Annotated in this window: 53 protein-coding genes, 1 tRNA gene and 4 pseudogenes (2 of these 58 cut by a window edge); 31 read left to right on the top strand and 27 right to left on the bottom strand. The window is 69.8% G+C overall.

Annotated elements, in window-relative coordinates; genetic code table 11:
- The 7 genes from GCN81_RS18080 to GCN81_RS18050 form a co-directional block, all read right to left on the bottom strand.
- A protein-coding gene (locus GCN81_RS18080) for a putative T7SS-secreted protein (RefSeq protein WP_156725671.1) crosses the window boundary here: on the bottom strand, positions 1-4161 show its 5' portion. 546 nt of this gene lie to the left of the window's left edge; the window shows 4161 of its 4707 coding nt (coding positions 1-4161); it begins with the start codon at positions 4159-4161; its stop codon lies beyond the left edge, outside the window.
- Positions 4161-4808 (bottom strand): hypothetical protein, encoded by a 648-nt coding sequence (locus GCN81_RS18075; protein WP_156725670.1) that lies wholly within the window; start codon positions 4806-4808, stop codon positions 4161-4163. Before GCN81_RS18075 ends, GCN81_RS18080 begins: the two co-directional genes overlap by 1 nt.
- On the bottom strand, positions 4805-5386 hold the full coding sequence (locus tag GCN81_RS18070) for an SseB family protein (protein ID WP_407697985.1): 582 nt from the start codon (positions 5384-5386) through the stop codon (positions 4805-4807). Before GCN81_RS18070 ends, GCN81_RS18075 begins: the two co-directional genes overlap by 4 nt.
- A gap of 422 nt (positions 5387-5808) precedes the next feature.
- Positions 5809-7800 (bottom strand): serine/threonine-protein kinase, encoded by a 1992-nt coding sequence (locus GCN81_RS18065; protein ID WP_156725669.1) that lies wholly within the window; start codon positions 7798-7800, stop codon positions 5809-5811.
- 76 nt (positions 7801-7876) lie between these two features.
- The gene (locus GCN81_RS18060; protein ID WP_156725668.1) at positions 7877-9628 is read right to left on the bottom strand and encodes a serine/threonine-protein kinase; all 1752 of its coding nucleotides are present in this window, start codon (positions 9626-9628) and stop codon (positions 7877-7879) included.
- Positions 9629-9726: 98 nt separating this feature from the next.
- Positions 9727-10251 (bottom strand): MarR family winged helix-turn-helix transcriptional regulator, encoded by a 525-nt coding sequence (locus GCN81_RS18055; protein WP_156725667.1) that lies wholly within the window; start codon positions 10249-10251, stop codon positions 9727-9729.
- Positions 10248-10886: a type 1 glutamine amidotransferase family protein gene (locus tag GCN81_RS18050; protein ID WP_156725666.1), complete on the bottom strand. Its 639-nt coding sequence runs from the start codon at positions 10884-10886 to the stop codon at positions 10248-10250. The genes GCN81_RS18055 and GCN81_RS18050 overlap by 4 nt, the downstream gene beginning before the upstream one ends.
- A gap of 197 nt (positions 10887-11083) precedes the next feature.
- Here GCN81_RS18050 and GCN81_RS18045 point away from each other — a divergent pair, with 197 nt between their 5' ends.
- From GCN81_RS18045 to GCN81_RS18025, 5 genes are all read left to right on the top strand, one after another.
- Positions 11084-12466, top strand: a complete 1383-nt coding sequence (locus GCN81_RS18045) for an aspartate aminotransferase family protein (RefSeq protein ID WP_156725665.1) — start codon at positions 11084-11086, stop codon at positions 12464-12466.
- A 182-nt stretch (positions 12467-12648) separates the two neighbouring features.
- Positions 12649-13338 carry a GntR family transcriptional regulator gene (locus GCN81_RS18040; RefSeq protein WP_156725664.1) on the top strand — a complete coding sequence of 230 codons (690 nt, stop codon included), beginning with the start codon at positions 12649-12651 and terminating at the stop codon, positions 13336-13338.
- A gap of 198 nt (positions 13339-13536) precedes the next feature.
- Positions 13537-14490 (top strand): CPBP family intramembrane glutamic endopeptidase, encoded by a 954-nt coding sequence (locus GCN81_RS18035; RefSeq protein WP_407697984.1) that lies wholly within the window; start codon positions 13537-13539, stop codon positions 14488-14490.
- Between the two features lie 127 nt (positions 14491-14617).
- The gene (locus GCN81_RS18030) at positions 14618-15268 is read left to right on the top strand and encodes a hypothetical protein (RefSeq protein WP_156725663.1); all 651 of its coding nucleotides are present in this window, start codon (positions 14618-14620) and stop codon (positions 15266-15268) included.
- Between the two features lie 62 nt (positions 15269-15330).
- Positions 15331-15693 carry a DUF952 domain-containing protein gene (locus tag GCN81_RS18025; protein ID WP_156725662.1) on the top strand — a complete coding sequence of 121 codons (363 nt, stop codon included), beginning with the start codon at positions 15331-15333 and terminating at the stop codon, positions 15691-15693.
- 37 nt (positions 15694-15730) lie between these two features.
- Here the strand turns inward: GCN81_RS18025 and GCN81_RS18020 are convergent, their stop codons facing one another.
- On the bottom strand, positions 15731-16555 hold the full coding sequence (locus GCN81_RS18020) for a DUF3152 domain-containing protein (protein WP_231626806.1): 825 nt from the start codon (positions 16553-16555) through the stop codon (positions 15731-15733).
- 147 nt (positions 16556-16702) lie between these two features.
- Positions 16703-17455, bottom strand: a complete 753-nt coding sequence (locus tag GCN81_RS18015) for an SLATT domain-containing protein (protein ID WP_156725772.1) — start codon at positions 17453-17455, stop codon at positions 16703-16705.
- A 240-nt stretch (positions 17456-17695) separates the two neighbouring features.
- Between GCN81_RS18015 and GCN81_RS18010 the strand changes: the two genes are divergently transcribed.
- The 3 genes from GCN81_RS18010 (at position 17696) to GCN81_RS18000 (ending at position 19549) form a co-directional block, all read left to right on the top strand.
- Complete coding sequence (locus GCN81_RS18010) at positions 17696-18040, top strand: YbaB/EbfC family nucleoid-associated protein (protein ID WP_156725661.1); 345 nt, start codon at positions 17696-17698, stop codon at positions 18038-18040.
- 158 nt (positions 18041-18198) lie between these two features.
- Positions 18199-18798: a recombination mediator RecR gene (gene recR / locus GCN81_RS18005; RefSeq protein WP_156725660.1), complete on the top strand. Its 600-nt coding sequence runs from the start codon at positions 18199-18201 to the stop codon at positions 18796-18798.
- Between the two features lie 55 nt (positions 18799-18853).
- Entirely contained in the window at positions 18854-19549 is a 696-nt protein-coding gene (locus tag GCN81_RS18000) for a DUF5063 domain-containing protein (protein ID WP_156725771.1), read from the top strand.
- Positions 19550-19579: 30 nt separating this feature from the next.
- Here GCN81_RS18000 and GCN81_RS17995 read toward each other — a convergent pair whose 3' ends face one another.
- Together GCN81_RS17995 and GCN81_RS17990 are read right to left on the bottom strand one after the other, a co-directional pair.
- On the bottom strand, positions 19580-20674 hold the full coding sequence (locus tag GCN81_RS17995) for a hypothetical protein (protein ID WP_156725659.1): 1095 nt from the start codon (positions 20672-20674) through the stop codon (positions 19580-19582).
- The gene (locus GCN81_RS17990) at positions 20655-21014 is read right to left on the bottom strand and encodes a PadR family transcriptional regulator (RefSeq protein WP_231626803.1); all 360 of its coding nucleotides are present in this window, start codon (positions 21012-21014) and stop codon (positions 20655-20657) included. The genes GCN81_RS17995 and GCN81_RS17990 overlap by 20 nt, the downstream gene beginning before the upstream one ends.
- Positions 21015-21329: 315 nt before the next feature.
- Here GCN81_RS17990 and GCN81_RS17985 point away from each other — a divergent pair, with 315 nt between their 5' ends.
- From GCN81_RS17985 to GCN81_RS17965, 5 genes are all read left to right on the top strand, one after another.
- A complete protein-coding gene (locus tag GCN81_RS17985) occupies positions 21330-22613 on the top strand; it encodes an aspartate kinase (RefSeq protein ID WP_156725658.1) in 1284 nt (427 codons plus the stop codon).
- Entirely contained in the window at positions 22610-23671 is a 1062-nt protein-coding gene (locus GCN81_RS17980; protein ID WP_156725657.1) for an aspartate-semialdehyde dehydrogenase, read from the top strand. The genes GCN81_RS17985 and GCN81_RS17980 overlap by 4 nt, the downstream gene beginning before the upstream one ends.
- 405 nt (positions 23672-24076) lie before the next feature.
- Positions 24077-24763: a SigE family RNA polymerase sigma factor gene (locus GCN81_RS17975; RefSeq protein ID WP_231626802.1), complete on the top strand. Its 687-nt coding sequence runs from the start codon at positions 24077-24079 to the stop codon at positions 24761-24763.
- 36 nt (positions 24764-24799) lie between these two features.
- On the top strand, positions 24800-24940 hold the full coding sequence (locus GCN81_RS17970; RefSeq protein WP_156725656.1) for a hypothetical protein: 141 nt from the start codon (positions 24800-24802) through the stop codon (positions 24938-24940).
- Positions 24937-26082, top strand: a complete 1146-nt coding sequence (locus GCN81_RS17965; protein ID WP_231626801.1) for a hypothetical protein — start codon at positions 24937-24939, stop codon at positions 26080-26082. Before GCN81_RS17970 ends, GCN81_RS17965 begins: the two co-directional genes overlap by 4 nt.
- Before the next feature lie 53 nt (positions 26083-26135).
- Here GCN81_RS17965 and GCN81_RS17960 read toward each other — a convergent pair whose 3' ends face one another.
- On the bottom strand, positions 26136-26993 hold the full coding sequence (locus tag GCN81_RS17960) for an SURF1 family protein (RefSeq protein WP_156725655.1): 858 nt from the start codon (positions 26991-26993) through the stop codon (positions 26136-26138).
- A gap of 136 nt (positions 26994-27129) precedes the next feature.
- Positions 27130-28914 (bottom strand): S9 family peptidase, encoded by a 1785-nt coding sequence (locus GCN81_RS17955; protein ID WP_231626800.1) that lies wholly within the window; start codon positions 28912-28914, stop codon positions 27130-27132.
- Between the two features lie 109 nt (positions 28915-29023).
- Between GCN81_RS17955 and GCN81_RS17950 the strand changes: the two genes are divergently transcribed.
- Positions 29024-29461: a nuclear transport factor 2 family protein gene (locus GCN81_RS17950; protein WP_156725653.1), complete on the top strand. Its 438-nt coding sequence runs from the start codon at positions 29024-29026 to the stop codon at positions 29459-29461.
- Positions 29462-29523: 62 nt separating this feature from the next.
- Here the strand turns inward: GCN81_RS17950 and GCN81_RS17945 are convergent, their stop codons facing one another.
- On the bottom strand, positions 29524-29685 hold the full coding sequence (locus tag GCN81_RS17945; protein ID WP_156725652.1) for a hypothetical protein: 162 nt from the start codon (positions 29683-29685) through the stop codon (positions 29524-29526).
- A gap of 221 nt (positions 29686-29906) precedes the next feature.
- Here GCN81_RS17945 and GCN81_RS33000 point away from each other — a divergent pair.
- From GCN81_RS33000 to GCN81_RS17900, 10 genes and pseudogenes are all read left to right on the top strand, one after another.
- A pseudogene (locus tag GCN81_RS33000) lies at positions 29907-30050 on the top strand (aminoglycoside phosphotransferase family protein); the annotation flags it as partial.
- A 115-nt stretch (positions 30051-30165) separates the two neighbouring features.
- Complete coding sequence (gene htpX, locus GCN81_RS17940) at positions 30166-31068, top strand: zinc metalloprotease HtpX (RefSeq protein ID WP_156725651.1); 903 nt, start codon at positions 30166-30168, stop codon at positions 31066-31068.
- 59 nt (positions 31069-31127) lie between these two features.
- Complete coding sequence (pspAB, locus tag GCN81_RS17935) at positions 31128-31712, top strand: PspA-associated protein PspAB (protein WP_156725650.1); 585 nt, start codon at positions 31128-31130, stop codon at positions 31710-31712.
- A gap of 412 nt (positions 31713-32124) precedes the next feature.
- Entirely contained in the window at positions 32125-33594 is a 1470-nt protein-coding gene (locus GCN81_RS17930) for an NAD-binding protein (RefSeq protein WP_231626799.1), read from the top strand.
- A 15-nt stretch (positions 33595-33609) separates the two neighbouring features.
- The gene (locus GCN81_RS17925; protein ID WP_156725649.1) at positions 33610-36393 is read left to right on the top strand and encodes a SpoIIE family protein phosphatase/ATP-binding protein; all 2784 of its coding nucleotides are present in this window, start codon (positions 33610-33612) and stop codon (positions 36391-36393) included.
- Positions 36394-36638: 245 nt separating this feature from the next.
- The gene (locus GCN81_RS17920) at positions 36639-37094 is read left to right on the top strand and encodes a helix-turn-helix domain-containing protein (RefSeq protein ID WP_156725648.1); all 456 of its coding nucleotides are present in this window, start codon (positions 36639-36641) and stop codon (positions 37092-37094) included.
- 236 nt (positions 37095-37330) lie between these two features.
- Positions 37331-37858, top strand: a complete 528-nt coding sequence (locus GCN81_RS17915) for a regulator component (protein ID WP_156725647.1) — start codon at positions 37331-37333, stop codon at positions 37856-37858.
- On the top strand, positions 37855-39114 hold the full coding sequence (locus GCN81_RS17910; protein WP_197287689.1) for an MAB_1171c family putative transporter: 1260 nt from the start codon (positions 37855-37857) through the stop codon (positions 39112-39114). The genes GCN81_RS17915 and GCN81_RS17910 overlap by 4 nt, the downstream gene beginning before the upstream one ends.
- Positions 39111-40325, top strand: coding sequence for a cytochrome P450 family protein (locus GCN81_RS17905; protein ID WP_156725646.1), 1215 nt, complete (start codon positions 39111-39113; stop codon positions 40323-40325). The genes GCN81_RS17910 and GCN81_RS17905 overlap by 4 nt, the downstream gene beginning before the upstream one ends.
- A gap of 145 nt (positions 40326-40470) precedes the next feature.
- The gene (locus GCN81_RS17900) at positions 40471-41154 is read left to right on the top strand and encodes a DUF899 family protein (protein ID WP_197287688.1); all 684 of its coding nucleotides are present in this window, start codon (positions 40471-40473) and stop codon (positions 41152-41154) included.
- Between the two features lie 123 nt (positions 41155-41277).
- Here GCN81_RS17900 and GCN81_RS17895 read toward each other — a convergent pair whose 3' ends face one another.
- From GCN81_RS17895 to GCN81_RS17885, 3 genes are all read right to left on the bottom strand, one after another.
- Positions 41278-41715 carry a hypothetical protein gene (locus GCN81_RS17895; RefSeq protein WP_156725645.1) on the bottom strand — a complete coding sequence of 146 codons (438 nt, stop codon included), beginning with the start codon at positions 41713-41715 and terminating at the stop codon, positions 41278-41280.
- Positions 41716-42231: 516 nt separating this feature from the next.
- Positions 42232-42570, bottom strand: coding sequence for a MerR family transcriptional regulator (locus GCN81_RS17890; RefSeq protein WP_156725644.1), 339 nt, complete (start codon positions 42568-42570; stop codon positions 42232-42234).
- An 877-nt stretch (positions 42571-43447) separates the two neighbouring features.
- The gene (locus GCN81_RS17885; protein ID WP_156725643.1) at positions 43448-44092 is read right to left on the bottom strand and encodes a type III effector protein; all 645 of its coding nucleotides are present in this window, start codon (positions 44090-44092) and stop codon (positions 43448-43450) included.
- Positions 44093-44224: 132 nt separating this feature from the next.
- Here GCN81_RS17885 and GCN81_RS17880 point away from each other — a divergent pair, with 132 nt between their 5' ends.
- The 4 genes and pseudogenes from GCN81_RS17880 (at position 44225) to GCN81_RS17865 (ending at position 46117) form a co-directional block, all read left to right on the top strand.
- A complete protein-coding gene (locus GCN81_RS17880; protein ID WP_156725642.1) occupies positions 44225-44659 on the top strand; it encodes an Hsp20/alpha crystallin family protein in 435 nt (144 codons plus the stop codon).
- A 146-nt stretch (positions 44660-44805) separates the two neighbouring features.
- Positions 44806-45094 (top strand): annotated as a pseudogene (locus tag GCN81_RS32995) (hypothetical protein); the annotation flags it as partial.
- 148 nt (positions 45095-45242) lie between these two features.
- Entirely contained in the window at positions 45243-45641 is a 399-nt protein-coding gene (locus GCN81_RS17870; protein ID WP_231626824.1) for a DUF2267 domain-containing protein, read from the top strand.
- A 116-nt stretch (positions 45642-45757) separates the two neighbouring features.
- Positions 45758-46117 (top strand): hypothetical protein, encoded by a 360-nt coding sequence (locus GCN81_RS17865; RefSeq protein WP_156725640.1) that lies wholly within the window; start codon positions 45758-45760, stop codon positions 46115-46117.
- Positions 46118-46262: 145 nt separating this feature from the next.
- Here the strand turns inward: GCN81_RS17865 and GCN81_RS17860 are convergent, their stop codons facing one another.
- The 6 genes and pseudogenes from GCN81_RS17860 to GCN81_RS17835 all read right to left on the bottom strand — a co-directional run bounded on the left by GCN81_RS17860 (position 46263) and on the right by GCN81_RS17835 (position 50189).
- Positions 46263-46574, bottom strand: a complete 312-nt coding sequence (locus GCN81_RS17860; protein WP_156725639.1) for an SCO5918 family protein — start codon at positions 46572-46574, stop codon at positions 46263-46265.
- A gap of 53 nt (positions 46575-46627) precedes the next feature.
- The gene (locus GCN81_RS17855) at positions 46628-47071 is read right to left on the bottom strand and encodes a CBS domain-containing protein (RefSeq protein WP_231626798.1); all 444 of its coding nucleotides are present in this window, start codon (positions 47069-47071) and stop codon (positions 46628-46630) included.
- Between the two features lie 46 nt (positions 47072-47117).
- Complete coding sequence (locus GCN81_RS17850; protein WP_156725638.1) at positions 47118-48629, bottom strand: DEAD/DEAH box helicase; 1512 nt, start codon at positions 48627-48629, stop codon at positions 47118-47120.
- Between the two features lie 248 nt (positions 48630-48877).
- Complete coding sequence (locus tag GCN81_RS17845) at positions 48878-49081, bottom strand: cold-shock protein (protein WP_156725637.1); 204 nt, start codon at positions 49079-49081, stop codon at positions 48878-48880.
- A 578-nt stretch (positions 49082-49659) separates the two neighbouring features.
- A pseudogene (locus GCN81_RS32415) lies at positions 49660-49811 on the bottom strand (DoxX family protein); the annotation flags it as partial.
- Between the two features lie 180 nt (positions 49812-49991).
- Positions 49992-50189, bottom strand: coding sequence for a hypothetical protein (locus tag GCN81_RS17835; protein WP_156725636.1), 198 nt, complete (start codon positions 50187-50189; stop codon positions 49992-49994).
- 308 nt (positions 50190-50497) lie between these two features.
- On the opposite strand from GCN81_RS17835, the gene GCN81_RS17830 reads away from it, so the two are divergent.
- Both GCN81_RS17830 and GCN81_RS17825 read left to right on the top strand, forming a co-directional pair.
- Positions 50498-51388 (top strand): hypothetical protein, encoded by an 891-nt coding sequence (locus GCN81_RS17830; protein WP_156725635.1) that lies wholly within the window; start codon positions 50498-50500, stop codon positions 51386-51388.
- A 636-nt stretch (positions 51389-52024) separates the two neighbouring features.
- Positions 52025-52147: pseudogene (locus GCN81_RS17825) on the top strand (IS5/IS1182 family transposase); the annotation flags it as partial.
- Positions 52148-52296: 149 nt separating this feature from the next.
- Here the strand turns inward: GCN81_RS17825 and GCN81_RS17820 are convergent.
- The 3 genes from GCN81_RS17820 to GCN81_RS17810 all read right to left on the bottom strand — a co-directional run bounded on the left by GCN81_RS17820 (position 52297) and on the right by GCN81_RS17810 (position 53871).
- Positions 52297-52623 (bottom strand): hypothetical protein, encoded by a 327-nt coding sequence (locus GCN81_RS17820; RefSeq protein WP_197287695.1) that lies wholly within the window; start codon positions 52621-52623, stop codon positions 52297-52299.
- A 127-nt stretch (positions 52624-52750) separates the two neighbouring features.
- Positions 52751-52824: transfer RNA gene (locus tag GCN81_RS17815), tRNA-Pro, on the bottom strand.
- Between the two features lie 117 nt (positions 52825-52941).
- Complete coding sequence (locus tag GCN81_RS17810) at positions 52942-53871, bottom strand: metallophosphoesterase (protein ID WP_156725634.1); 930 nt, start codon at positions 53869-53871, stop codon at positions 52942-52944.
- Positions 53872-53947: 76 nt separating this feature from the next.
- Here GCN81_RS17810 and GCN81_RS17805 point away from each other — a divergent pair, with 76 nt between their 5' ends.
- Complete coding sequence (locus tag GCN81_RS17805) at positions 53948-54412, top strand: GatB/YqeY domain-containing protein (RefSeq protein ID WP_156725633.1); 465 nt, start codon at positions 53948-53950, stop codon at positions 54410-54412.
- Positions 54413-54591: 179 nt separating this feature from the next.
- Here the strand turns inward: GCN81_RS17805 and GCN81_RS17800 are convergent, their stop codons facing one another.
- On the bottom strand, positions 54592-56804 hold the 3' portion of the coding sequence (locus GCN81_RS17800; RefSeq protein WP_156725632.1) for a transglycosylase domain-containing protein. 139 nt of this gene lie beyond the right edge of the window; the window shows 2213 of its 2352 coding nt (coding positions 140-2352); its start codon lies off the right edge, out of view; it ends in the stop codon at positions 54592-54594.

The raw sequence follows: 56804 nt of genomic DNA, 5'->3' as shown, positions 1-56804 counted from the left end.
TGGGAAGCGGAGGGGTGTGTAGGCGCTGCTGGTGCTGGCCCAGGTCGTTGTTCCCCAGAGGGTGCTGCGGGTGCGCCAGGCGACGTGGCCGGCCTCGTCGACGAGTTCGTTCGGCGTGCCGATCAGGTCTGTGACGATGGCGAAGAAACGTTCGTCGATCGCTTCTTGGGGCGCGTCGGTCGCGAGGATGCGTTCTGTCTGGGCCAGGGGGCGTAGGCCCTGGTGGTCCCAGGTGAGCGCGACCGGGTTCGGCAGGGACTCGCTCTGGGTCGTTTCCTCGCAGAGTGTTGTGCCGTCCCAGGTGAAGGTGACCTGTTCCAGGACGGTGGTGCCGTCGGCTGCGGCGAGGCGTTGTTTGGAGATGCGCCGCCCGAGGGCGTCGTAGGCGTAGCGCCAGACCGTCCCGTCTGGGGTGGTGACCGAGCGCATGCGGTCTTCGGCGTCCCATTCGTAGCGCCAGGTGTCCGGTTTGCGGGATAGGCGGGTTTTCTGGCGGAGGGTGATGCGGCCGAGGGCGTCGTGTTCGTAGCGGATGGTGCCCGCGCGGGTGAGGGTCGTGCCGGTGTAGTCGCGGGTTCCGGTCGCCTCCTGGCCCGGGTGGGGCGTCGGCCAGGAGGCCTGTGTCTGGTTGCCCGCCTCGTCGTAGGCGTAGCGCTCTGTCCAGTTCGCGGCGTGTACGGCGGTGACGCGGCCTGCTGCGTCCAGGTCGAAGGTTTTCGTGCCCGCGAGTTGGTCGTTGAGGGCGGTGAGGTTGCCGTCGGCGCGGTAGGTGTAGTCGCGGCGCTGGATGCTGCGGCCCGCGCCCGTGACCTGCTGGGTGGTGAGGCGGCCCATGGGGTCGTACTGGGATGCCAGGGTGACTGTGTCGCCGATGTGGCGGGTGGTTTCCTGGCCGGACGCGTCGTGTTCGAAGGTGAGCGTGCGGCCGGAGGTGGTGAGCGACTCTCGGCGCCCTGCGGCGTCGTAGGTCCAGGCGCTGACCGCGCCGGTGGGGGTCGTACGGCCGACCCGGCGACCGAGCGCGTCGTACTCGTACGACATCGTGCGGCCGTTGACCGTCTCGGACTTGAGGCGGCCGTAGCGGTCGCGGAGGTAGGTGACCGTGGCGTCCGGGTTGATGGCTTCCGCGAGCTGGTCGGTGAAGTCGTAGGCGAACGTCGTGACGGTCCCGGCCGCGTCCTTGCGGACGATGCGGTCCAGCTCGTCGCGCTCGTACCGGATCGTCTGGCCGAGCGCGTCGGTGCGGGAGGCCAGGCGGCCTGCCGTGTCCCGCTCGTAGGTCAGGGTCCGGTCGTCGAAGTCCGTCTCGGAAATGAGGTGTCCGGCCGCATCGTATCCGTAGTCCCAGGTCAGGCCCTGCGGGTTGCGGACTTGGGTGAGACGCAACTCGTGGTCGTGGGTGAACTCGTAGCGCACGCCGTCCGGGCCGGTGCGGGCGCTCATGAGGTCGAAGTGGGTGTACTCGAAGCGGGAGACGGCGCCCATCGGGTCGGTGTGGGTGAGGCAGTTGCCCTCGCCGTCGTACGTCCACGACTGCTCGCTGCCGTCGGCGTCGACGCGGCGGGTGAGCTTGCCCTCCGGGGTCCACTCCAGGCGCGTGAGCGCGCCGAGCGGGTCGGTCAGGGCGGCCGGGCGGCCGAAGGCGTCGCGGTCGATGAGGGTGGTCGCGCCGAGCGGGTCGGTGACGGCTACGGGCAGCCCGGCCGGGTCGGTGCGGATGCGGGTGGTGTGGCCGAGTGTGTCGGTCACGGTGGTGAGGTGACCGGCCTCGTTGTAGGTGTAGCGGGTGACGGCCCCGGAGGGGGCGGTCACGCTGACGCGGTTGCCCCGCTCGTCGTACTCCTGCCGGACGGCGGTCCGGTCGGGGTTGACCACGCGGACCGGGAGGCCGAGGGGGTTGTACTCCGCTTTCGCCTCGCGCCCGTCGGGCCGTACGGCCGTGGTCAGGCGGCCGGACGCGTCGTACTCGAACCGGGCCGTGCGGCCGAGGGGATCGGTCCGGAGCAGCAGCCGGTTGTAGCGGTCGTGCTCGTAGCGGGTGACGGCGCCGAGCGGGTCGGTCTCCTGGACGACCTGGTGGACGTCGTTCACGACGTAACGGTGGGCCGCGCCGTCGGGCGTCGTCGCCGTGGTGAGGCGAAGGCCCGTCGCCGGGTCGGCGTCGCTGTAGTCGAGGCGCAGGGTCATATGGCCCGCCGCGCCGCCCTCCGCGACGCACCGGTCCTGGTCGTCGTACTCGTATGTGTAAGCGCTGCCGTTGCTGTCCGTCCAGGACGTGACGCGCCCGCGCTCGTCGTACGTGAACCGCAGTGGCAGACCGGAGGAGTTGGTGACCGAGGTGAGGTGGCCATCGGTGTAGCCGTAGCGCAGGATCTCTTGATCGGAGCTGTCGGAGCTGTCCGAACCGTCCGGGGCCGCGCTCGCCAGGTGCAGGGCGGTGATGCGGCCCTCAGCGGTCGTGAACTTCAGGTGGTAGCCGCCGTGGTGGACGATCGAGGCCGGGGCCCCCGATTCGTCGTACGCGAAGGTGATCCAGTTGCCGTTGCGGTCGTCGATCTGCGCGAGGAGCGCTACGCCCTCGTCGTACGGGGTGAAGTGCGAGACGCGGCCGGTGTCCGGGTCGGTGACGGTGTAGTCACCGTCGGGGCTGCGGTCCAGGGGCCAGCGCGGGCCATGGCTCGGCATGACGGGGACGCCGGGCGCGGGGTGCGGATAGCGCAGCAGCAGGCCGTCCTCACACACGAACACGACGCCCTCGGGGCCCATCTCCACCCGCTGGTCGGCGGTGGAGGACCAAGAGGGGCCGAACCACCGACCGGCCCGGTAGTCGGAGGCCACCCGGCGACCGAAGATGACAGGGAGCGTGCCGGGAAGCACGATGTCCGTCTGCGGCAGGAACATCCGGCCGGTGGCGAGGTCGATCGGGTCCGTGTTCCCGCTCTCGACCTTCTTCCTGGATTCGCGCGGCGGATCGGCGTTGGCGGCCTTCTGTGCCGCGCTCTCGGTGGCGTCCTTGGTCGTGTGCCGGAGGGTGCTGCGCAGCCCTCCGCGTGCGAGGCCTGTTCCCTTGGTGCCGAAGAGTTCGGGGATGAGGCGGCCGAGGAACTCGGAAGGGTCGCCCTTGGCCGCGTCCCAGGCGGCCTTGAGGGCCCGGTCCGGATTGGCGGCGGTGGAGGCGAGTCCGGCGAGCGTGGTGTTGACGCCCTTGGCGTACTCGGCGGGGTGGGTCAGGTTGTACGCGTCCATCGGGTTGAGCGACCGGACGGTGTTGAGCAGGCCCGCGGTGCCCTTGGCCGCGCCGCCGAGCAGGTGCATGCCCTCCACGTTCGCCGCCGCTGTCCGGCTCTCGAACTCGGCCTTCAACTTGTCCAGGCCGGTGGGCTCCTCCGGAGCGTGCGCCATCGCCGCCGTGACGGCCGTCTTCGCGGCTTTGGCAGCCTCGTTGCGTGTCTTACGGGCATCGGCGAGGATCTCCCGGGCCCTGGCCCGCTTGGCCTTGCCCGGGTCGGAGTACTCCCCCGGATGTGGCAGCGGACTGTCCCCGTTCCGGGCCGCGTTGTAGGCGTCGACCTTCTTGTTGTACGTCTTCTCGGCCGTCCGGGAGTCGTTCTCGCCCTCCCGGTAGAGGGCGATCGCCTCCCGCGCCTTGCCCTGCGCGCTCACCACGGCCTTGGAGTACGTCTCCAGCGCCTTGGCCGCGTCCTCGCACGCGTCCGCGGCCCGCAGCCAGTCCTTCGGCATCGGCTCGAACTTCTTGCGGAACGTCCCGGCCGCCTCGCCCTTCCAGTGGCCCGCGTCGAGCTTCCGCAGCCCGCCGCCGACCAGATCGAACGCCTTGTGGAAGTCCCGCAGGTTCTTCACCGTGGCGGCGATCTTCTCCGGGTTGCCGTGGACTAGTTCGTTCGCTTCCTCGGTCTGCCCGAGCTGCTGCTCGTCGACGTCCGCGCCGAGTGAGGACGCGGTCTCGTCACCCCAGTCCTCGACCGCGTCCGCCCAGTCGTCCGCACCGACTTTCTCCAGGCCGTCCCCGACCTTGTCGGTGACCTTGTCGACGCCCTCGCCGACCAGTTCCTTGCTCTTGTCGATGCCCTGGTCGACCTTGTCGACCACCTTGTCGCCGATCTTGTTCGCAAGATCGCCGACAACCCCGAAGTCCGCCATCAGCGGCTCTCCCCCCACCGCGGCTGCTCAGCCTGGTCAACCGTGGCCTGATCGGGATCGAGGGCCTCCTTCGCGTGCTCGTCGAACCTGTCACGCGCCTCTGGGTCCACCATCCCCGAACGTTCCATCGAGTCGAGCATCGCGTCCCCGACGTCATACGTGGTGTTCTTCCAGGTCTGCTTGATCTCTTGATTGGCTTCCTTGAACGACTCCGGGCTGTAGTCCGGGTTGTCCCACGCGCGCTGGTCGCGGATCGTGTCCCAGCTCATTTTCTTGACCTCGTCCTCGGACAGGTGCGGATTGCCGTTGGCGGAATTGACCACGATCTTCAGGGAATCCTTGACGTACCGCTCCTGCTCCGCGAACGACCCCACCGACAACCCGAGCGCCTGAGCGACCACGTTGCCCTTCAGGGTCAGCGCCTGAACGCCCCACTCCCACCGGTCGCAGAACGTCCCGAACTCGGACGCCAGCCCGCCGTGCCCCAACTCCAGCCCAGACAGCGCCAGTTCCGAGAACCCGCGGCCGACCGTTGACTCGCCGATCATGCCGAGGTCCTTCATCTCCGAATGCGCCAGGCTGATGCCCTTCGCGATGTCCGCCAGCGCCCCCGGCGGCACATGGATATCCGCGTTGCTCTCCGTCACTCCGTCCCCCCGTGCGCCCTGTGCGTTCCGTGCTCGCCGTGCTCGCCGTGCTCGCCGTGCTCGCCGTGCTCGCCGTGCGGCTCGTGTTGTCCCTGCTCCCCGAGATCCACCGCGACCTCGTCCGGCACGATCCCTGGCACAGGCGGGAACACCACGCCGTCCTCGCTACCCGCGTCCACCGCCACCCCCGCAGGCCCCGGCAGCATCGGCACCATCACATCCAGCAACCGCGCACCCAGGATCGTGCGGTACGTCCACTCCCGCCCCGCGTCCCCCTGCAAGACCGCGAAGCGGGCCAGCGCTTCCTCGTCCGAGAACGCGCAGATCCACCGCACACCGCCGAAGTCCGCCGTCCACAGACTGTCGTGCGCGTCGAAGGGCACCAGCACCGCCGTCCGCCGAAATTCCCCCAGCAGCCGAGCAAACTCCCGCCGTCCGGCGGCGAGTTCGTCAACCGGTGTCGCGGTCGTTCCAGCCGTCGACTCGGCCGGCGGCATGGCGGTTGCCGGTGCGTCCGACGGCTGCTCAGTCGGTGCGGCAGGCAGCGGTACGTCGACCAGGTCAGCCAGGTCAGCCAGGTCAGCCGGATCAGCCGGATCAGCCGGATCAGCCAGATCGGCCAGATCGGCCAGCCTCGAACGGCGAGCCTTCGGTATGTCTTCCCCGTGCTCAGTCACCGCCGCATGCTGTCACGCGCACATTCCCACGAGCAACGAACAAAAGGCTGATTACCGGTACATGGGGCAGTGGGAAGGCGCGGGTCGGCGGGATAGTGGCGCAGGCGGGCGACGCGTGGTGAACACGGAGGCTTGCATCGGTGGCGAGAGGGCCGCCGTACCGAGCGGCAGCGGCAGCGGCGGCTCGGCGCGGAGCTGCGCAAGGTACGGGAGCCCGTGGGGCTCTCGAACGGGGGGCCTCGGTGCTGGCCGTGGACCTGGCCCGGGGCCCGGACGTCAGCGGCTGGCTGGTTCTCGCCCCAGGCGGTGGAGGGTTGGGGCGCTCAGTTCCCCGGCAGCGGGATCAGCTTCAGCGGGGTGGCGCCCTCCTCGGTCGGGAAGCCGAGCCGCAGGGCGCCTCCGCTCCCGCTCCCGCCCTCGTCGGCGTGCGTGTACGTGTGGACCGGGCCCGTCGCGTCGCAGTCGCCGTCGGACTTGGTGGCGTCCAGTTCGTACGGGCCGAATACCAGCCCCTCGTCGCTGACCGAGGCCAGCACCTCGGTCCACTCGCAGTGCGTTCCGCGCTGGGGCTCGGAGGTCGTTCTCGCCGCCGTGTCGCCTGCCTTGCCCCGGACGATCGTGATGCGCAGCTTCTCCGACGCGAGGTCGCTGTCCGCGCTGGTCCATGTTCCCACGTACGCGTCAGGCACCTGGGTGTGGGCCGCGGACACGGGCCGGAACCGCGCGCTGTACTTGCCGTCTTCCGTCCGCCAGTCGAGGTCGCCGTCGTTCCGGGTGGTCAGCTCCTGCCGCCCCAGCGCGATGCAGGAGCCCTCCGGGATGCTGCGCTCGATCCGCGCCGGGCCGAGGGTCATCTGCTTCAGGCCGGTCTCCCGGAAGGTGCCGCCCGAGTAGTAGCCGCTGGAGCCCGTGCACAACGCCTGACTCCCCAGCGAGAGGAACGCGACGACCGGGGCCGGGTGCACGCCCTCGGTGACCTCGATGCGCGCGTACACCTCCCCTGCCGAACCCGCCGTCCCGCCCGTCTCCTTGACCTCGCCCTCCCATGTCCCGAGGAACTCCCGCGGTACGTCACTCGCCCCGCCCGCGCCCCCCGCGCCCCGCTCGCTGCTCGCCCCGTTCGAGCCGCCGTCGTCCTCCCACGGCCGTACGGTGAGCAACGCCGCGCCGGTGACGACGAGCGCGGCGACAACGGCTGAGGCCACGATGATCCGCGCCCGGCGCGGGCGGTTGGGGCGGGGCGGCTGGAGCGGCTGGAGCGGATGGGGCGCGGGGGTGCCGAAGCCGGGGGTGGGGTGGGGCGCGGAAGTCGGGGTCGGGGTCGGAGGGGGATGTGGGGTGGCCGGTGTCTCGGGGGCGGTGCGGTCCCCAATCCGGTCCTGGGGCTGGAGTTGGGGCTGGGCTTGCAGCCTGGTCCGGGGGTCTCCCTCCAGGTCCAGCAACTCCGCCGCGTGCCGCCCCAGTTGCTCAAGCAGCGCACTCGGAAGCCACGGCCCGCTCGGGCCCACCTGGGTGCGCGCGGCGACCTCGTCAGGGGTGGGCCGCGCGGCCGGGTCCTTCGCCAGACAGTCCCGTACGAGCCCGAGCAGCGCGGCCGGGACCCCGGACAGGTCCGCCTCGCCCTCCGCGACCCGGAACAACTGCGCGTGCGGCCCGCTGTCGAAGCTGCCGAACGGCGGCCGCCCGGTCGACGCGTACGCCAGCACCGAGCCGAGGCAGAACACATCGCCGGCCGGGGTGAGTTCGTCGCCGCGCACCTGCTCGGGGGACATGAAGCCGGGCGACCCGATCACGATGCCGGTACGGGTGAGGCCGCCCGTGGCCACGTCCAGCGCGCGAGCGATGCCGAAGTCAATGAGGCGTGGTCCGTCGATCGTGACGAGGACGTTCGACGGCTTGAGGTCCCGGTGGATCAGCCCGGCGCCGTGGACGGCCGTCAGCGCGAGGGCGAGGCGGTTGGCCAGGACCCGTACGGAGTCCTCGGGCAGCGGGCCGAAGTCCCGGGCTACGACGGTGTGGAGGGAGGGGCCCGGGATGTAGCGGGTCGCCACCCACGGCAACTCGGCCTCAGTGTCCGCGTCCAGTACGGCTGCCGTCCACGCGCCGCCGACCCGCCGCGCGGAGTCGACCTCACGCGCGAAGCGCTCCCGGAACTCGGGCTGCCCGGCGAGTTCGGCCCGTACGACCTTGAGCGCGACGGTCCGCCCGCCCTCGGACCGGGCCAGATAGACCCGCCCCATGCCGCCGGTGCCGAGACGGCCGAGCAGCCGGTAGGGGCCGAGGCGGACTGGGTCATCCCTCGTGATGCGTTCCATGAGTTCTCCCCCGGTCTGGTACGGCCCCGCTTCGGCCAAGTTAAGGCCACGGCGGCCCGGGGGTAAGGCGAACGGCCTACCTCGTGTAGGTGAGCGGCACCCCGCCGCTGCCTACCAACTCCCGTACCAGCGTGCCGTTGCCCGGCATCCGCAGTTGGCTGACCGGGCCCGGCTTGCAGGTCTGCGGACTGCCCCGCACGACCCGCGAGGGACTGAACTCGAGGCTCGTCGTCCCCGCCGACCTGAGCGACGCCTGCCAGCGGCAGTCGTAGTTCGGGCCGGTCCCGACGAGGTTCATGACGGTGTCGCCCGTGGCGCCCTGAACGATCGTCATGACCCGCGTGTTGGTGCCGCCCTGCGCCTGGAAGCTGGACCGCCAGACGCCGAGGAAACGGGCGGGTATGTCGCCCTCTTCCTCATCGTCCTCGCCGCTGATGGTGGTGGGCGGTGAGGCGTCGGGGGTCGCGGACGGTCCGGAGGGCTGGTCGGAGGACGCGGGCGGGGCTGTGGACGGCTGGTCCTGCCCCTGGTTTTGGGCCTGGTCCTTCCCCTGCTGGCCTTGCTGCTGGCCTTGTGGCTTGATGCCGTCCCCCTTCATCACCGCGTACACCGTGCCTCCCGCTCCGAGCGCGACGACCACGGCCACGGCGAGCAACAGCGCCGTCGTCCGCCCGTTGCGGCGCGGCGGGAGGGGTTGGCCGTAGGAGAGCGTGGGCTGGTAGGGGTAGGCCGCGGGGGGTGCCTGCGGGGCGGCGGGGGGTGGCGGCGGGGCGATCAGCGTCGGTGGCACGGGGGGTGCCTCCGCCGTCCCCTCGGCCCCGGCCCCGGCCCCGGGACCAGCCCCGGCCTCGCCCACGGCCCCGCTCTCACCCTCACGGTCGCCCTTGTGCTCTGAGTGCTCCGGGTGCTCCGGGTGCTCCACCTCCAGCAGTCGCACCGCATGCCGCCCCAGCTGGGCAACCAGCGCCCCCGGCAGCCACGGCTCCCGGGTGCGGCCCTCGCCCACCGCCTTCTCCGCGCCCGTACGCTCCAGGAGTTCGGCCAGCGAGGGACGGTCGGCCGGGTCCTTGGCCAGGCAGGGCAGCACCAGGTCCTGAAGGCCTTCGGAGAGGCGGGAGAGGTCGGGGTCCTCCTGGGCGATACGGAACAACTGCGCGTGCACGCCGCTGGCCTCCGCGCCGAACGGCAGCACGCCGGTCCCCGCGAAGGCCAGCACGGACCCCAGACAGAAGACGTCGCAGGCCGGGGTGATGCGGTCGCCGCGTATCTGCTCGGGGGCCATGAAGCTGGGGGAGCCCACCAACGCGCCGGTGTGGGTGAGGCCGTCGGCCGTCGAGGTCTCCAGGGCGCGGGCGATACCGAAGTCGATGACGCGCGGGCCGTCGATCGTGATCATGATGTTGGACGGCTTGAGGTCGCGGTGGATCAGGCCCGCCGCGTGGATGTCCTGTAGCGCCCGGACCAGACCCGCGGCGAGCGTACGTACCGAGGACTCGGGCAGTGGCCCGTGGTCGTGCGCGACGACCCGGTGCAGCGAGGGGCCCGCCACGTAGCCGGTGGCGACCCAAGGGACCGCGGCCTCGGTGTCCGCGTCGAGTACCGGCGCCGTCCAGGCTCCGCCCACCCGCCGTGCCGCCGCGACCTCCTGCCGGAAGCGGGCCCGGAACTCCTCCCGCTCGGCGAGTTCGGTCTGAACGACCTTGAGCGCGACGGTCCGCCCGCGTTCCGAACGGGCCAGATAGACCTGCCCCATGCCGCCCGCGCCGAGTCGGCCGAGCAGGCGGTACGGCCCGATGGCAGACGGGTCCCCAGGGCTCAGCTTCTCCATTGACGATGTCCCTCCCCCGCACTGCCCCTCACGAGGTCGAGGATAGTCCGGGGGAGCACGGCGGCCCTCTACGGTTCGGTAACGGCTGCCGTCCGCGCTTACGTGTCTGCCTTGGCTTTCGCTTCGGCTTTCCCTCCGGCTTTCGCTTCGGCATTCGCGTCAGCTTGCGCGTCGGCTTTCGCGTCGGCCTCCGCCAGCGAGTCCATCGCCCCGGACAGCCGCTCCAGCACCCGCACCGTCTCCGCGAACTCCGCCGCCCCCAGCTCCGCGGCCAGCCGCCGCGCCAGCTCCGCGTGGCCGGGTGCGATCCGCGCGATCGCCGCGCGGCCCTCGTCGGTCGGGGTGAGCAGCTTGGCGCGGCGGTGCGCCGGGTTGGGGACGTACGCGGCGAGCCCCTTGCCGACGAGCAGATCGGCGATGCGCTGCACACTCTGCCGGGTGATACCCATCGCGCGGGCGATCCCCGCGACGGTCCCCGGCTCATGCAGTACGGCGCCGAGCACCTGCCACCACGCGGCGGTCAGGCCCGCGGGCCGGGCCAGCCGCTCGGATACGGCCAGGAACTGCCCGTTCAGCCGGAAGACACCGAGCGCGGTCCGGCTGAGGGCCTCGCCTTCCTTCACTGGGCTGCCGCCTCCCGCTCCGTCTGGGCCGCCGCGAGGATCTCGTACGCCGTCGCGTCCGAGTCGTGGAACAGCCGGTACCAGGCGTCCAGCACCTCGCCCTCGTACACCCCGAGCCGCGCGAGGATCTCGCGGGCGAACGCGACCGGCTCGGTCCCGCCCGCCGTGATCAGGTCGCCGTCGGTCACGGCGTCCGTCTCGACGTACTGTTCGCCGCCCTTGTAGCCGGTGGCCGCCAGGTAGAAGGAGACGTTGCTCGTGTGCGGCCGGTCGTCGAGCAGTCCCTCGCGGGCCAGTCCCGCGGTGGCGCCGCAGATCGCGGCGGCCGGGACGCCCGCGTCGAGGAAGGTGCGGGCCAGCCGGGCGAAGGGCAGGAGCGCGTCGCCCTCATCGCTGTCCCACAAGTCGGCCCCGGTGAGGATCAACAGCGCCGCGTCCTCGGGGCGTACGTCCGCGATCGCGAGGTCGGGCTGGACGTGCAGCCCGCCGATGGTGGTGACCGGGTCGAGGCTCAGTCCGACCGTACGGATCTGATAGCCGCCGCGGGCGAGCTCGGCGGTGGCGTGCCCCGACTCCCAGTCGGCGTAGGTGTCGTAGACGGCGACGTACACGGTCTTGCGGTGGGCGTTGCTCATGATGGCTGCCTTCCGTATCCCCGATATCCCCGATATCCCCGATGTGATGTAAGCATGCTGTCAAATAGACAGCATGCTGTCAAGAGAGAGTGGGTGCGGCGGGCGCGACATGGCCCGACACTGTGTCGGGCGACGACACGGCACCGCAGACAGGGCGCCGATGTTTTGTCCGCATCCCGGACGCTTACCCTCGCGCCATGACCCCTCATCGCGTTCCCGTCGGCCCTGCCGATCCCGCTGACCCCGCGAAAGGCGCAGCCGTCAAGGCCGCCGACCGCGCGCATGTCTTCCACTCCTGGTCCGCTCAGGAGCTGATCGATCCGCTCGCCGTGGCCGGTGCCGAGGGCGTGCACTTCTGGGACTACGAGGGCAACCGCTACCTCGACTTCACCAGCGGCCTCGTCTACACCAACATCGGCTACCAGCACCCCAAGGTCGTCGCCGCGGTGCAGGAGCAGGCCGCGAAGATGACCACCTTCGCGCCCGCCTTCGCCATCGACGTACGCTCCGAGGCCGCGCGGCTGATCGCCGAGCGGACCCCCGGCGACCTCGACAAGATCTTCTTCACCAACGGCGGCGCCGAGGCCGTCGAGAACGCCGCCCGGATGGCCAGGCTGCACACCGGCCGTCCCAAGATCCTCAGCGCCTACCGCTCGTACCACGGCGCGACCTCCACCGCGATCAGCCTGACCGGCGACCCCCGGCGCTGGGCCTCGGACACGGGCGCCTCCGGCGTCGTCCGCTTCTGGGCGCCGTTCCTCTACCGCTCGGCGTTCTACGCGACCACCGAGGCCGAGGAGTGTGAGCGCGCACTCACCCACCTCGAGGACATCATCGCCTTCGACGGTCCGGGCTCGTTCGCCGCGATCATCCTGGAGTCGGTGCCGGGCACGGCCGGGATCATGGTCCCGCCGCCGGGCTACCTGGCCGGAGTACGGGAGATCTGCGACCGGTACGGCATCCTGCTCATCCTGGACGAGGTGATGTCGGGCTTCGGGCGCACCGGCGAGTGGTTCGCCGCCGACCACTTCGACGTCGTCCCCGACCTCCTCACCTTCGCCAAGGGCGTCAACTCCGGGTACGTCCCGCTGGGCGGCGTGGCGATCTCGCCCGCCATCGCGGAGACGTTCGCCAGGAAGCCGTACCCCGGCGGACTCACCTACTCCGGCCATCCGCTCGCCTGCGCGGCCGCGGTCGCCACGATCAACGTGATGGAGGAGGAGGGTGTCGTCGCGCACGCCGCGCACCTGGGCGCCCACGTCATCGGCCCTGGGCTGCGGGAGCTCGCCGCGCGCCACCCGTCGGTGGGCGAGGTGCGCGGCCTCGGCGCGTTCTGGGCCCTGGAGCTCGTACGGAACCGGGAGACCCGCGAGCCACTGGTCCCGTACAACGCGACGGGCGAGGCGAACGCCCCGATGGCGGCCTTCGCGGCGGCCTGCAAGCGCGGGGGTCTGTGGCCGTTCGTGAACATGAACCGCACGCATGTGGTCCCCGCGTGCAACATCACGGAGTCGGAGGCGAAGGAGGGCCTGTTCCTGTTGGACGAGGCCCTGTCGGTAGCGGACGAACACGTCGCGTAGCCAGCGGCCACCGTAGGCGGGGCGGGCCGGGACGGGCCGGGGCAGGTCGGGGCGGGGCAGGCGGGGCGGGGGGCAGGACCCCGCCCCGCCCCGGCCACGTAGGCTGACCATTCAGCCAGCCACCAGCGCCACCAGAGCGCCACCGGCGCCACCAGCCAGCCACCCGGCGAGAGGGGGACACCTTGCGCGCCACCGACCGAACCGCCACCACCAGCCCCGGTGTCACCCGCAACACCCTCCGCCAGCAACTGGCCGACGCCCTCCGCGACGAAATCCTCGCCGGACGCCTCCACCCCGGCCAGGAATTCACGGTCAAGGAGATCGCCGAGCAGTACGGAGTCTCCGCGACCCCCGTCCGCGAGGCCCTGGTGGACCTCTCCGCGCAGGGCCTGCTCGACTCCGTCCAGCACCGCGGCTTCCGCGTACACGAGTACTCCGTAGCCGACTACCGCAGCATGGTCGAGGCCCGCCGACTCGTCGCCGAGGCGATCTTCCGAGGCATCGCCGAACGCGGCCCCGCCGACACCGGCGACCAGCTCGCCTCCGTCCGCCGCCGGGCCCTGGAGGCCCAGCGCGCGGCCACGGTCGGCGACCTGGATGTCCTGGTCGGCTACGACCTCAGCTTCTGGCGCGAACTGAGCTCCCTCTTCGGCAACCCGTACCTGACCAACTTCCTGCATCGCCTACGCATCCAGGCCTGGTCCTACGTTGTCCCCCACCTGCGCCGCGCCCCCGACCTCACCGGCCGCCTCTGGAACGGCCACACCGAACTGGTAGACGCCGTACTCCGCCGTGACGCCCTCACCGCGTCCGCCCTGGTCACGACGTACAACAACCACGCTCTCACCCTGGCCGAAGAACTCTCCACCTAGCGCGGCCCAAGCCCAGCCCCAGCCCACGTAGCTCCGCTGCCCTGACCACGCAGACAGAAGGCGACCCCTGTGAGTTCCGACGCGCCCTGGCCCGGCACTGGCCACCAGCCCGAGCCCGAGCACCACCCCCACCCCCATCCGCACCCGCACTCGCACCCTCCGCATGCCGCCGAACAACCAGGCTGGCAGGGCTGGACGTTGCCCTCAGCGTCCCAACTGCCTCCGCCGGGGCCCGCTCCCCGGCCCGGGCCGGTTCGGGCGCCGTCCGGGTCCCACTACCACGAACTGGGGCGTAACGGGCATGGCGGCAGGTTCGCGTGGCTGGGCGAACTGCTGGCCGTCCTGGGGCTGTTCGTGGTGGGAGTGCTGGGTGTCTTCGTGGTCGGGGCCGTCATCGCGGCCGTGCTGGACGTCCAGGCCGCATCGGACAGCGATGCGATCTTCGCGGACCCGCTCGCGGAGCTGGCGTTCCTGCTGATCGTCATCGTGGTCGGGCTTCCCGTGGTCCTCGTCGGTGCCCGGCTGTTGGGTAACCGGCCGTTCGGCACGGTCTCGTCGGTGGCTGGCCGGTTGCGCTGGGGTTGGCTGGGGCGTTGTGCCGCGGTGGCCTTTCCGCTGATCGTCCTCCAGATCGGTTTGCTGGTCGCGTGGACCTGGAACTCCGAACCGCTGGCGGAGGAGGGGCAAGGCTTCCCGGGCTGGTCCGAGTTCGTCCTGAGCCTGGCCGTGCTGGGCGCGCTGGTGCCGTTCCAGGCCGCCGCCGAGGAGTACGTGTTCCGGGGCTGGCTGGTCCAGGTGATCGGCCGGGCCGTGCGTTCCCCGTGGCCGGGCATTGTGGTGGCGTCGCTGCTGTTCGCCACCGCTCACGGTTTCGGCGAACTCTCCGGCTTCGCCTTGCTGCTGTACTCGGCGCTGTGGTGGGGCTGGCTGGTGATCCGTACCGGTGGCTTGGAGGCGGTGATCGCCTTGCACGTCGCCAACAACCTAGTGGCCTTCGGCCTGGTGGCCGCGGTCGGTGACCTCTCCAGCAGTGAGACGGCGGCTGACGCGCCGTGGCAGGCGCTGGTCCTCGAGCTTGTCTTCGCCCCGCTCTACTGCCTGATGATCGCGCGGCTGGCGGACCGCCGGGCCGTGGCCCAGCGGAGTGCGTGAGGACTAAGAGGAGTAAGAGGACTGCCGTTTGAACGCGCTGTGCGCGGGGGCAGATGGGTGGGGTGGGGGCGGACTACGCTGCACACACTGCTTGTTGCACTCCGCTCAGCCGAAGTGAGGAGTTCCCTTGGCCTGTGACCTGTGGCTTGTCCCCCTGGTCGATGTGCTGTGCCACAGCGCGGACAACCCCTTCGCCGAGGAGCTCGCGCTCTACGACAAGGCGTTGGGTGACGCCGGTCTGCCCCCTGTGCCCGTCTACGCGTACATGCCTGGCCTCTCTGGGGACGTCGCCCCCGTTGCGGGCTTCGACTACGACGCGCTGCATTTCCTGCGCCGTGCGTACCTCCTCCAGATCTGTGGCCTCCCCGTCACCCCCGTAGACGAACTCGGCGGTGACTACGAACAGCTCCTGGAGATGTTCGAGACCACGGCCCAGCAGTCGCATCTGGTCTGGCACTACGACCACGCGGGCGCGTACGTCCCGGTCGAGTTCCCGCACCCGCTCTCCAACGACGAACTCCTCGCGGGCGGCGGCCCGCTCGGCTCCTCGCACACCCTCCTGCGTGAGCTGGAGTACGTGGGCCCCGCGATCGGCATCGACCCGGCCAACCCGCCGGTGGCCCCGGCCCCGCCCTCCGGCCCGACATCCCTGGAAGAACCCGCGGCCACACCCCCGTACGACGACAACCCCTTCGCCCGCGAGCGCCACGTCTGGCTGGGCCTGCACGCGGCGGCGACGCGCAGTCTGGCTCAGGGCTCGATGGTCGTCTTCAGCTGACCGGGCGCGGTGGCCCGTGGGCGGCGGCCCGTAGGCGGCGGCTGTAGCGGTATAACCGGGTCATGATCTATCACGTCGTGCCGCGCGCCGAATGGAGTGCCCTGTCCGGCCAGCCCTACGCCCCCGCCTCGCTCACGGAGGAGGGCTTCGTCCACTGCTCGCCCGACGAGGCCACCACGCTGGCCGTCGTCAACGCCTTCTACCGCACCGCCCCGAGACCGCTGCTGGCGCTGCTCCTCGACGCGTCCCGGCTCACCGCCAGGCTGGAATGGGAGGCGGCGGCCCCCACCCCGCCGCCCGGGGTCGCCGAGGACGTTCTGTTCCCGCATGTGTTCGGGCCCCTCAATCCCGACGCCGTCGCGCGGACCCTGGAGGTCCAGTGGGACGAGGAGGGCCGGGCGACGGGGCTGAGGGACGTGGGCTGAGCATGCCCCACCGGGCGGCGTTTACATCAGGGTGACGTCAGTCCACCTTCGGGCCGCTGACGTACGTGCCGTTCTCGTCGAAGGGCCAGGCGTTGGCAACGCAGCCGCGCAGCCCCTTGATCTGCTGCATCATGGCGGGTGCCAGGCGGCCGGGGCCACCGCAGGTCAGGTGACCGTGGCCGAGGCGGTGGCCCACCTCGTGGTTGATGATCAGCGCGCGATACTCGGAGAGTGGTCCGTCGAACTTCGGCGAGCCCAGCATCCAGCGTTTGAGGTTCACGACGACCGACGTACGGACCGCGCAGTTGACCTCGCCGCCGGTGTCCAGCCCGTACTCCCCGCACAGGCGGTCCACCGTGGCGGGAGTGGCGATCTTGACCTGGAAGTCGGTGGGGCCGGAGGTGACCAGTTGGAAGGCGCGGGCGCCCTTGGCGGTCCAGCCTTGCGGATGCCCGAGTATGGCGGCGACCTCCCGCGCGGCCCGGTCGGCGGAGAGCGAGCTGCCGTCCTCGACGTCGACGCGGTAGCGCCAGATCTTGCCGCTCCCGGCTATGGCACCCGAGGCGGAACCGGTGGAGAACGTGCCGCGGCCGGTGTCGGGGACGACGGGGGAGCGCGTGGTCTGGGTGCTGGGCCCGGACGGTGATGGCTCCGCCGGTGTCGCCGCCAGGGCGGAGCCCGGCCGCGACGGGGCCACCATGGGCCGCCCCTCGGCACTGCGGTCATCGGGCAGCAGCGCGAGGGCGAAGGAGCCAAGACCGACCATCGCCACGCTGGTCGCCAGAACACGGCCGGGGCCTATGCGGCCCCCACGTATTCGGCGCCCGCTGTTCTCTCTACCGGCCCGCCGCGCGCCGGTCACGACGCGGCGGTGGATACGGATGTGTACACGGCTACGGTCAACAAAAGGTCCCCCCTCGAACAAATACCCCCGCGGCAGTCTATTGCCGCCAGGGAAACAGGGGGCCAAAGGGGGCGTAAGTGCCGCCAGGCTCACTCTCCGCCGCCTCTAACGCGCCTCCGGTGGGCGCTGGCGGGGCATGTTCGGGCGGGTTCCTGGCTGGAGGGGGAAGCGGCCCGGGGGTGGTGGCGGGTCCGTGCGGGGGGCGCCCGGGACCGCGGACTGCATCACCAGGGGCGTGGGACCGGAGCGGAATTCCACCATCCAGTCCGTCGTCTCGGAGCGGACCAGGTCCGTTACGTCCTCGGTGAAGCGGCGCAGTACTCCAAGGCAGCGCTCGGCCGCCTCGCTGGCCGTGCCGTCCGTCGGGCCCAGCACCTCGCGCACGCTCTCCGACGCCCAGTCGAACTGGAGGACCTGGAGTCGCCGCTGCACCGCCTGGGCCGTCGCCACATCCCGTATCCACCCGGAGGTGAGCCCGAAGTACCGGTCGCAGCCCATGCAGGCCACCGCCAGCAGGAGGAACAGATAGCCCCAGGTGGCGGCGCCGTTCACCGCCCCGGTCAGGTCGAGCAGCGGCAGCGCGGCCCCGGCGACCGCGCCCAGCGCCGTACCGGCGCGGAGTGCCCGCGCGCCCCGGCGCTTCCAGGTGCGGTCGTGCAGATACCACTCGGCGGTGCGCAGGGCGCCCGCCTCCACCCAGCGGTACAGCTCGTCCAGGCGCGCGGCGGGCTGGCCCCAGTCGCCGAGCGGAAACGGCCGCCCGGTGAGATCATGGCGCCGCGCGGCCGCCGCCCGTGCTGCCGGGTCTCCGCCTCCGCCCGCCCCCTGCCCGCCCGGAGGCGGCACCTCGGGCTGCATCTCCGGCTGGCTCACCCGGCACTCCCTCGACTGATACGGACTGGCACCACCTTCCTACCGCCCAATGGGTGGCCATGAGGCCGGTTTCATGGCCTTTACCCCCGGAAGTGGCCCTTGATCAGGTATAGGGCGTGAGGGGAACTCACTCGAAAGAGTGCTAGAGCGGACGGCTCCCTGAACACGTAGGCTCGTGTCGTCAGATACATCGATGACCTCGACGACCGAGACCAGGAGCTGATCGTGATTCCCGGTGGTGGCCAGCCCAATATGCAACAGCTGCTCCAGCAGGCTCAGCAGATGCAACAGGATCTCGCTCGGGCGCAGGAGGAACTGGCGCAGACAGAGGTCGACGGGCAGGCGGGCGGCGGTCTGGTCAAGGCCACCGTCACCGGCTCGGGCGAGCTGCGCGGCCTGGTGATCGACCCCAAGGCAGTCGACCCGCAGGACACCGAGACCCTGGCCGACCTCGTCGTCGCCGCGGTCCAGGCGGCGAACGAGAACGCCCAGGTGCTCCAGCAGCAGAAGCTCGGCCCGCTCGCCCAGGGCCTGGGCGGCGGCGGTGGCATCCCGGGTCTCCCGTTCTGAATCGCCGGACCGGTGTCTTCTGAAGACCGGGGTTCGGCAACTACCGTACGTACCACCTGAACAACCAGGCAGATAGTCGAACCGAAGCAGAGCAGACAGCTCCAGAACGGCAGCACCTGAGCAGCCAGCAGGGGCGCTGTCCCAGGAAAGGCAGTCCGTTGTACGAAGGCGTGGTCCAGGACCTCATCGACGAGTTGGGCAGGCTGCCCGGCGTCGGTCCCAAGAGCGCGCAGCGGATCGCCTTCCACATCCTGCAGGCCGAGCCGACCGACGTCCGCCGCCTCGCGCACGCACTCCTCGAGGTCAAGGACAAGGTCCGCTTCTGCGCGGTCTGCGGCAATGTCGCGCAGGAGGAGCACTGCGGCGTCTGCCGTGACCCTCGCCGCGACCCAGCGATCATCTGCGTGGTCGAGGAGCCGAAGGACGTCGTCGCCATCGAGCGCACCCGGGAGTTCCGTGGCCGGTACCACGTCCTGGGCGGGGCGATCAGCCCGATCGAGGGCGTGGGTCCGGACGATCTCCGTATACGGGAACTGCTGTCCCGGCTCGCGGACGGCACCGTCAGCGAGCTGATTCTGGCCACCGACCCGAATCTCGAGGGCGAGGCCACGGCCACGTACCTCGCTCGCATGATCAAGCCGATGGGCCTCAAGGTCACCCGCCTGGCCAGCGGACTCCCTGTCGGGGGAGATTTGGAGTATGCCGACGAGGTCACGCTGGGCCGTGCCTTCGAAGGGAGACGACTTCTCGATGTCTGACACGCCTGCCACCCCTGGCACACCGGAACCCACTGGCACCGCTGGCGCCACTGGCATGCCCCTCGCCGATGCCTCCGGCGCGCCCGGCGACGCGCCGCGCAAGGTGCACGAGTCGCTGCTGGACCCGGACGACTTCGCGGTCCAGATCGCCGACCAGGTCGAGAGCTTCATCGTCGCCGTCACGGAGGTCGCCAGGGGCGACGAGCCGGACTCCGCGGTCCCCTTCCTCCTTCTGGAGGTCTCACAACTCCTCCTTGCTGGTGGCCGGTTGGGTGCCCACGCGGACATCCTCCCGGACGAGCGGTACGAACCCGACCTCGGACCCGAGGCCGATGTCGACGAGCTCCGCGAACGCCTGGCGCTGCTCCTCGACCCGGTCGACGTGTACTCGGAGGTCTTCGACCCCTACGAGCCACGCAAGGCTCCGGTCGCCTGCCGGATCTCGGACGACCTGGCCGATGTCATCACCGACCTGCGCCACGGCATGGCCCACTACCGCGCGGGCCGCACCGCCGAGGCCCTGTGGTGGTGGCAGTTCTCGTACTTCTCCAACTGGGGCGCCACCGCGTCCGCGTCCCTGCGCGCCCTCCAGTCCCTGGTCGCCCATGTCCGTCTGGACCAGCCCCTGCAGGAGCTGGACGGACTGGACACCGACCAGGACCTGGCTGGAGAAGAGGAACTGGCCGAGGAAGCGGGCCGCGTCATGGCCGAGGAACTGGCAGCGCCACTGGGCCTCCGTCCCGCCCGCTGAGGCATCGGTACGCCTCCGCCCGGTGACGCGTCAGGCCTGCTGGGGCTCAGGCTTCCGCTGCTGCCGCGTGCCCTTCCAGTACGTCCAGAGCAGGGACGACCAGCCCCAGATGCCAAGCAGTGCCACAGCGACCCTGACCCAGAACCAGACGGACGTCGGGTCGGGGCTGCTGAGGATGTCGTAGACGAACCAGCAGTACATGACGCCGACCAGGACCTGGCCGCCTATCAGCGCGCGTGCGGCGCGCTTGGGCCGGTCAGGGCCTTCGGCGAGCCGCAGGGCGTAGATCTCGGGCGCCCCGAACTCCTCCGCCGCGCTACCGCCTGACGCCTGGAGATGGTCGCGGGCCTCGGCGAGGCACTGCCGTACCGCCCGTGGGGACAGTCCGTGCCGCCCGCGGAGCAGACCCGCCAGACGTGCCAGCCAGGCCTCGTCGTCGGTCCGGGGTATGACCGCCGTCGCCCGCCGGCCCGCGAACCAGCGCCCCGCGGTCCGCTCTGGCAGGCGCCACCCCACGACCCACAGCACCGCCCCGACGGCGAACAGCGACGGTGCGGGCACCGATACCTGTGGGCCGGGTGGCAGCACGGTGAACCCAGTGGCACACGCCAGGACCAGGACCGGCGCACAGCCGATGGCGACCCAGGACGCGCGCAGCCGTCCCGCCGCGCGGAGCTCGGGCACGACGCCGAGCACCAGCACGACGACCACCCCGAGCAGCACCGAGGCGATCCCCGACGGCCAGCCGACCGAGATCCAGAAGCCCTTGCTGAGCCACAGGACTATGCCGAACAAGACCGCCTTGAAGCCCGCCACCAGCAGGGCCCCGGTGAAGCGGCCGCCTGGTGTGAATCCGTGGAGGTCAACGGTGCTGCGATGGGTCTCGCCCACCCGCTCGGCCGCCACCGTCGCGGCGTACTCGATGGGGTCGCCGAGGAGTTCACGGACCGGCGCCCCTGACTCGACGGCCGTTTCATGGGCCTCCGCCAGGACTTGTTCCGCCAGGCCCTTGGGTGCGCTGTGCCCCCAGGCGAGGGTGAGCTCGAACTCGGCCGCCCACTTCTTGTCATCAGCGGTCGGCCAGGTCAGTTCCCGCTGCTGTTGGTCATCGGCTGTGTGCTTCACCTGTTTCCCCCGTTCCCCCTGTCGCCGCCAGGCTGGTCACCACGGCGTCGAACTCCTGCCAGGCGCGGTACTCGATGGTCAGTCGCTCCCGCCCGGCGTCGGTCAGGCTGTAGTACTTGCGCCCCGGGCCGCCTTCGCCCGCGCTCCAGCGGATCTCGACGGCGCCCTCTTCTTCCAGTCTGTTCAGCGCGGGATAGAGCGTCGCCGCCTTGGCCGACGTCAGACCGGCCTCGCTGAGCTGTTGCAGCAGCGCGTAGCCGTAGCTCTCACCCCGCTCCAGCATCCCGAGCAGGCACAGAGGCAGCGCCGCCCGTAGCCATGCCGAGCTGAACTCGGACACTCCGCCCCCTTCTCGGTCGGTTGCTTTCTCTACTTCAGCGACTAGTTGTGATTTCAGAGTAGTGGAGGTATCGAACCTTGTCCACGAGCGTCATCACAACGAGTGAGTCCCGGTCGCGGCCACGACGGGTGTGAGCACGGCCACTTTCCGGAGTGGCTGGCTCCGAAGGGGGAAGGTGCAGATCTGGAGCGGGTCGGAGCCATCCGGGATGATCACTTCGTGAGCGTCACATCTCACGATGTGATAGAAGCGGGTCGGAAACCGGCCGCTCGTTAGACTGAGCCGACCGCAGAACGTATTGAGCTAGGAGCGCACGTGGGCCTTGTCGTGCAGAAGTACGGAGGCTCCTCCGTAGCCGATGCCGAGGGCATCAAGCGGGTTGCCAAGCGCATCGTTGAGGCTAAGAAGAACGGCAACCAGGTGGTTGCCGTGGTCTCCGCGATGGGCGACTCGACGGACGAGCTGATCGATCTCGCAGAGCAGGTGTCACCGATCCCTGCCGGGCGCGAGCTCGACATGCTGCTGACCGCGGGAGAGCGGATCTCCATGGCCCTGCTGGCCATGGCGATCAAAAACCTGGGCCACGAGGCCCAGTCGTTCACCGGTAGCCAGGCAGGTGTCATCACCGACTCGGTCCACAACAAGGCGCGCATCATCGATGTCACGCCGGGCCGCATCCGCACCTCGGTGGACGAGGGGAACGTGGCCATCGTCGCCGGGTTCCAGGGCGTGTCCCAGGACAGCAAGGACATCACCACGCTGGGCCGCGGCGGCTCGGACACCACCGCCGTCGCACTGGCGGCCGCCCTCGACGCCGATGTCTGCGAGATCTACACCGACGTGGACGGCGTTTTCACCGCCGACCCGCGCGTGGTGAAGAAGGCTCGTAAGATTGACTGGATCTCGTTCGAGGACATGCTGGAGCTCGCCGCCTCCGGCTCCAAGGTGCTGCTGCACCGGTGCGTGGAGTACGCACGCCGTTACAACATTCCGATCCACGTCCGCTCGTCCTTCTCGGGGCTGCAAGGCACCTGGGTCAGCAACGAACCGCCCGTAAGCAAGCAAGGGGACCAGCAGGTGGAGCACGCGATCATCTCCGGAGTCGCCCACGACGTATCCGAGGCCAAGGTCACGGTCGTCGGCGTTCCGGACAAGCCGGGCGAGGCCGCGGCGATCTTCCGCGCCATCGCGGATGCCGAGATCAACATCGACATGGTCGTACAGAACGTGTCGGCGGCGGCCACCAGCCTGACCGACATCTCCTTCACGCTGCCGAAGTCGGAGGGCCGTAAGGCCACCACCGCGCTGGAGAAGATCAAGGCGTCCGTCGGATACGACTCGCTGCGTTACGACGACCAGATCGGCAAGATCTCGCTGGTCGGCGCGGGGATGAAGACCAACCCGGGCGTCACCGCGCAGTTCTTCGAGGCGCTGAGCGACGCGGGCGTGAACATCGAGCTGATCTCGACCTCCGAGATCCGCATCTCGGTCATCACCCGCGAGGACGATGTCGTGGAGGGCCTGCGGGCCGTGCACAGCTCGTTCGGTCTGGACAGCGAATCCGACGAGGCCGTGGTCTATGGAGGCACCGGCCGATGACCGATAACCGGTCCGCCCCGACGCTCGCTGTCGTCGGGGCGACCGGCGCGGTCGGCACGGTCATGCTCCAGATCCTGTCCCAGCACGCGGACATCTGGGGCGAGATCCGGCTGATCGCCTCGCCGCGTTCCGTGGGCAGGAAGCTGGCGGTGCGCGGCGAAGAGGTCGAGGTGATCGCCCTCACCGAGGACGCCTTCGACGGCGTCGACGTCGCGATGTTCGACGTACCGGACGACGTCTCCGCCCAGTGGGCACCGATCGCCGCCGCCAAGGGCGCGGTGGTCGTGGACAACTCCGCGGCGTTCCGGATGGACCCGGATGTGCCGCTGGTGGTACCTGAGGTCAATCCGCATGCGGCACGGGTCCGCCCGCGCGGCATCGTGGCCAACCCCAACTGCACCACCCTGTCGATGATCGTGGCGGTCGGCGCGCTGCACGCCGAGTTCGGGCTGCGCGAGCTGGTCGTCTCCTCGTATCAGGCCGTGAGTGGAGCGGGCCGGGCTGGCGTGGACGCGCTGCGTGAGCAGCTCGAGCTGGTCGCCGGTACGGAACTGGGGACGACACCCGGCGACGTACGACGCGCCGTCGGCGACAACACCGGGCCCTTCCCCGAGCCGATCGCGCTCAACGTCGTGCCCTGGACCGGATCGCTCCAGGAGGACGGCTGGTCGTCCGAGGAGCTCAAGGTGCGTAACGAGTCCCGGAAGATCCTGGGGCTGCCGGGGCTGAAGGTGTCCGTGACCTGTGTCCGGGTTCCGGTGGTCACCACGCACTCGCTGACCGTCCACGCTCGCTTCGAGAGCGAGGTGACGGTGGACCGCGCGCACGAGATTCTTTCCACCGCGCCCGGTGTCGTCCTGTTCGACAATCCGGCCGCCGGTGAGTTCCCGACGCCCGCCGATGTGGTGGGCACCGACCCGACGTGGGTGGGGCGGGTACGGCGGTCGCTCGACGATCCCACGGCCGTCGAGCTCTTCGTATGCGGGGACAATCTGCGCAAGGGCGCGGCGCTCAACACCGCCCAGATCGCCGAGCTGGTAGCTGCCGAGCTCGGCTGAGCGACGCCCCGGCCGGTGCCCGGCTGGTGCCCGGTCCGTGCCTTGCCGGTACCTGACCGGGCTGGTCGGCGGGCTGTGACCCCGGCCTCAAATGAATCCTAGAGACCCCTGACGGATTCGTTTGTAGGATTCGCGAGTCGCGGGCCTTGATTTCAATGGTCTAGTCCACTTGAACTTGATCGTTGGTCCGGTCGATGATTCTCTCCCCGTCCCGCGCAACCATGCGCGAGGCGGGGAGCGTCTTTGCGGTCGCCCTTCCAAGGTGCCGTGGCGAACAACGCATGATCGCGGTAGAGGGGTGGGGTACGTAATGACGGCATGTGAGGTGACGCCACATGGGGGGTCCGGCGCAAAAACGCTGCCAGGTGCGTACAACCCTGACGGGGGGACGTGTGTCCAACAGGCGTGGCAGAGGTTCTGGAGTTCCCGATGGCGCGGGTCGGCGGCGCGGCCGTGCGCCCGCAGTCCCCGCCCCGCACGGCCAAGACCCGGGTGCGGGCGGCTGGCGGCGGTGGCATGCCGGTGATCGCGCCCATGCCCGCGTCGCGGCCCGGCCAGATACCGTCCCCGCACGCGAGCGCTGAGGGCGCCATGGCGGTGGGCACCACAGTCGACCACCTCACCGAGACCTACCGCGCCCACTACCGCTCACTGCTCGGCCTCGCCGCCCTGCTCCTGGACGACACCGCCTCCTGCGAGGACGTCGTTCAGGAGGCCTTCATCCGAGTGCACTCCGCACGCAAGCGGGTGCGCGAACCCGAGAAGACGCTGGCCTACCTACGGCAGACCGTGGTGAACCTCTCCCGGTCCGCGCTGCGCCGCCGCATTCTCGGCCTCAAGCTGCTCTCCAAGCCGATGCCGGACATGGCGAGCGCGGAAGAGGGCGCGTATGACCTGATGGAGCGCGAAGAGCTGATCAAGGCGCTGCGCGGTCTGCAGCGCCGCCAGCGCGAAGTGATCGTCCTGCGATACTTCCAGGACATGACGGAGGCTCAGGTCTCCGAGGTGCTGGGGATTTCCGTCGGTTCGGTGAAGGCGTACGGCTCCCGGGGGATCGCGGCGCTGCGCGTCGCCATGGGGGCGACGACATGAGCGGCGGTACGGGCGGCGACGAGCGACCTGAGGGGCGTGCCGAGCACGATCCGTACGATCCGCATGAGCGACAACGGCGACACGAGCGACAGCAGCGACATGGGCGATTTGGGCGGTACGGGCGCGATGGTCATGAAGACCGTGGGAACGATCAGCACGGCGAGGGCTGGGCAGTGAGCAACGGACCTCAGGAGACTCCTCGCGGCGAGTCCGGCGGCCCTTCGGAGCTGAGTGAGCCGGGCGGGCCGAGCGGCCTGGGGCCGGACGAGCTGGCCCTGCGGCGGCTGCTGCACGAGGCCGTCCAGCAGGTCGAACCGTCCGAGGGCGCCCTGGACCACCTGAGGCGGGCGGTACCCGCGCGCCGGGCGCGTAAGCGGCAGGCTCTCGTCGGCGCGGCAGCGGCGGCGCTCTTCCTCGGTACGGCCATCCCGGCGCTGATTCATGTCACCGACTCCCCGTCGGGGTCGTCCACCGCCAACCCCTCCGCGGTCGGCCACAGCTCGTCGGTCCCCGGTGGTTCGGGCGAGAGCCAGGAGTCGGGCGCGCCCACGGTCGGGGGCAGCGCGAGCCAGGGCCAGGACGCGGGGGACCAGGCCCAGGACGGCGGCAAGGGCAAGGACAAGGACGGGCAAGACAAGGACAGCAAGGAGAAGGGCAAGGGCGACCAGGACGACGACAAGGACGAGCCGGGCGAGGGCTCGTCCAGCGGCGCCGCCCAGCCCGCTGAGTCCGAGGCCTCCTCCGTGTCCACCTGCATCGCGGGCCAGTTGGGTAACGCGACGGCGAACAGCGGTGAGCCCGGCGAGACCGGCAAGGTCTACGGCGCCTTCCAGATCACCAACGTCTCCGACAGCTCCTGTGCGGTCGGCGGTGACGGCAGCCTGGTGTTCACGGCGCGCGGTCAGGCCGACCCGGAGAAGATCAGCGTGACGGACCACCAGGCGGGCGGTGTGGCTACCAGGCTGCCGGACCCGCCGCAGGAGCGTAGTCGGCTGGTTCTCCAGCCGGGTGCGTCGTTCCGGGTGGAGTTCGGGTGGGTGCCTTCGCAGAGCTGCCCGAGCCCGGACCCCTCGCCCGACCCGTCACCCACGGACGACGACTCCGCTGACGTCACCGGTGGTGCCGACGGCGAGAGTGGTGGCGGTGGCGGTACGGAGCAGAGCGGTACGGAGGCCCAGCTCGCCGGGGACGCGGACGTGGAATCGGGCCGGGTACGGCTCACCTACACCGCGGAGCCCGGTTCGCCGAGCCTGGAGACGACGATCCCCAACGCCTGCGCTGGCACGATCTACCGCACGGGCGTGCTGGGAGCGTCCTAGCTGGGGCGTCCCGGCGGGGCGACCCGGCGGGACGGCGGGGCGGCGGTGCGGGATCAGGGCGCGACGACGCGTCCGGTCGGCGTGTCCTGCGCTTGCTCCCGCTCCTGCTCCGGCTGCTGCGCTTGCTCCGGCTGCTCGCGGAGCTGGTCGTCTTCCGTGGTCAGGCCCAGCTCCGCGTCTCTGGCGGACTCGACCTCGCGCCGGACGAGCCGGAACCACATGAAGAGGACGAACCCGGCGAAGATGAACCACTCGCCGGTGTAGCCCAGGTTCTGGAAGGCCTTGATGTCCAGGCCGCTGCCCTTCGGCGCGGTCGGCGGCACCACCGTCATCCCGCCCTCGGCCTTCTCCACGGTGACCCAGGCGTCGTACACGTCATACGGCAGCAGGTTCACCAGTGTCGCCGCGCTGATCGCCCCGAGCTGGCCTTCAGGCAGCCCCTGCGCCGGACGTACGCCCCCGGCGCCCGTCGACTCGGAGGCCTGTAGCGCACCCGTCACCGTGGCCGCGCCCTCGGGCGGCGCGGGTACCTTCGCCTTGGCCGGGTCTCCGGGCAGCCAGCCGCGTACGACGGGCAGGGCCTTGCCACCGTCGGTCTTCAGCAGCCCCAGGACGTAGAACCCGTCCTTGCCGTCCAGCCGTCGGTCCGGCACCAGCAGCTGCCTGTCCCAGGTGCCGTGCGCGGTGGTCCGCTTCCCCGAGGTCTCCCGGTCCACCGGCAGGAGTTCGGCCAGTGGCCTGGCCTGCTCGCGGGCCGCGGCCTCGGTCTGGCGCTCGGCGTTGCGGTGGTTGTCGACGCGGTCCTCGAACCGGCCGAGCTGCCAGGACCCCATGAGCACACAGAAGGGGATGGCCAGCCCGACGAAGAGGTTGATGCCCCACCATCGCGGAGTCAGCAGAAACCGGTACACCCCACCCACGGTACGGGCCCCCGCGACGCCTGAGCGCCGCAGGGGGTGTCTGGGCGCCCCGCCCCGTCCTGTCGCATCCCCTCGCGTCCCGTCGCGTCCCCTCGCGTCCCGGCCGGGCGGAGGCCGGGGGCCGGGGCTACTTGGCCGCCAGCCAGCGCTCCGCGAAGTCGATCTCCAGCTTGACCTGCTTGATCCGCTCCTCCACGACGAGCGAACCGTGCCCCGCGTCATAGCGGTACACCTCGTGCGCGGCCCCGCGCTCGGCCAGCCGGTCCACGTAGTTCTCGACCTGCCGGATCGGGCAGCGCGGGTCGTTGACCCCCGCCGAGATATAGACCGGGGCCCGGACCTGGTCCACATACGTCAGTGGCGACGACGCCGCGAAGCGCTCCGGTACTTCCTCGGGCGTGCCGCCCAGAAGCGTCCGGTCCATCGCCTTCAGCGCCTCCATCTCGTCGTGGTACGCCGTCACATAGTCCGCGACCGGTACCGCCGCGAGCCCGAGCGCCCAGACGTCCGGCTGGGTGCCGAGGCCGAGCAGCGTGAGATAGCCGCCCCAGGAGCCTCCGGCGAGCACCAGCTTCGCCGGGTCGGCGAGCCCGGAGGTGACGGCCCACTCGCGCACCGCCGCGATGTCCTCAAGCTCGATCAGCCCGACCCGGTGCTTGAGGGCGTCCGTCCACTCCCGGCCGTACCCCGTGGAGCCGCGGTAGTTGACGCGCACCACCGCGTAGCCGTGGTCCACCCACGCGGCGGGCCCGGACGCGAAGGAGTCGCTGTCGTGCCAGGTCGGACCGCCGTGGATCTCGAACACACAGGGGTACGGGCCCTCACCCGCGGGCTTCTGCACCAGCGCGTGGATACGCCCGCCAGGCCCCTCGACCCAGGCGTCCTCGACCGGCACGGATTCCGGCGCCTTCATCCCTGGCGGGTCGAGTACGGTCCGGCCGGTCGTGGAGCGGACCTGCGGGGGCTGCGCCGCGGACGACCACAGGTACTCGACCGTGCCGCCAGGCCGCGCGGTCGCGCCCGACACCGAACCCACCGGCGTCTCGACCCGGACCAGCTCGCGGGAGGCGAAGTCGTAGCGCCACAGGTCGCCGCGCGCCTCGAAGCTGTGCCCGATGAGCAGCCCGGAGCCGTCCGGATACCACTCGGCGCTCACATCGCCCGGCAGATCGAGCGCGAGCTCCGTCTCGGCGCCCGTCGCCACGTCCCACACCATGGGCTCCCAGCGGCCCCGCCGCTGGTGGGCGACGAGCAGCCGGGTGTCGCCGTCCACCGGAGCGAAGCCGAGCACGTCCAGGCCCAGCTCCTTCGTGCCGCCCTTGGTGTCGTCCAGCTCGGCCACCGTGGTGCCGTCGAGCGTGACGACGCGCAGCGCGGAGTGCATCGCGTCGCCGTGCTCGGTGTGCTCCAGTGCGATCAGGGCGCCGTCGTGCGACAGGTCGCCTACTCCGGCCGACTCCCGGTGGCGGTAGATCTCGGTGGGGGCCGTACCGTCGCGTACGACATGGACGGTCGAGCCCTCGTCGTCGGTCGAGCGGCCCACGACCACCGGGCCCGAAGCCCGCCCGATCGCGAGACCGGCCGGGTACGAGGGGTCCAGGCCCGGCACCGCGGGCTCGTCGGCGCCGCCCTCGAAGGGCTGGCGCATCCAGACGCCGAACTCGTCCCCGTCCTTGTCGTTGAACCACCAGATCCAGGCGCCGTCGGGCGAGAGCGTGCCATCCGTCGTGCCGTTCGGCCGGTCGGTGACCTGGCGCTGCTCGCCGGTCGCCCGGTCCCATGCGTACAGCTCGAACGTACCCGTCGCGTTGGAGACGAACAGCGAGCGGTCCGGTGCGTCCTGCGCCCACTCGGGCAGTGACACACGCGGCGCTCTGAAGCGCTTCTCCCAGTCCGGCATCTCAGCAGTCATGGACCCCATAGTGCACGCCAGCGCGGACATTCCGTCGGCGAGGTCCCCCAGCCTGTGGATAACTCCCGACTGGACGGCGATTGTCAGTGCCGCCGCGCACACTCGCCGTATGACTACATCGAGTGCACAGACCGAGCCGACTGAGCTGACCGGGCCGACTGAGGCGACCGGGCCGACCGAGCTGCGCAGGACGGTGGAGACCTACTGGGCGGCGGCTGAGGCGCGCGACTGGGACGCCGTCGCGTCCACCCTCGCCGATGACGTCGTGTACGACCTGCCGCAGACCCGTGAGCGGATCAGCGGCAAGGAGAAGTACCTCCGGTTCAACCGCGAGTATCCGGGCGACTGGCATGCGCGGATCGAGCGCGTCGTGGCCGACGGCGACCAGGCCGTCACCTGGATACGTGTCACCGTCGGCCTGGAGGAGATGTACGCCATCGCCTTCTTCACCGGCGACGGGCAGGGCCGGATCAAGGCGCACGTCGACTTCTGGCCGGAGCCGTACGAGCCTCCGCTCGGCCGTGAGCACCTGGTCGAGCGGTACTGACGCCCGCGCCCCCGGCCGGGGGCGGGGTTGGCGTCGGGGTCGGCGTATCGGCGCAACCGCTGTCAGCGGTTGCCCTGGCGGCGGGCCTGCGCCTTCTGCTGCATCCCTCGGGTCTTCGCCGAGATCGACGTCACTTCCGGCTGGGTCCCCTTGCGGCGCGCCTGAGCCTTGGAGATCTTCGACTGCTGAGGGTCCTTGGGGTTGTTGTGGGCACCCTTGGCCATGGTCCACTCTCCTCCTCGCGTCGGAGTGCGTGTGGGACCCACTCTCTCTCCGGGGCCCGGGATCGGCATCTGGATCACCTCCGGGGCACCACTGGGTCACCTCTCGATCAGCTGGACCGGTCGATGAGGGCCTCCAGGCCGAGGCCGGAGCCAGCCGCCCAGGGTCCGCACTCGCTGGTGTCGGTGCGGCTCAGCCTCGCTGAGCGAGCCGAGCATCCGGTGGATCAGTCTTCGCGCCGGCGGAGATCATGGCGTACACCCTGCTGCACATCTACAGCAATCTGCCCTGGTACCTGCGCGAGATGCCCGCCGCGCCGCGCGCCACGCTCGACTCGCTGGCCGAGGCCTGGTTCGGCACCGCCTGACGCCTGACGCCTGACGCCTGACGCCTGACGCCTACGCCTGACGTTTGCGCCCGCCCCTGACGCCCGGCCTCGCAGTACGCTGGTTATGACGCCCAGGTAACCCGGGGTGAGAGTGATGCGCACCCGTTTTGAGCCCGACCGGCAGTTGACCGCCCGCATGGTGGTCACGATGTTCCTGCTCGGACTGCTGTACGTGGCGTTCGTCGCCGCGCTGATCGTGCTGCTGGAGTCCCTCGTCCTGGTGGTGGTGATTGCCGCCGGACTGCTGGCCGTGCAGTACTGGTATTCGGACAAGGTCGCGTTGTTCGCCATGCGTGGCCGGTTCGTCAGTCGCGACGAGCAGCCTGAGCTGTACGGGATCGTCGACCGGCTCTGTGCCACGGCGGACATGCCCGCACCCAGAATCGCCGTGTCCAACATGGACATGCCCAACGCCTTCGCCACCGGCCGTAACGCCGACCACGCCGTCGTCTGCGTCACCACCGGACTGATGCGCCGTCTGGAGACGGAGGAGCTCGAAGGCGTACTCGCGCATGAGCTCTCCCACGTCGCGCACCGTGACGTCGCGGTGATCACCATCGCCTCGTTCCTTGGTGTACTCGCTGGGCTCGTCGTCCGCTTCGCTCTGTACTCGCATCTGTTCGGCCGCCAGCGGGACCACGGCACGGCAGCGATGATCGTGATCGTCATGACCGTCTCCGCCGCCGTGTACGCGATCAGCTTCCTGCTGATCCGGGCCCTGTCCCGCTACCGCGAACTGGCCGCCGACCGCGCCGCCGCCATGCTCACCGGCAAGCCCTCCGCACTGGCCTCGGCACTGACCAAGATCAGCGGTGACATCGCCCGCATCCCCACCAAGGACCTGCGTAACGCGCAGGCGTTCAACGCGTTCTTCTTCACCCCGGCCATGCGGTCCGGCTCGGCGTTCTCCGGGATGCTCTCCACGCACCCCAGCCTGGAGCGGCGTCTGGAGGCACTCGGGGAAATCTCCGCGCAGCTGGGCGGCAAGTCGGAGTAACCGGCAGGCCAGTAAGTCGGCAGGGCTTCGGCAGGGCTTACGAGGAGGTTGATGCGCTCGTGGGATTCTGGGACACGCTCTTCGGCCGGACCAAACCGGTCAGACCTGACCTGGACCAGCTCTTCGCGCTGCCCTCGGCGGCGATCACCCTGCAGGCGGCCACCAGCTTCACCCCGACCGGCGCGGGCTCGGTGTGCTTCGCGTCGCTCGAAGGCGGAGCCTTCTCCGAGGTCCAGCGGGAGGTACACGCCCTGCTGGACTCGGACGCCGAACGCGCCGGGGTACCCGTGGAGTTCAGCCGCGACGCGTACGGCTACTCGTGGATGCTGTCCCGCCGCGCTCCGCAGGACCTGCCCGCACTGGTCAACGACCTGCACGCGGTGAACAGCGCGCTCCAGGGCAGCGGCTTCGGCCCCCAGCTCCTCTGCTCCCTGGTCTCCTTTCAGGAGACCGCGGAGCGGGCGCGCTCCCTCGCTCTCGTCTACCTCTACAAGCGAGGCACCTTCTACCCCTTCGCCCCGCTGCCCGGCGAAAAGCGCGACAACCCACTGGAACTCCAGGTCAAGGCGATGCTCAAGGACGACCTGCGCATCGAGGACGACCTGACGCGCTGGTTCCCGGTGTGGGGCGCGCCGGGCCTGTGACGCGCGGGAGTGGCTAGCCTCCACCGCACCCGAACGACACCACGCACCCGCCCTCGCGGCGTTTGAGCATATGTATGAACCCGAGGTGCTGCGGGTCTGGCGTCTGTCCATGGTGCGGGGGAGGGGCCGCTTCTACGGTCGACGTACGCGAGATCCCGCTGGGCGACCCCCGGCGCGCCTCGTCGGCCAGGGCTCCGTCAGGCCGCCCCCTCGAAGGCCGCCTGGCGGAGCCCTGCCCTCGTATCGCCCTTGGGCGCCTCGCTCTGCGCGAATGCACGGGCGCTTCGCGGGCGTTTCGTAGGTGCTTCTCAGGCATACGGCGCTCCATCGGGCCCCGTACGAGCGAGCCGCACGCTGATGCCGTCCCGTTCCCGGGCCGGAATGCCGTACACCGTCCGATGGGAGCAGACCAGTGCATGCTGAGCGGTACTTCGTCGTGATCGGCAGCGATGTGGCGCGCAGGGTCTGTGGTTCGCTGCGGGCGACGGGGCACCTCGTGTGCCACCTGGAGCACCCCACGGACGACGACCTGCGCAAGGCGCTCGACCGGGAGGTGGCCGGTGTCGCGATCCTCCTCGACGACGATGTCGGGTCCTTGCGCTACGCGCTCGCCGTCGAGCACATCTGCCCGGGCGTCACGCTGGTCGTCACGGTCTTCGACCGGACGGTCGCGGAGCAGCTGCTGCGCGTGGTGCCGAACTGCCAGGTCACGTCGCCTGCCGACGTCGCTGCTCCCGTCCTGCTCGCCGCTTGCCTCCAGCCCGACCTGCTGGCCATCGACCGGACCGCCTCCGGCCACGTCGGTGCCCGGTGGGTGGAGGACGCCGTGAGCCTGGAGACGTACCGGCCGCCTCGCTCCCTCCGATACCGGGCGCGCCTGGGGAAGATCAGGGGGCAGCTGCGACCGCATGACGGTGGCTCGCGGATCATGCTGATCGGCCTCGCCGGGCTTTTCGCGGTGCTGCTCGCGGACTGGATCTGGTCCGTGACCCGCAATCACCGTCCGCCGGTGGAGGCCTTCTTCGAGGCCGTACGGACGGTGGCGACCGTCGGTCCCGTGGTCGCGCACGGCTCCCACTCCTATCTGGTGTTCGCCAGCCTCGCGATGCTCATCACCATCGTCTTCACCGCCGTGTTCACCGCGGGCATGGTCGACCGCCTGCTGTCCCCTCGCGCGATCGGCATGGTGGGCTCCCGGGCGCTTTCCCGGGCGGGCCATGTGGTGGTCGTGGGGCTCGGCCAGGTGGGGCTGCGGCTGTGCACCCGGTTGCAGGAACTCGGCGTCGGAGTGATCGCGGTGGAGCGGGACGCGGCCGCCCCCAACCTCCGCCTGGCCAGGGCCCTGGGCGTCCCCGTCGTCATCGGCGACGCCACCGACAGGTTCGTCCTGCGCAAGCTCAGCCTGCACACGGCTCAGGCCATGGCCGCCGTCGCCTCCGACGATCTGGACAACATCGCGGTCTCCGTCGCCGCGCGAGCGGTCGCTCCTGATCTGCGCGTGGTCATCCGGGCGGGTGACCACGAGGCGATCGCCGAGACGCAGTCCCTGTTCCGTATCGGCATCGTCCATGACCTGGGCAGTCTGAGCGCCGCGTACACGACCGCGAGCCTGGTCGGGCTACGGCCGCGTGGCGTGCTCGCGCACGGCAGGCGGCTCCTTGTGGAGTGCGCGAACGGGAAGTTCGTGCGGTGGCCGCACGCGGTCCGGTGCGATCACCAAGGCCATCACGAAAGCCATCACCAAGGCGACCACGAAAGCCATCACCAAGGCGACCACGAAAGCCATCACCAAGGCGACCACCAAAGCCATCACCAAGGCGATCCTCAAAGCAACCACCAGCAGGCCGATTCAGCCGGGGCGGTCTCGTCCGGACGGGACTAGTGTTAGGAATAGCCCATGAACGTACGTATCAGCACAAAGCGGATCGCCACCGAGCGATTCGCCCTGCTGAACGTGCGCAGCGCCGCTGGCCAGGTGTTCGTTCTGCAGGTCGTGATCGTGGTGCTGCTGGTCGCGGCCGCGGTGACGGCCCTGGTGATCCAGGCGAGGCGGGACAGCACGCTGGACGCCGAGCACCAGTCCCTGACAGCAGCCGAGGTGTTCGCGCACGCGCCGGGCATCGTCGAGGCGCTGGAGAGCCCGGACCCGACGGCGGTCCTGCAGCCACGCGCCGAGGCCGCCCGGCAGAGCACGGACGTCGACTTCATCGTCGTCATGGACACCGACGGGATCCGCATCACGCACCCCGACCCGGCCCGGATCGGGCAGAAGTTCATCGGCACCATCGAGCCGTCGCTGGCCGGGCGCACCACCATCGAGACCGCCGAAGGGCCCGTCAGGCGCGGGGTGGAGACGGAGGTCGTCCAGGCGGTGGTCCCGGTGACCGACACGGAGGGCTCGATCGTGGGCCTGGTGTCCGCCGGGCTCACGGTGCAGAGCGTGGCCGGTCTGGTCGAACAGCAGCTGCCGATCATCCTCGGTACCGGCGCGGGCGCGCTCGCCCTGGCCACAGCCGGAACGGCGCTGGTGTCGCGGCGGTTGCGGCGCCAGACCCACGGCCTCGGTCCGGTCGAGATGACGCGGATGTACGAACACCACAACGCGGTGCTGCACGCGGTCCGCGAGGGCGTACTGATCACCACGGCGGACGGCAGGATTCTGCTGGCCAACGACGAGGCGCGGCGGCTGCTCGACCTCCCGGTGGACGCGGAGCGGCGCCATGTGGCGGACCTGGAGCTGGACGCGACGATCACCCGGCTGGTCACATCCGGTGAGCCGGTCACCGATGAGGTGCATCCGGCCGGCGGCCGCTTGCTGATGGTGAACATCCGGCCCACGGCCCCGTACGGCGGATCGACGGCCAGCGTGGTGACCCTGCGGGACACCACGGAGCTGGCGGCGGTCACCGGGCGGGCCGAGGTGGCCCGGGAACGGCTGGCGCGGCTGTACGAGGCGGGGGTGCGGGTCGGCACCACGCTGGACGTGGTGCGTACCGCGGAGGAGCTGGCGGAGCTGGCCGTCCCGCGGTTCGCCGACATCGTCACCGTCGAGCTGCTGGAGCCGGTGGCGCGTGGCGGAGAGCCGACCGGGACGACGGCCATGCGCCGTACGGCCGTCCGCGGCGGGCAGCGGGAGCGGGAAGCGATGTACCCGGTGGGGGAACTGATCACGTTCCTGCCGACAACGCCGCAGATGCGGGCCCTCGAGTCGGGGCGGGCGGTCCTTGAGCCGGATCTGCGAGAGGCGCGGGGGTGGCAGCAGCAGGCTCCCGACCGGACCCGGAGGGCGCTGGAGTCCGGCGTGCACTCGCTGGTGACGGCGCCGTTGAAGGCCCGGGGTGTGGTGCTGGGGCTCGCGGACTTCTGGCGCTCGGGTGACACACCCGCCTTCGACGAGGAGGACCTGTCGTTCGCGGAGGAGCTGGCGGCCCGGGCGGCGGTGGCCATCGACAACGCGCGGCGGTTCACCCGGGAGCACACCATGGCGGTGACCCTGCAACGCAGTCTGCTGCCGCGCGGGATGCCGGAGCAGGACGCGTTGGAGGCGGCCTGGCGCTATCGGCCCGCGGAAGCGGGTGTGGGCGGGGACTGGTTCGACGTCATCCCGCTGCCGGGAGCCCGGGTGGCGCTGGTGGTCGGCGACGTGGTCGGGCACGGCCTGCACGCGGCGGCCACGATGGGTCGGCTGCGTACCGCCGTGCACAACTTCTCCGCGCTGGATCTGCCGGTGGACGAGCTGCTGGGACATCTCGACGACCTGGTCACGCGCATCGACAGTGAGGAGAGCGAGAGCGCCGACGGCGATCGCCCGGACGGGCATGAGAGCGCGGAGGTGACCGGCGCGACGTGCCTGTACGCGATCTACGACCCGGTGACCGGGCGGTGCACGATGGCCCGGGCCGGCCACCCCGGTCCCGCGGTGGTGTGCCCGGACGGGTCCGTCATCCATCCGGACGTACCGGCGTCGCCGCCGCTGGGTCTGGGCGGCCACCCCTTCGAGACCGCCGAGCTGCACCTGCCCGAGGGCTCACAACTGGTGCTGTACACCGACGGGTTGATCGAGAACCGGGACAGGGACATCGGCACCGGCCTCGAGCAGCTGCACGACGTGCTGGCGGGCGAGCCGGGGCGCACCCCGGAGGAGACGTGTGTGGCGGTGATCGACGCGATGCTGCCGGAGCATCCGTCCGACGACATCGCCCTGCTGGTGGCCCGCACCCGGTTGCTCGCGCCGTCGAAGGTGGCTGAGTGGGAGGTGCCAGCGGACCCGGCGGCGGTGGCCCCGGTACGCGCGGAGTGCGGGGCGCAACTGCGGACCTGGGGGTACGAGGAGGTCGGCTTCGCCGCGGAACTGATCCTCAGCGAGCTGATCACGAACGCGATCCGGTACGGGGCTCCGCCGATCAAGGTGCGCCTGCTGCACAACCGCAGCCTGATCTGCGAGGTCTCCGACGGCTCCATCACCTCCCCGCACCTGCGCCGGGCCGAGACGATGGACGAAGGCGGGCGCGGGCTCTTCCTGGTGGCGCAGTTCGCCCAGCGGTGGGGGACGCGCTACACCCCAGGCGGCAAGATCATCTGGACCGAGCAGCGCCTCCAGGACGGCGCGGACGTCACCCCGGGCGACAGCGACACGCTGAGCGACGCCATCCTCGCCCAGTTCGACGACGACACCTTCTGAACCCTCTCGACGACACCTTCTGAACCCTCGCCGTGTCCTCGAGCCGGGCCTGGCCGGGCCGTCGCGCAGCGGTGGCCGGGCCCACCCCCGTGGAACCCGGCCACACTCTGGTGGAGTATTGCCCTGGAGAACGTACACCCTGGTTGCGGGCGCTCGTCAACTAGAGTGGGTAGCAGCCACCGATTTCCGCGCTCATTACGTACTGGAGTGGACGCGGTAATGACCGTGATAAGGACGTACCGGACGTGACAGACGACGAGCCGCGCACCTTTGCGCAGTTGCTGGATTACCTGTTCAAAGAGGTCCATCCGGAAAGTCGCGGACCCTACACGTACGCCGAGGTCGCCGAAGGCATCCGGGAGGCTTCGGGAGGCCGGGGCAAAGGGCTCACCGCGAGCGCGATTCAACAACTGCGCACCGGTGTCAAGAAGAACCCCACGATGCACACCATCAAGGCGCTCGCCGACTTCTTCGGCGTACCCGCTGGCTACTTCGTCGACGAGGAGGCCGCGCATCGCACCCGAGCGGAGATCGCCGTACTCGCGGCCATGCGGGACCGGAACGTCCGCACCGTCGCCCTGCGCGCCAACGGCCTGAGCACGGAGACCCTTCAGATGGTGACGGCGGTGATCGAGCAGGCCCGGGTCCTGGAGGGCCTCCCGGGTGAAACGACGCCGAACACCCTCAACCTGGACGACTAGGAGCAACCGGAATCCGGTAGCAGCGATCGGAATCGGTAGCAGTACGCGGAATCCGGTAGCAGTGCTCAGAATCCGGCCATTCGGCCAGAGCGCGGAGTTCCCCTTGGACCGGCCCGGACGTTCGCCTAAACTTTCGAGCGTTTTGGTGCCGGGGATTTCGGATGGGGTCCGGCCGTACAGGGTCAGGTCACGCCCCAAGGGGGTCAGACCCGAGCAACGTCAGGACCGGACAGGACATGGACCTTGAGCGGCTGCGCCGCGAGTGTGAAGAGCGCGTGGACGCGCTTCGGCTCCCTCACCGCTTCAGCACCCGGGACCTCTGCAACGCCGTGGCGGAAACGCGCGGCCGTCCGATCATCCTCAGGCCCCTGAGCACGCTCGGCGCGATCGACGCGCCCTGCGGAATCCGCCTGGAGACGCCCGACGCCGACCTCCTCTTCTATGAGGAGGGAACATCCGCGCTGCACCAGAACCACATACTCGCGCACGAGGTCAGCCACATCATCTGCGACCACCCGGGCAGCCTGGAGCTGAACGCCGACGCCGTCCACGCCATCGGCTTCAACCCGACCCTCGTCCAGCGTATGAACGGACGCACGAGCTACTCCACGGACGACGAGCGCGAGGCCGAGATGATGGCCACCGTCATCCGGCAGCACATCTACCGCGGACGTGAACTCCCCCCGAGCGAGCCCGGCACGGGCGCCGACCGCTGGGAAGCGCTGTTCGCCAAACCGACCAGGAAAGGCCGTCGGCACCCATGATCGACCTCTTGTTCGCGGGGGTGGCCATCGTGCTTCTCCTCGCCGCCGGTTACTGGGTTCGCGGGCGAGGCGGCCACAGACCCACAGGCACCTGGGCCGTGGCCTCGCTGCTGGGGTCCTTCGCCCTGGCCTTCGCCTCGTACGTGTCGGTCGTGGAACGCGCCGCCGAAAGCGTCGTTCCGGACGTCGGCCGCCTCCTCAGCAACTCGTTCACGCTGGCCGCCGCGACGTCCGTCCTGGCGTTCATGCTCCAGCTCAACCTGGAGCCCGACGAGGCGCGGCGAAGCATCCGGCTGCGCGTGCGCTTCCTCGGGATCTCCGTCGTCGGCATGACGGCACTGTTCGCCGCCGGGCAGATCTACGACGAGTCGCCCCAGCTGTACGCGCTGTACGTGCTGGTCTACATCACGTATCTGGGCGTCACCGCGAAGGACTTCGGCCAGCAGACCTGGAAGCAGTCCCGCCACTCGCGCCGCACGAGCCAGCGCATCGGACTACGCGTCACCGCCGTCGGCTGCGTCTTCGCGCTGCTGTACGCCGCGTACAAGGTGTTCGCCCTGGTCACCATCGCGCTCGAACTGAACCTCATCCCGCACGGCGCCCGGTGCGCGACGCCCATCAGCCCCTTCCGCTGCGTGTTCAGCGTGACAGCTCCGGCCCTGGCCGTACTCCTGATGATGGTGGGCCTGACGCTCCCGGCGGTCGTCTGGCCGTTCAGCCAGTTCCTGCGCCGCCGATGGGAGGCACGGTCATGCGCCGCGCTCGCCCCTCTGTGGGAGGACATCACCGGCGCGGCACCCGAAGTCGTCCTGGCCCCGGACGAGTTCCACGGGAAGAAGCACGCGGACGACGCCGATTTCCTGCTCCACCGCCGGGTGATCGAGATCAACGACGGCGCGCTCGCCCTGCGCCCGCACCGGTCTCCGCGCGTCCAGGAGCACGCGGAACGGGCCGTCGCCACCCGCGGCCTGGCAGGCACCCCGGAAGGCGACGCGATCGTGGAGGCCGCGATCCTGCGAGCCGCGGTACACGCGAAGAGGACCGGATGCGAACCGCGGTCAGAAGCCGCACCGTCGGCCGCCGGGACCGCCTCCCGGGCGGGCAACCTCCGTGCCGAGACCGAGTGGCTGCTCCTCGTGGCCCACGCCTACTCACAGGACGAGGCCGCACGTACCGTCGGTGACACCGACACCGACACCGACACCGACACCGACACCGACGTACTGGCATCCTCGGGAACGGACCCGCAAGCGTGACCGACCCCTTGCAGGACCCGCGGTTCTTCGCCGATCCCTACCCGACGTACGCGCGGCTGCGCGACGCGGCGCCGGTACAGAAGGTGCCCACCGGTTCAGGAGGGCGCTACAGCTACCTGGTCACGGGATACGCGGAGGCCCGGGAGGCATTCACCGATCCTCGGCTTTCGAAGAACACCACGCGGTTCTTCGCCGGTCGGCCGTCGCAGCGCGATCTCCACCCGGCCGTATCCCAGAACATGCTGGCGACCGACCCCCCGCAGCACGCACGGCTGCGGGCGCTGGTGACGAAGGCGTTCACCACGGGGGCCGTCGCGCGGCTGCGCCCCTACATCGCGGGCCTGGTCGACGAGCTGCTCGACGCCTGGCCGGATCACGGACGGGTGGATCTCGTCGCGGGTCTGGCGGTACCGCTGCCGGTCACGGTCATCTGCGAGATGCTGGGGGTACCCGAAGCCGATCGCCAGCTCGTGCGTACGTGGTCGAGCGATCTGTTCGCCGCTGGAGATCCCGGCCGGATCGACGCCGCCTCACACGCCGTCGCCGGTTACCTGACCGACCTCGTCGCCTCCAGACGCGACGCGCTCGGCTCGCCCGGAGGGCCCGGCGAGCGCGGCGAGCCCGGCGCGTGTCTGCTCGACGACCTCATCGCCGTACGCGACGGCCAGGACCGGCTGACCGAGGACGAACTCATCTCACTTGCCGTGCTCTTGCTCGTGGCAGGCCATGAGACCACCACCAACTTCATCGGCAACGCGGCCCTGGCCCTTCTCCAGCACCCGGAGTCGCTCACCCGGTTGAGGGCCGAGCCGCAGCTTCTCGGGGGTGTGCTGGACGAGTTGTTGCGCTTCGACTCGCCGGTCGGGGTCGCCACGTTCCGCTACAGCACCGAACCGCTCACGCTCGGCGGGACCGAGATCCCCGCAGGCGTCCCGGTGCTCATCGCCCCCGGCGCCGCCAACCGCGACCCCGCCCGATTCCCCAACCCGGACCAACTCGACCTCACCCGCGGCGGCACCGGACACCTGGCCTTCGGCCACGGCATCCACAGATGCCTGGGAGCCCCCCTCGCCCGAGCCGAAGCCGAACTCGCCATCGGAGCACTCCTCTCCCGCTTCCCCCAGGCCCGTCTCGCCACCCCCACCGAGGAACTGACCTGGCGCCACACACGGTTGATGCGCGGCCTCACCTCCCTGCCCCTCCTCCTGTGACCCTTGCCCCCTTAATCCTTTGACGACAAGGACGGGGACGATGAGGTGGGGCCTCCGTCCGCCTGGGTGCGGCTCGACTGTCGGGGAACCGTGGAGCCGCCATAAACTCAGAGGACCGGGGGGACGGCCACCCCAGGAGGACGCGATGTTGCGGCAGACCAGACTGGCCGACGAATCGGCAGACTACCTCGACGCCCGCGAAGAGCTGCGCCAGGCCGAGATCGACCTCATGCGCCACCGCGAGAAGGTCGCGGCCCGGCGACGGGCGCTCCCTCAGGGCCCGCCCGTCGCCGACTACGTCTTCACCGAGGGCCCCGCAGACCTTGACGCTGGCGACACACCGGTGCGCGAGGTCACTCTGAGTGAGCTGTTCACCGCCCCGGACCGCCCACTGATCATCTACCACTTCATGTACGGCAAGCTGCAGGCCGACCCCTGCCCGATGTGCACCCTCTGGATCGACGGCTTCAACGGCATCGCCCACCACATCACCCGCAACGCCGACTTCGCCATCGCCGCGGCCGCCGACGTACCCACCCTCCGGCAGCACGCCCGGAACCGCGGCTGGAACCGGCTACGGCTCCTGAGCTGCGGCGACAGCACGTTCAAGTACGACCTGGGCAGCGAGGACAAGGACGGCGAACAGGACTCCACCGTCTCCGTATTCACCCGCGACGGCGACGGCACGGTCCGCCACTTCTACTCCACCCACCCCCGCCTGGCCGACGACATCGACGAGCGCGGCATCGACCTCCTGGCCCCGGCCTGGCACCTCCTCGACCTGACACCACAGGGCCGCGACGACTGGTATCCAAGCCTCGACTACTAACCCCCGACGACCACCGCCACCAACACCAAGGCGAACCACGGGCCCGCCCATCCGATTGTCAGCGAACCTTGACCACCTGCGGGTGCGCAGGTCAGGGAGAGGGATGGGCGTCGGTCTGCGGGCTTACCGGTGAACGTATCTTGCCGCCGCTGCCAGGAACCTGTCCAAAGACTGCTCGGCGGCAGAGCTGGCCGCGTCGAAGGCGTGGCGGTCGGTCGCCTTGTGTATCTGGGCCGTCGCGGTTATCGCACCCTGCGCGAGCAGCAGGAGAGGCTCGTCCTGCACCAGCAACCGGGCCCTGTAAAACGCCTGCTGAGCCGCCGAACGGGTCCGGTACGAGTCCTCCCGCGCAGACAGGTACGGGGCGCCCTCTGGGTCCTCAGTGCGGCGAAGCCAACGGTCATACTGACTGCGCCGCTGCTCCATCACGGCAGCCGCCAGATCTGCGAGTGCAGCACGACGACTACTCCGCTCCTCCGACCGCCGCTGGAACTGATGACCGACGTAGACGCCGACCAGCGTGCCGACCACAGCGACCAACGTGTTCAGGGCCTCCGGCATACGCAGAGTTGACCACGGCAGCCCATCGGAAGGGAGGCCCCCGAACACCACGTTGGGCTAGGGCAGGGCGACAGTGTGCCGTGCGCAGGGCCTCCATCAGCAATACGTCTTCGGCGACAGGGACGACAGCCACCAGGCCATCACCGGATTGGTCTCCGACCGATCCGCCCGGCGGGCAACCCGCCGCAAGTAGGGCACCGATGGGCTGCGCAGGAGAAGCGCACCGGTACTTTCCCGGGCTGGTTCGAATTCCTGCCGTTGGAGGAGGACCGCCCTGAGCGCGATTCCGCACATGAACTCTCCGGTCGGCGCCAACAGCGCTGACTGACGCTCCGCTGTGCCGGAGTGAACTTGTCAGTGCTCCGCGCAGGCCGGGCATCGGGCGTACGGCATCTACCAGGCCATGCGCAGTGCTGACATGGGGGCGGACCTCGCGCGGGCCTCTGCTCGCGAGTAATCCGCCGCCAGGCTCTCGGGCCGCACCCGTGGGTCGGTTCCGACGGCGGGTGGACTGCCTCAGGCTGAGGCCGGTGGCTCGGCCGATGCGGCTGCCCGGCGGTATTCGGCGTTCATGCGCTGGGCTTCCTCGAGCTGGTCTTCGAGGACGATGATGCGGCAGGCGGCCTCGATGGGGGTGCCCTGGTCGACCAGTTCGCGCGCGCGGGCGGCGATGCGCAGCTGGTAGCGGGAGTAGCGGCGGTGGCCGCCCTCCGAGCGCAGCGGGGTGATGAGGCGGGCTTCGCCGATGGCGCGGAGGAACCCTTGCGTGGTGCCGAGCATTTCGGCGGCCCTGCCCATGGTGTAGGCGGGGTAGTCGTCGTCGTCGAGACGGCCGTACGAGTCATCTGCTGTCATTTGCACCTCTCTGGGAAACGCGTTGAGGGGCCCTGGTGCCGTACTGGCACCAGGGCCCCGAAGGAACTACTACACCACCTGCCGGCCCTGATACTGCGCCGGCCTTCTGTGTCCGCGTGCCCGACCTGACTGCTGCCGGGGCTGCGGGGATCGCGGTTGCTTGACCGGAGACCACCTCACTATCGATGTCCTGCGGTACCCGGACTCAGACTTCCGCCCGGGCGATCCTGATGGCGCGGGTTCCTCCGTTCTTCCTCGGTGATCAACTACTTACTGCGGGTACTGCGGGTACTGCGTACTACGGGTACTGCGTACTGCGGTACTGCCGGTGATGCGAACTGCTCCGTGGCCTGTGGCAGCGCCACCCTTCGGCAGCCAGCCCCGTTGCCCGTCCTGCGTCTGCTCTGGCTTGGAACCCCACTGCCGAACTTCCCAGTGCGCGCGTCCGCAGCCGACGCCTTCACCAGGGGTACTGCTCACTGACTTCACTGCTGGGTACTGCGTACTGCACTCACGGGTACCGCACCTGCACATAACCGCGGTCCCGCTCATGGCGGCCCCTGATCACTGCGGGCCACCCGGTCCGGCCGTCAGTCCCGTCGCCGTCCTGCGAAAACCTTGGCTTCGAAACTCCACCGCCGCACCGTCCTGCGAACTGCAACCACTTGTCCTGCTTGTACTGCTGGTACCGCTTGCCCGGCAGTTCGTCTCTGCCGGGCCCTGTCTGTCTCTCTGGGCTACGAGAGAAACCATAGCCACGCCACCGCCCAATGTCTACTCCAGCCGACATAGATTTTCGCGTGCTCGGTAGCCAGGTAATCGACCTCGAACGGTGATGCGAAGCCAGGGCGAGTAGGGCCGCTGCGAGGTTCCGGGTTCAGGGCTGTGAGGTGTGGGAGCGGCGTTGGTCGCTTTCGTCGCGGAGGTCTTCGGTGCGACGGGTCAGGTCGTCGACGCGCGTGGCCAGGTCGGGTGGGAGGGCGGCGAGGTGGGCGTGGGTGCGTGCGAGCGGTTCGAGGAGCAGGGCGGGGTCGCTGTTCGCGAGGGCCGCGGACAGGTCGGCCCGTGTGTCCGGGGGCAGGGTGTCGAGGACACTGATCTGTCCGGCGAGTTGACGCAGGTCGGCGGCGTTCGATCGGGCCCAGGCCGTGACAGTGCGGTCGGCGGCGCGGCGGTCGCGGGTCGTTTGGACGCGTTGTTCTCCGGTGGTGCCGGGGTTGCCGGGGCGTACGCGGAGGTAGCGGCGTTCGGCCGCCTGTCGGCTGGTGACGCCGAGGGGGTGGGCGAGGTCGGCCCAGCTGGCGCCGGCGTCCCGGGCGGCCTCGATGAGTCCGGGCTCCCATGTGGCGAGCTGTTCGCGCAGCTCACGCAGGAGGAGGAGGGCGGTGAGCGCTTCCTCGCAGGAGCGGTGCGATGGCGTGTCGGGGGTCGTCGCGGACCGGGCTGCCCGTACTGCTTCGTCGATCGCGGCCAGGGCGGTGAGGGTCGCGGGGAAGGTGACCGGTTGGTTGCCTCCTGTCACAGGATCACGTCCTCTTCGCCATGTCGTCCATTCGTTGACATCCTGCTTGTCGTCGTTTGGATGACATGTTACAACGGAGTCAGATCGAGCGCATTGGCAGTCACTGCCTGATCTCACTGGAGGTGTTTCGCGATGTTGATGCGCACTGACCCGTTCCGTGAACTCGACCGTCTCGCCCAGCAGATGCTGGGGACGACCGGCACCTGGTCGAGGCCTTCCGCGGTACCGATGGACGCTTACCGTGAGGGTGACGTCTACGTCATGTCCCTCGACCTGCCCGGCGTCGATCCGGACGCGATCGACATCGACGTCGAGCGGAACATGCTGACGGTCAAGGCCGAGCGCCGCCCCATCGCGAAGGGCGACGACGTGCAGATGGAACTGTCCGAGCGGCCCTTCGGCGTCTTTTCCCGGCAGCTGGTGCTGGCCGACACCCTCGACACCGAGAAGATCACGGCCGACTACGAGGCGGGCGTGCTCACACTGCGCATCCCGATCGCCGAGCGCGCCAAGCCCCGCAAGATCACCATCGGCCAGGGCGACGACCGCAAGCAGATCAGCGGCTGAGCCGCAGGCAAGACCGGGAGCGGAGGGCGGAAGCCTTTCCCCCTCCTCCGCCCTCCGCCCTCCGCCCCTCCGCCCTCCGCCCCTCCGTCGTCCGCTCCCCGCATCCACGTATGCGAAAGGGGGTCGTGACGAGACCGCGATGGCGCAACGCGCTCCAGGCCACCGAGCCTCTCGCACCGGAACGCTTCGTACGCGCGACGGCCGCCTGGATCGATGGAGCCACCGAGCAGACCGCGGCCTGGGACTGGGCCTGGGACGTCAGCCCCCGTCCTCAGCGTCGCCGCCGACCCCGCAGACGCGACCGCAGACGCGACCGGCAATGCGACTGGCAATGCGACTGGCGAGGAACCGACCGCCCGGATACTCCCGCGGCTCTCACCCGGGCTCTCACCCGGCTACGACCTCCTCATCGGCCGGCCACACCACCCCTGGTAAGCCGACACCCCCTGAAACATGTTCGCTCCGCCCGGTCCACGGGCCGGGCCCGAAGAGAACGGCGATCTCCACCGACATGACTCTTCAGACCGAGACCACGACAGCACCCGCCCACGGGAGCCGCACCACCGCGGCGCCCTACGCCCACATGCTCGAGCGCGTGCGCTACGAGGGCGCCCACCCGACCCTCGAACGCGCCGACGAAGCCGTCCAGCGCGTGCTCGCCGCGTTGGGACGACAGCTCGTCGGCGACGAACGCGTCGACCTCGCCGCCCGGCTCCCCGTCGAGGCCGCCCTCGTCCTCACAGCCCAGGTCCCCACCGTCACCCCCCTCACCGGGTGGGAGTTCGTCAAGGACCTCGCCCAGCGCACCGACAGCACACCCGCGGCCACCCGCTGGAACGTCGGCGCCGTCCTCTCCGTCGTATCCCAGCTCGCCGGACCCGAACTCCTCGACCGCATCATCAACCAGCTCCCCTCCGGCTACGCCCTCCTCTTCGGGAGAGCCGAACTCCACCAGCCACGGCGCAAGACCGCCTCCTCCTGACCATGGCGACCTCGGTTACGCGGCGTGCCTCCCGTGGCAAGGCGGTGACGGCCCTTCCCGTCCGGTGGCACGACCGGTTGAGGGGACGGGGCGATCCGTGAATAGGATCGGCTCTCATGTCGAAGCTTGACGAGTTGCTCGTTGACGTTGCCACGCTGGTGGAGTCCGGGCAGAGCAATCAGATGTCCCTGACGGTGGTCACCGGTGGCGCTGTCATCACCGGTCGGCTGGCGCCCGAAGCGGTGTGGAGGCAGCGGGTCTCGGAGGTCCTGGCGGACTCCGACCGCCTGGGAGAGTTCTCCGCCGTCTTCACCGCTACGACAGGGAGGGACGGGCCGCCCGCGTATCTGCACTTCCACATGGCGCGGATCCTTCATGGCACGGTGGGGATCCCGGAGACGGGCGGGATGTACCGCGTCTCGATCGCGGACGTCAGCGCCTGGACCATGGGCGACTTCAGCTACTCCGATAGCTGACTTCGCGCCCTTGGGGAAGCCCTCCCCCCAATAGGCGAGTAGAAGCCCACCCCCCAATTGGCGAGAGGGCCCGACCGGCGGGTGCCGGTCGGGCCCTCCCTCTCGGCTGCCCGAGTGTCAGCTCACGTTCGCCCGCGAGTCACGGTCAGGCCGCTGCCGGGGCGCCGAGCATCGCGGAGGCGTGCTGGAGGGCGTCGAGGCTGCGGGCGGGTGCGGTGTCCTGGGGAAGGCCGCGACAGGTGAAGCCGAGCTTGGTCATGGCGCGGAGGACTTCACCGGCACTGAAGTCGCGACGGTCCTGACGTGTGATGGCCTGGCCGACCTGCTTGACGGGGTAGGCGCGGCGGCCGATGATCACGGACTCGCCGACGATTTCCTCCGGCTTCACGCCCCGCATGGTCTCCAGGACGCCGCTCTTGGAGAGGTCGAACGGAAAGCGGGCGATGACACAGCGCACGATGCCTCACAGGGAGAAGGAGAAGGGGAGTGGTTCCGCCGTGGTGAGGCGGTTCACGCGAGCGCGAGCGCGAGGACGAGGACGGGCGCGGGCGCGGGGGCGCCCTGGGCATCGTCCTGCTCGCCCACGACGGACGGGGTGACGATCCGGGGACGTACCACCCGCCCCGTCGTCAAGGCGGCGGCCGAGGTGAGCGGCCCGCCGTCGCCGGAGAGGTCGCGCAGCTGGAGCCGGTCCGTGTAGACGGCGCTGTCGCGGACGGCGGTGAGCTGGGTCCGGGTGACCAGGCCCGTGCACTGACCGTCGTTGTCGCAGATGAGCAAGTGCCCGGTGCGGGCCCCGGCCATGACGGACAGGGCCACCTCGACGGTCATGTCGTCGCAGACCTGTAGCCCGGCCGTGTCCACTAGTCCGGCCGTGTCCACGGCGTCGACCACCGTCCTGGGTACGAGGGTGGTGGTGTGCGTCGAGCGGGGCTGCGTCTGGACCAGCGTCACAACGTGCCTCCTGAGGAGATGGGTCAGCTTCCGGATCACGAGGCGCTCAGGCTGCCGCCGCTACGACGGAACTCCGCCCGCCGGAGCGCCGGGCTGCCGAGCCGGTACCGCGCCGGCCGCGCGAGGTCGTGCCGCGCTTGCGCTGCTCGGAGGGCGGCGCGGTGATCGTCACGGGAACGCCGGAGGGGGTCCGCGCGCCGGTGATCCGGGCGAGCGCCTCCTCGCCGGAGCGGACCTGCGTGGTCTCGGGCACGATCCCGGCGGCCGCCATGAGACGGGTCATCTCGCGGCGCTGGTTGGCGGTGACCAGGGTGACGACGCTGCCGGACTCGCCGGCCCGCGCGGTGCGGCCGCCGCGGTGGAGGTAGTCCTTGCTGTCGGTCGGCGGGTCCACGTTGACGACGAGGTCGAGATTGTCGACGTGGATGCCGCGCGCGGCGACGTTCGTGGCGACTAGGACGGTGACGTGCCCGGTCTTGAACCGGGAGAGGGTGCGGGTGCGCTGCGGCTGCGTCTTGCCGCCGTGCAGGGCGGCCGCGCGGACACCGGAGTTGAGGAGTTCCTCGGTGAGGCGGTCCACGGCGTGCTTGGTGTCCAGGAACATGATCACGCGGCCGTCGCGCGCCGCGATCTCCGTCGTCAGCCGCTGCTTGTCCGCGCCGTGCACATGCAGGACGTGGTGCTCCATCGTGGTGACCGCGCCCTGGGAGGGGTCCACCGAGTGGACGACGGGATCGGCGAGGTAGCGGCGGACGAGCAGGTCGACGTTGCGGTCCAGGGTCGCGGAGAACAGCATCCGCTGTCCCTCGGGGCGGACCTGGTCCAGGAGCGCGGTGACCTGCGGCATGAAGCCCATGTCGGCCATCTGGTCGGCCTCGTCCAGGACGGTGATCGACACCTGGTTCAGCCGGCAGTCGCCGCGGTCGATGAGGTCCTTGAGGCGGCCGGGGGTGGCCACGACGACCTCGACGCCGCTGCGCAGCGCGTTCGCCTGCCGGCCGATCGGCATGCCGCCGACGACGGTGGCCAGGCGCAGCTTCACGGCGCGGGCATACGGGGTGAGCGCGTCGGTGACCTGCTGGGCGAGTTCCCGGGTGGGGACCAGGACCAGCGCGAGCGGCTGCCGGGGCTCAGCGAGCTGTCCGGCGGTGCGGGCCAGCAGGGCCAGGCCGAAGGCCAGGGTCTTGCCCGAGCCGGTCCGGCCGCGGCCCAGGACGTCGCGGCCCGCGAGGGAGTTCGGCAGCGTCGCGCCCTGGATGGGGAACGGGACGGACACGCCCTGCGCGGAGAGCGCGGCCAGGAGGCGCCGGTCCAGGGCCAGGTCGGCGAACGCCTCGACGGCGGGCAACGCCGGAGTGATCGTCTTGGGCAGAGCGAACTCGCCCTGCACGGCGGCGGGACGCCTGCCGTATCCGCCCGACCGGCTCGGACCTCCCGAGCGATTCTGCGTGGACGAACCGGAGCGACCGCCCCGGCCCGTTCCAGCGGACGAGTCGTATGTATGGCCGCCGTTGCGACGTGTGCGGGAAGAACGGCTGTTCGTGCGCGTGGGGTTCATTCAGAACCTTCCTTTGATACGGCGCGTATCGAGGAATTCCCACGCGGAGAAGCAGCGTGGGCAATCACAGGCACGGGCCGAATGAAATGCGAAAGCAGGTAGCTTGGCTCACGACAAAGAATTGTCGGCGCAAGCTGGCGTGAAAAAATGCGAGAGACGCAGATGCGGGTAAGAACCCTGAGAAATGCATGCAGCTGGGGCCCGCACCCCGAGGGATGCGGGCCCCAGCTACGTATTACGCGTCAGCGTCAGGCGGCAACGATGTTCTCGGCCGTCGGGCCCTTCTGGCCCTGCGCGATGTCGAAGGTGACCTTCTGGCCCTCCTGGAGCTCGCGGAAGCCCTGGGCGGCGATGTTCGAGAAGTGGGCGAACACGTCAGGCCCGCCACCGTCCTGCTCGATGAAGCCGAAACCCTTTTCCGCGTTGAACCACTTCACGGTGCCAGCAGCCATGTCATATCTCCTTAGGGCAGTACAGCGGCACCCGTACCGTACGGATGCCGTGTCGCCGCGATGATGCCCCGCCCGGAAAATGACCGGAAATACAAAGCGCTTCCGTGCGGCATGCAGCCGACGGGAGGCGCTTGAAGTTTTTGGGTACCAAAACTGCAACTGAGCTAGACAGTAGCACATAACCGTATCCCGCGTACGTCGAACATTTCCCCTGTACGTCGCCGACAAAAACCCTCCACGCGGTGACTGCTAAAACCTCAGACCGCGAACACAGGTATTCATGCACTCCGAATGCGGTGTTTCGGAAGCGAGGCGGTCAACCACTGCGGCGCCAGCAGGCCATCGGAACCTGCGCACGCGAGGCGGGTCCCGACGAGTCCTCTCCGCACACTCCCACTGAGGCGTCCTCGACGGCGCGTGCGGGCCCCGCTCCCGGGACGTTCGCGACCGCGAGCTGCCCGAACTGATCCGGACGCTCACCACACACCTCGCCCCCTTCTCCGTAGCCTTGTAGACATCGCGCTCCAGGCACGTCCTGGCCTTCGCGCTCAGAGTGGCGAGCTGTGCCGCATCGTGATCACGCCAGCCGCCCAGGCGATGCCCCCGCCAACGAACCAGTCCTTCTTGCCCTTATGCCGCCAGCTCTCCAGCTCTCCAGCCACCACAGGCCAAGGCCTATCTGGAGGATCGCGAACCACTCGACGCCACTGAGCCAGATTGCCCACACCATGCACCCGCCAGACATTTCAACTGACGGAGCGTCCGTTCACTGGAGGCTGATTGATCTCGCAAGAGGTGTGCGTGAAGAAGGTCCATGACGGACCTTCACGAAGCCGGAGGCGACTCCCAAGTTGCTCGACGGGCCGGTTCCCAGGACACAAGGAAGGGAATCGACCCAACGGCACCGTGATCAGGAGGCATCACGGTGCTTCTGGCGCAAGGCGTGGATCAGGTGCCTGGCCCCCGCCACCAGGGAGCCGATGGTCGCGGCCCCCAGGACACCGAATACGGCACCTCCCACCGGGTCGTTGTCGTTCACCCACGAATAGTGGACCAGCCTGCCGCCTGCCACGGTGACCGCGATCGGGGCGCCGCTTCCCGGGAGCATCGCGGCTGCTGCCGTGAGGAACCCCCCACCTTCCACGGCCTTCCTGGGCTCGGCCGTGTTGAAGCAGAGAGTGCCGGTGACGATGTCCCACTTGACCTTGGGGTCGGCGACGACCGGGTAGGCCGTGCTGCTGTTCGTGTCGATGCTCTGGATTTGGGAGTCACCTTCGAGACGGTAACTAGTGGCGACATCCCTGACGTTGGCGTCCTTGGCCCACGGTGTGAGGCGAGCCGCACTACTGCGGCGCTCGGAGATGCGTACGGCGCAGGTCGCGGGCCGGACGGTCCGCCGCTGTAGTTTGCTGCACTATGAGATTTCGGTTGCTCCGTGCCGCGATAGCCGTGGCGATGCTCGGCGGACTCTTCTGGCCCACGGTGCTGACGTACACCTTCCTGGCAGGAGAGCGGGCCGCCGCGCAGGTCGCCGAGTGTCATCGGGGAGCCAGTCGCAGCCCGCTCAGATGCACGGGGACATGGCGCACCGCCGATGGCGGCACCGGTTCCGGCGGAATCTACGGCCTCAGCCGGAGCGACGCGGGACGCGCCGTCGAGGTGCGCGTCGGCCCGTTGGGTCCGTACCGTCCGGGCCTCAGGGCTGCCGCTCTGCCCGTCTCCGCGTCGTTGTTCTGGCTGGTCGCGTTCGGTGCCCTGACGAAGCAGCAGATCCGGGCAGGAAAGCGCGTCCGTCGGCTCCTCGCGGAACCCGGATTCCCTGGGGACCTGCTGATTGTCACGGGCGCGGGCGCGCACACGCCCGACGGCCGGCGCTCGGCGTCGGTGGTCACGCTTCCGCAGCCCGCGTCTCCTGCGCCTGGAGTGAAGGTGACGTACTGGGAGGTCCGCGGCCCCGCGGGACAGCCCATGTTCCGGGTTGAGAAGCGCAGCGCCGGGAAATCCGTGCCGGAACTGGTGGTCTGGGACCCGTCCGGTGTGTCCGGGCACGTCATCCGCAGCGCTGGCAAGGACTCGTCCGGCGGCTACGCGCTGCTGGCTCTTGACGGTAGACCGGTGGGCTCCGTCGAACCTTCCGCCGGTACGAAGTGGGGTGCCTACGAGTTCAAGGACGACCGCGGCGTGACATGGGCCCGGAGCGCCTGCCGCATGCCTGAATGGGTACTGCGCCTGGGCCCCGCCACTTCACAGCCCCTCTCCCACCTCGCACTCGCCTTCATCATCGGGCAGAGCCGTCGGCACAGGTGACTCGCCCTCCGCTACCGCCCTTCCCGGGCCACGTAGCGACCGGCATAGCCGTCCCTGACCGATCCGGCTAGAGCTACGGATCAGAAGGCGGTTCACATGTCGCACATGCCTTCTATGACCCCTCTGTACGCATGCTCTACGCGGCGGGCCAGGCCATGCCGCCCTCTTCCCCCGGCAGCGGCTCGTCCCGTACGAAGGCCCCAAGCAGTCCAAGGCATGATCGCAAAGCTTGCTCAGAAGGGTGACCGATCCTCCGAGCCGCGGCTCAGTCAGGTCAGGCCACGACAGGAACTCGGCGACCTGAGTGAGCCGAAGCCGGAACTCACGGTCGCGGAGTCGAAGCAAGATCGGTTCCAGCTTGCTGACGTGACTCTGGAGAGACTTCTCCCATAACTGGATGCGCTGGATCCCGTCAACTGCCCTTCAGCGCAGTCGAGTTCGCTCTACGTCAGGACGAGGAGCTCGTGCCAGATCACAGGGGGAGTCACGGGGACATCGGGGACCGTCCAAATGCCAGGTCGACGTCAGCACCGCTCGCGCTGGCTCTCGCCCCACAGGCTGGATACAACCGCGCAGCTTTGAGTGTGAATCCGTAGTGTCATCCTCCCGATGCCTGATCGGTCGTGGCTCTGCACCCGTCACATCACACCCCGCATCGCCCGCCGGGGCACCGAGTCCTCCACTCGCCTGGGACGACACCGATGGACCGTCGAGCGCACGGTGAGCTGGCTGGGCGGCTTCCGCCGCTACGAGCGCAAGACCGGCCCGGGCCCAAACCGGGGCCCGGGCCCCAACATTCCTCAAAGCCAGCGCATCCTCCGCGCGACTGGAGCGGATGGAGCCAGCCAGGCCCGGTATCCGAAGGTGGATACCGGGGCCTGGCTTATTTTAGGCGTCGTGTCATTTGGTCAAGTGTGGGCCGGTCTGCGAGGTGAGCATCGCCAATTGGTGCAGGCGCTTGTAGTACCGGAGCGCTTCCGAGCCCGTGAGGGCGGCAGGACCTTGTCGAGTTTGGTAATGCAGTTGTGCAGAATCAGGCGGCGCTCTGCATCGGGGGAGCCGCCGCCGTTGCGCCAGGTCGTTACGCAGCTGACGACGTCCACGTCGAGCACCACCATGTCGATGCTCTCCAGTTCCGCACCGCGCAGTCTGGCGGGGAACTCGGCATCCAGGTGGTCCTGCCACAGACGGGCTACGACGGCCTCGCGCTTGATCTCTCCACCCACAGGGAACATCTATGTGGCGTTCCCGGGCAGTGGAGTTTCCTTGATCCACTACCCGGCCACTCCCCAGAGGGCCCCGAAACCACTCAGGGGCCTGACCCGCTCTCACGGATCAGGCCCCTGACCTGGTACTTCACTGTCGGGGTGGCGGGATTTGAACCCACGACCTCTTCGTCCCGAACGAAGCGCGCTGCCAAGCTGCGCTACACCCCGATGTCTCCTGCGCGGCTGACCGCGTCGTGGCGACATCGATTACTTTAGCGGACCGGCGGCCGGAGGCGAAATCCGGTTTCCTGGGGGTGGGGGTGGGGGTGGGGGTGACGTGGGGTGTCAGTCGGGTTGGGGGGTCAGGGTGAGGAGTGTGGCTTCTGGGGGGCAGGCGAAGCGGGCCGGGGTGTAGCGGTTGGTGCCGCAGCCTGCGGAGACGTGGAGGTAGGAGGTGTGGCCGTTCGCCTCGTGGGCGGAGAGGCCCTTGACTCGCTGGGTGTCCAGGTCGCAGTTCGTGACCAGGGCGCCGTAGAAGGGGATGCACAGCTGGCCGCCGTGGGTGTGCCCGGCGAGGATCAGTGGGTAGCCGTCCGCCGTGAAGGCGTCCAGGGTGCGCAGGTACGGGGCGTGGACAATGGCGAGCGAGAAGTCGGCGGCGGGGTCTGGGCCGCCCGCCACGCGCGCGTAGCGGTCGCGCTTGATATGTGGGTCGTCCAGGCCGGTGAGGCCGATCTCGTAGCCGTCGATCTTCAGGGCGCCGCGGGTGTTGGTGAGGTTCACCCAGCCCGCCGCGTCGAAGCCGTCGCGTAGGCCCTCCCACGGATTGTGGATGACGCCCACGGCGGGTGCGTTGCCGTTGAGGCCGTGGCGGCCCTGGGTCTTCTCCAGGAGGTAGCGGGCGGGGTTGCGCAGCTTCGGGCCGTAGTAGTCGTTCGAGCCGAAGACGTACGCGCCGGGGAACTGGAGGAGGGGGCCGAGTGCGTCCAGGACCTCCGGTACCCCATCGGGGTCGGAGAGGTTGTCGCCGGTGTTGATGACGAAGTCGGGGCGCAGCCCCGCCAGCGCCTGCAGCCAACGCTGCTTCTTACGCTGTCCGGACACCATGTGGATGTCGGAGACCTGAAGGACGCGCAGGGGGCGCATGCCCGGCGGCAGTACGGGCACGGTGACCCGGCGGAGTCGGAAGGAACGGGCCTCGATCCCTATCGCGTAACCGAGCCCGGCCGCCATCGCCGCCGAGATTCCCAGGGGTACTCCGTATCGCGCGCGCATGAACCCATCGTTGCAGACCGGGTAGCGGGAGGAAATCAGTGGGCGGGGCAACTGGCGCACCTGCGACACTGAGCCCATGACCACGCTTAAGGCCCAGCTGAAGGAAGATCTCACCGCGGCGATCAGGGAGCGCGACGAGCTGCGTTCGTCGACGCTCCGGCTGACCCTCACCGCCATCACCAAGGAGGAGGTCTCGGGCACGTCGGCGCGCGAGCTCTCCGATGACGAAGTGCTCAAGGTGATCGGCAAGGAGGCGAAGAAGCGCCGTGAGGCCGCGGACGCCTTCGCTGATGGTGGGCGGACCGAGCAGGCTGAGCGGGAGAAGGCGGAGGGCGAGGTGCTCGCCGTGTACCTGCCCAAGCAGTTGTCCGACGCCGAGCTGGACGCGATCGTCGCGCAGGCTGTGCAGGAGGCGAAGGCGGCCGGTGCGGAGGGGCCGCGTGCCATGGGGCAGGTCATGAAGATCGTGAACCCGAAGGTCGCGGGCCAGGCTGAGGGTGGCCGGGTTGCCGCCGCGGTGAAGAAGCTCCTCGCGGGCTGACCGCCGCGGTCCGGTTCCGGGTGAGGCCTCGGTTCCGGGTGAGGCCTCGGTTTCGGCCCTGGATGAGGCCGACGCGGCTGCCAGGTGTACGTAGCTGAGGGCGCTCCCCGCCACTTTCGCGAGGGAGCGCCCTCAGTCACGTACGGGCCAGTGCGGAGGCCCGGCGCCCGCCCCTGTCATCAGCGGAGCGTGGGCCAGCCGCCGCTGTCGCCGGTTCCGCCGCCGATGATGTCTCGCCAGTTGCCGCCGGTCCCTCCGTTATTGCCGTCGTTGCCCCCGCCGCCGGTGGTTCCGCCGGTCGTGGTGCCGCCACCGGTGGTGGTGCCGCCGATTGCGCCGCCGATGGTCCCGCCACCAGGCCCGCCCCCCGGCTTCCCGTCGTCGGTTCCGCCGGTGGCGTTGCCGCCATCACCGCCATCACCGCCATCGCCGCCGTCGTCCCCGTCGCGGTCCTCGTCCTTGTCCTCGTCCTTCGCGTCCGGGATGTGCACCGTCTGCAGGCCCGGCGCCGGCTTGCCGTCCAGCGCGCCGCTCATCGCCTGCTTCCAGATCGGGCCCGGGACCCCGCCACCGAACACCTTGGCGTGGTAGCGGCCGCCGATGGTGATGTCGATCATCTTCCGCTTGTGCATCGGGTCGCCGACCCACACCGCGCCCGACATGTTCGGCGTGTAGCCCACGAACCAGGCCGCGTAACGGAAGTCGGTGGTACCGGTCTTGCCCGCGTTCGGCCGGTCGGCGCCGAGACCCGCCTGCTGGCCCGTACCCGCCTCGACCACGCCCTTGAGCAGGCCGCTGATGGTGTCGGCCGTCTTCGTGGACATGGCGCGCGAGCACGCGGACTTCGGCACCTCCATCGCCTTGCCGTCCGCTCCGGTGACCGCCTCGATGGCCACCGGCGTGCAGTACGTGCCGCGCGAGGCGAACGTCGCGTACGCCGACGCCATCGTCAGCGGCGACATCTCGTTGGAGCCCAGCGTCATGGACGGCACCTGCGCGATCGGGTTGCCGTCGGCGCGCGTGGCGCCCATCTTCCTGGCCATCTTGGTCACCGGGCAGATACCGACGTCGCTGATCAGCTCGACGAAGTAGGTGTTGACCGACAGCTTGGTCGCTTCCTTGAGGTCGTACGGGCCGACCTCCTCCGACGTCTCGTTCTCCACCCGCTCGTTCGAGGTGTTGACCCAGTTGCCGTCACACGTCGACACCGGGCTCGGGTACGCCATGTCGTACGGCGACCCGTACACCTGCGTCGGCGACATGCCCTTCTCCAGGGCGGCCGCCGCGATGATCGGCTTGAACGTCGAACCCGGCTGGTAGCCCCCGCCGCCGCCCATGTCCTTGTCCACCGAGAGGTTGATCTCGGTCTCGTTCTTCCCGTAGCCGTACGGCCGTGACTGGCCCATGCCGAGGATCTTGCCGGTGCCCGGCTCGACGAGGGTGACCGCGGTCGCCACCTCGTCGTTCTTCTTGACGTTGTTCTTGATGGCCTGCTGAACGCTCTCCTGGGCCTGGGCGTCCAGCGTCGTCTTGATCCGCAGCCCGCCCTGGTTCCAGATCTTCTGGCGGTCTTCCCTGGTCTTGCCGAAGACCGGGTCGTTGAGGAAGACCTCCTGCACGTAGTCGCAGAAGAACGTGGCGCCCTTCACCGCGGTGATGCAGCCGTTCTGCGGCTTGCTGATCTTCAGGCCGAGGTCCTTCTTCTTCGCCTTGGTGGCCTCTTCCTGCGTGATGTCGCCCGTCTCGACCATCCGCTGCAGGACGACGTTGCGGCGCTTGGTGGCCTCCTGCGCGTCGTTGACCGGGTCGTACCGGCTCGGCGACTGGACGAGACCTGCCAGCAGCGCGGCCTCCTCCAGCTTGAGATCCTTGGCGGGCTTGGAGAAGTACCGGTGGGCGGCGGCCTCGACGCCGTACGCCTGCTGTCCGAAGAAGGTGATGTTCAGGTAGTTCTCGAGGATGCCCTTCTTGCCGAGCATCTCCTCGATCTGGATCGCGTACTTGAGCTCGCGGATCTTCCGGCCGATGGTCTGCTGAGTGGCCTCGGCGACCTTCTCCGGGTCGTCGCCCGCCTCCTCGACGAAGACGTTCTTGACGTACTGCTGGGTGAGTGTGGACGCGCCCTGGGACACCTCGCCGGACTGCGCGTTCTCGTTGAGTGCGCGCAGGATCCCCTTGAGGTCGATCGCGCCGTGCTCGTAGAACCGGGAGTCCTCGATCGCGACGATCGCCTTCTGCATGTACGGCGAGATGTCCTTGAGGTCGACCAGCGTGCGGTCACGCGAGAAGACCGTGGCGATCGTCTCCCCGTGCGAGTCCAGGATGGTCGTGCGCTGACTCAGCGGCGGCCGCTCCAAGTTGGACGGAATCTCGTCGAACCCCTCGACCGATC

This window comes from Streptomyces apocyni (assembly GCF_009739465.1).
GTDB classification, from domain to species: domain Bacteria; phylum Actinomycetota; class Actinomycetes; order Streptomycetales; family Streptomycetaceae; genus Streptomyces; species Streptomyces apocyni.
This window is presented reverse-complemented; position numbering and strand designations above follow the sequence as displayed.

What these genes read in the sequence shown, in the direction of transcription:
- GCN81_RS18065 (WP_156725669.1), bottom strand. Translation starts at nt 7,800, where the DNA reads ATGGAACGCATCACGAGGGATGACCCAGTCCGCCTCGGCCCCTACCGG.
- GCN81_RS18060 (WP_156725668.1), bottom strand. Translation starts at nt 9,628, where the DNA reads ATGGAGAAGCTGAGCCCTGGGGACCCGTCTGCCATCGGGCCGTACCGC.
- GCN81_RS18050 (WP_156725666.1), bottom strand. Translation starts at nt 10,886, where the DNA reads ATGAGCAACGCCCACCGCAAGACCGTGTACGTCGCCGTCTACGACACC.
- GCN81_RS18045 (WP_156725665.1), top strand. Translation starts at nt 11,084, where the DNA reads ATGACCCCTCATCGCGTTCCCGTCGGCCCTGCCGATCCCGCTGACCCC.
- GCN81_RS18025 (WP_156725662.1), top strand. Translation starts at nt 15,331, where the DNA reads ATGATCTATCACGTCGTGCCGCGCGCCGAATGGAGTGCCCTGTCCGGC.
- GCN81_RS18015 (WP_156725772.1), bottom strand. Translation starts at nt 17,455, where the DNA reads ATGCAGCCCGAGGTGCCGCCTCCGGGCGGGCAGGGGGCGGGCGGAGGC.
- GCN81_RS18000 (WP_156725771.1), top strand. Translation starts at nt 18,854, where the DNA reads ATGCCCCTCGCCGATGCCTCCGGCGCGCCCGGCGACGCGCCGCGCAAG.
- GCN81_RS17980 (WP_156725657.1), top strand. Translation starts at nt 22,610, where the DNA reads ATGACCGATAACCGGTCCGCCCCGACGCTCGCTGTCGTCGGGGCGACC.
- GCN81_RS17955 (WP_231626800.1), bottom strand. Translation starts at nt 28,914, where the DNA reads ATGACTGCTGAGATGCCGGACTGGGAGAAGCGCTTCAGAGCGCCGCGT.
- GCN81_RS17950 (WP_156725653.1), top strand. Translation starts at nt 29,024, where the DNA reads ATGACTACATCGAGTGCACAGACCGAGCCGACTGAGCTGACCGGGCCG.
- GCN81_RS17945 (WP_156725652.1), bottom strand. Translation starts at nt 29,685, where the DNA reads ATGGCCAAGGGTGCCCACAACAACCCCAAGGACCCTCAGCAGTCGAAG.
- htpX (WP_156725651.1), top strand. Translation starts at nt 30,166, where the DNA reads ATGCGCACCCGTTTTGAGCCCGACCGGCAGTTGACCGCCCGCATGGTG.
- GCN81_RS17925 (WP_156725649.1), top strand. Translation starts at nt 33,610, where the DNA reads ATGAACGTACGTATCAGCACAAAGCGGATCGCCACCGAGCGATTCGCC.
- GCN81_RS17915 (WP_156725647.1), top strand. Translation starts at nt 37,331, where the DNA reads ATGGACCTTGAGCGGCTGCGCCGCGAGTGTGAAGAGCGCGTGGACGCG.
- GCN81_RS17910 (WP_197287689.1), top strand. Translation starts at nt 37,855, where the DNA reads ATGATCGACCTCTTGTTCGCGGGGGTGGCCATCGTGCTTCTCCTCGCC.
- GCN81_RS17900 (WP_197287688.1), top strand. Translation starts at nt 40,471, where the DNA reads ATGTTGCGGCAGACCAGACTGGCCGACGAATCGGCAGACTACCTCGAC.
- GCN81_RS17895 (WP_156725645.1), bottom strand. Translation starts at nt 41,715, where the DNA reads ATGCCGGAGGCCCTGAACACGTTGGTCGCTGTGGTCGGCACGCTGGTC.
- GCN81_RS17890 (WP_156725644.1), bottom strand. Translation starts at nt 42,570, where the DNA reads ATGACAGCAGATGACTCGTACGGCCGTCTCGACGACGACGACTACCCC.
- GCN81_RS17880 (WP_156725642.1), top strand. Translation starts at nt 44,225, where the DNA reads ATGTTGATGCGCACTGACCCGTTCCGTGAACTCGACCGTCTCGCCCAG.
- GCN81_RS17870 (WP_231626824.1), top strand. Translation starts at nt 45,243, where the DNA reads ATGCTCGAGCGCGTGCGCTACGAGGGCGCCCACCCGACCCTCGAACGC.
- GCN81_RS17865 (WP_156725640.1), top strand. Translation starts at nt 45,758, where the DNA reads ATGTCGAAGCTTGACGAGTTGCTCGTTGACGTTGCCACGCTGGTGGAG.
- GCN81_RS17850 (WP_156725638.1), bottom strand. Translation starts at nt 48,629, where the DNA reads ATGAACCCCACGCGCACGAACAGCCGTTCTTCCCGCACACGTCGCAAC.
- GCN81_RS17845 (WP_156725637.1), bottom strand. Translation starts at nt 49,081, where the DNA reads ATGGCTGCTGGCACCGTGAAGTGGTTCAACGCGGAAAAGGGTTTCGGC.
- GCN81_RS17835 (WP_156725636.1), bottom strand. Translation starts at nt 50,189, where the DNA reads ATGCTCCCGGGAAGCGGCGCCCCGATCGCGGTCACCGTGGCAGGCGGC.
- GCN81_RS17830 (WP_156725635.1), top strand. Translation starts at nt 50,498, where the DNA reads ATGAGATTTCGGTTGCTCCGTGCCGCGATAGCCGTGGCGATGCTCGGC.
- GCN81_RS17820 (WP_197287695.1), bottom strand. Translation starts at nt 52,623, where the DNA reads ATGTTCCCTGTGGGTGGAGAGATCAAGCGCGAGGCCGTCGTAGCCCGT.
- GCN81_RS17810 (WP_156725634.1), bottom strand. Translation starts at nt 53,871, where the DNA reads ATGCGCGCGCGATACGGAGTACCCCTGGGAATCTCGGCGGCGATGGCG.
- GCN81_RS17805 (WP_156725633.1), top strand. Translation starts at nt 53,948, where the DNA reads ATGACCACGCTTAAGGCCCAGCTGAAGGAAGATCTCACCGCGGCGATC.